The sequence below is a fragment of the Caulobacter sp. DWP3-1-3b2 genome, assembly GCF_049896325.1.
Lineage (GTDB): Bacteria > Pseudomonadota > Alphaproteobacteria > Caulobacterales > Caulobacteraceae > Caulobacter.
Window position 1 is genome coordinate 1 of the sequence record NZ_JAFCUB010000026.1, and the last position, 55,128, is coordinate 55,128.

Here is a 55,128-nt window from a genome sequence, read left to right on the forward strand (position 1 = left end):
GTCGCCACCGTGACGGCGGCTGTCGGCGCGATCCTGGGTCAGGCGCCTACCGATGCGGGGGGTAAGTGGTGGTCGCGCAGCGCCTCGCCTCCGCCGCCCGTCGAAAGCGGAAAGCCGCCAAGCGCTGAGGTGAAGCCATGACCCCCGCCGGCGTGGGTCGCCTGAAGCTGGACGAAGGCCTGCGCCTCGTCGCCTATCCGGACCCGCTGAGCCCCTTGGCCAAAGAATGCAGGCGGCGCGATCTGAAGGCGGAGCAATACCGATCGGTTCCGAATTGGCAGGCCTTCAGCGGCAGGCCGTGGACCAACGGTTACGGCCACGCCCATGACGTGCAGCCGGGCGAGGTGTGGACCCTGGCCAAGGCCGAGGCGGTTCTGACGGCCGACATCGAAACCCATTGGCGCGATCTGATTGAGGCCCTGCCGTGGGTCGCGCGCCTTGATCCCGTCCGCGCCGACGTGGTCCTGAACCTCGCCTTCAACCTCGGCGTTCCGGGCCTGCTCAAGTGGCCGGCGACCCTCGCTCACATTCAGGCCGGAGCCTATGCCGCCGCCGCCAACGATCTGCTGCGTGAGGGCAGGTGGAACGCTCAGGTCGGTGAGCGTGCCACCCGCCTGTCGGCCGCCATGCTCAAGGGGTCCTGGTCATGATCGCCACCCTCGTCGCCGTCTGGCGCTTCCTGAAAACCCCGCTCGGCCACGCGCTGTTCTTCGCTTCGGGTCTGATGATCATCGGCGCTCTGCTCTATCAGGGCGGAGTGTCGTCAGGCGTCGATCGTGAAAAGGCCGCAGAGGTCAAGCGCGTGGCCGTGGCGACCCGAGAGGCGGCAAGGGCGGCCAAGGCCAGCGTCGCCGTCAGTTCGCGTGCCCAGCAGGCCCTGAACGCGGCCCTGAACCGCAACGTCGCTCTTACCTACCAACTGCAGCAGAAGGTACCGACCTATGTCTCTTCTCAAGCCGATCGCCGCTGTGTCATTAGCCGCGGCTATGTCGAGCTGCGCAATGCGGCCGGCGCTGGTGTCGATCCCGTTCCCGCCGGCGCCGGTGGATCTGTCGACGCCGATTCCGGTCTGGTCCTCTCTGACCTTGCCCGGAACGACCTATCGAACGCCGCCGCCTTCCACACCGCCGTTGCGGAAGTGAAAGCCTGGCGAATATGGTACCCTCGTCAGGCCGAACTCTGGTCCAAAAACACCAAGGTGCACCAACCCGCGCCCTGACCGCTCGCCTCGGCTGAGCTACAACATGAGCCCGCCATCCTTCACGGGGTGGCGGGCTTTTTCGCGTTTAGGGACGAGTACCTGGGGGGCATCTCGGGGGGCAAAGCCGACAAGCAACACCGGAAAGGTGCACCAAGGGTGCCTGCAAGCGACTGATTTATTTAAGGGAAAAGGAATGGTGGACGCGACAGGGATTGAACCTGTGACCCCCTCGATGTCAACGAGGTGCTCTCCCGCTGAGCTACGCGTCCGCCAAAGCGGCCCTGGAGCGCTCTAAAAGCGTCCCGGGCGGGAAGGTGTGGGGGTATAGCGGCGGCTTCTGGATCGCGCAAGCCGCCTTGCTTGCCGCCTGGGAAAATTTTAGGCGGCCATCATCTTTTCGACTTCGGAGACCAGGTCGCGCAGGTGCACGGGCTTGGACAGGACCTTGGCGCCGGCGGGTGCGCGGTCCTGCGCCGAGAGGGCCACGGCGGCGAAGCCGGTGATGAACATGATGCGCAGGGACGGATCACGAGCGGCGGCCTGGCGGGCCACCTCTATGCCGTCCATGCCGGGCATGACGATGTCGGTCAGCAACAGGTCCCAGGGGGTGTCCAGGTGCTGGACCGCCTCTTCGCCGTCGGCGCAGGCCTGGACCTCGAAGCCAGCCCGCTCCAGGGCGCGGGCCAGGAAGCCGCGAAGGGAGTCATCGTCTTCGGCGAGGAGGATGCGGGCCATGCGGTCAGTTTCCGGGCGAACGTCGGGATTGGAAAGGAGGAATCTAGAGAAGGACGGTAAATCGCGAATGAATTACCGCCGACCGTCCACAGTTAAAGCCTGGGCGCCCGGTCCTGTCTCTATAACGCTGCGGCCTTGTCGTTTGACCCCGGCGCGCAGGGCCGCGACAATAAGTCCATGACCGCATGGGAGCAGATCGCTTCGAAAACGCCGGCGACGGCGGAGCATGGCTTTTCGCCGGCCTTCGAAGTGTTGCGCGCCGCGCCCGAGGGTCTGCCGCCGCCGACGCCCCTGGTCTTCGCCTCGCCCCACTCGGGAAAGCTCTATCCGCCCGAGATGATGGCCGCCGCCCGGCTGGAGGCTCGCGAGTTGCGCGGCTCCGAGGACGCTTTCGTCGATGACCTGATCGGCGGCGCGCCGGCCCTGGGGGCCAATGTGATCCGGGCCCGGCTGGCGCGGGCCTATGTCGATTGCAACCGCGACGCCTGGGAATTGGATCCCGCGATGTTCGAGGACGAACTGCCCGACTTCGCCCAAGGCCGCACGGCGCGCGTGGCGGCCGGACTGGGGACGATTGCCCGGGTGGCCGGCGAAGGCCGCCCGATCTATGCCCGCAAGCTCACCTTCATCGAGGCCAAGCTCAGGATCGACACCGCCCACCGCCCCTATCACGACGCGCTGGATCGCCTGCTGGCCCAGGCGCGCAACACCCACGGCCTGGCGGTGCTGGTCGATTGGCACTCCATGCCGGCGGCGGCGGCGCGCGGCCACCGGGCGCGCGGCGGCGGTCCGTGCGACATCGTGCTGGGCGATCGCTTCGGCGCGGCCTGCTCGCCCAAGATGACCGGGCTGATTGAAAGGGCGCTGGAGACGCTGGGCTATCGCGTCGCCCGCAACGCGCCCTATGCCGGCGGCTATACCACCGAGCACTACGGCCGCCCCGCCCGACGCACCCACGCCATCCAGGTCGAGATCAATCGCGCGCTCTATATGAACGAGACCACGCGCGAGCCGACCGAGGGTCTGGCGGGCCTGAAGGCGGACATCGAGACGGTGACCCGGCAGTTGGCCGCGACGGATTGGGCTGAGTTGCTCTGAAATCCTCTCTCTTAGAGAGAGAGAGAGAGAGAGAGAGAGAGAGAGAGAGAGAGAGAGAGAGAGGCCCATCGCGCAGCGATGGGAGGGTGAGAGGTTACACCCTCTCAGACCAAGGCGCCGCCTGGATGCCTTGCACAACGCGCCTACCCGCGCCGGCGTATGGATACTGGGACTGCCTTGAGATCCCGCGCCCGGCACCGGTTGATCAAATAAAGGTATCGAGCTTTTCCGGTTGGCCGTGAAACCTCTCACCCTCCCACCGCCTGGGGCGGCGGACCCCTCCCTCACTCAAAGAGAGAGGGTTTTTAGCCGCCCAGGGCACAGACCAAAAAAAAGCCCGGCTCGAAAGCCGGGCAGTTCATTAGGGAGGAAACGCCCAGGAAGGGCAGAGGCGGCGAGGCCGCCTCACAGGTTGCTTATAGGGTGCGGTGCGAAATGCATCAAGCAAAATGTTCGGCAACGCTGTCACTTTTTGTCGCACTCAAGCTTAGAAATCCTTTGTAACATAAGGTTTAGCGGACGCCGATCGCCAAGCTTCGCCATATTTCGGCGCAATGCTGCAGTGCACAATTGGTTGCGAGAGAAACGACATCCGCTCGTAACTTTCGCAAACCCCATAAAATTAAGGGGTTTGCGGCTGACACCGGTTTCCACGTCAAAGCCTTGCGCAGAGGTGGGGTGGATAAACGTCGCGCAGTCGCGTAAAAGCCGCGCGCCTCACGCGCACAGCGTCAAACCACTTCTCTTCTCCCCGAAAGCCCGCCTTCTCCATGTCCATGCGAAACATCGCCATCATCGCGCACGTCGATCATGGCAAGACCACTCTCGTCGATCAGCTTCTCGCCCAGTCTGGCGTGTTCCGCGCCAATGAGGCGACGACCGAACGCGCCATGGACTCCAATGACCAGGAGCGCGAACGCGGCATTACGATTCTGGCCAAGTGCACCAGCGTCCTGTGGAACGGTGAAGCCGGGGAAACCCGCATCAACATCATCGACACCCCCGGCCACGCCGACTTCGGCGGCGAAGTCGAACGCATCCTGGGCATGGTGGACGGCTGCGTCCTGCTGGTCGACGCCGAGGAAGGCGTCATGCCGCAAACCAAGTTCGTGCTGACCAAGGCGCTGAAGATGGGCCTGCGCCCGATCCTCTGCATCAACAAGGTCGACCGCGCCCACGCCGATCCGGACAAGGTCCACAACGCCGCGTTCGACCTGTTCGCCGCCATCGGCGCGACGGACGAGCAGCTGGACTTCCCGCACATCTACGCCTCGGGCCGCGCCGGCTGGGCGACGATGGACCTGAACGTCCCTAACGATAACCTGGCCCCGCTGTTCGACCTGATCGTCCGCCACGTGCCGGAACCCAAGCAGATCGCCAAGGTCGACGCGCCGTTTCAGATCCTGAACGTGCTGATCGAAGCCGACCCGTTCCTGGGCCGCCTGCTGACCGGCCGCATCGAGAGCGGCAAGGCCGTTCCCGGCATGGCCATCCACGCCCTGGACCGTGACGGCAAGGAAGTCGAGCGCGGCCGCATCACCAAGGTGCTGGCCTTCCGCGGCCTCAGGCGCCAGCCGGTTGACGAAGCCGAAGCGGGCGACATCATCGCCATCGCCGGCATGTCGAAGGCCACGGTGGCCGACACCCTGTGCGCCCTGGACGTCACCGAGGCCCTGCCCGCCCAGCCGATCGATCCGCCGACCATCTCGATGAGCGTCTCGGTCAATGACAGCCCGCTGGCCGGCAAGGAAGGCGACAAGGTCCAAAGCCGCGTCATCCGCGACCGCCTGCTGCGGGAAGCCGAATCCAACGTGGCCATCAAGGTCACCGAGTCCACCGAGGGCGACGCCTATGAGGTGGCCGGCCGCGGCGAACTGCAACTGGGCGTGCTGATCGAGAACATGCGTCGCGAAGGCTTCGAAGTGTCGATCAGCCGTCCGCGCGTGGTGTACCAGATCGACCCGGAAACCGGTAAGCGCTTAGAACCGATGGAAGACGTCATGATCGACGTCGACGACGAGTTCTCGGGCATCGTCATCGAGAAGCTGTCGCAGCGCAAAGCCGAGCTGAAGGACATGGGTCCGTCCGGCGCCGGCAAGACCCGCATCTCGCTGATCGCCCCGTCGCGTTCGCTGATCGGCTATCAGGGCGAGTTCCTGACCGACACCCGCGGTTCGGGCGTGCTGAACCGCGTGTTCAGCCACTATGAGCCCTACAAGGGCCCGCTCGACCAACAGCGCAAGGGCGTGCTGATCTCCAACTCGGACGGGGAAACCGCCGCCTTCGCGCTGTGGAACCTGGAAGATCGCGGCGTCATGTTCGTGGGCGCCGGCGAGAAGACCTATCTGGGCATGATCATCGGCGAAAACGCCCGGGGTGATGACATGGACGTCAACCCGATGAAGGCCAAGCAACTGAACAACATCCGCGCCTCGGGCAAGGATGAAGCCGTCCGCCTGACCCCGCCGCGCCGCATGACCCTCGAGCAGGCCATCGCCTACATCGAGGAAGACGAACTGGTGGAAGTGACGCCCAAGAACATCCGCCTGCGCAAGCAGGTGCTGAACCCGTCGTTCCGCAAGCGTCGCGTCAAGGAAGAATAGTCGGTTCCCGGAGCATTCCGGAGCAGACGATCAAGAAGGCCGCCGCCCTCCGGGATGGCGGCCTTTTTCCTGCGTCCAATGGTCACGGCACGATTAACCGGGGCTTCAGAGACCATCAGTAGGCTGCCGGCACGGGATGGGGGGCATTCCGGATCTCGGGGCCGCACATTGCGCATGACCACTCTCACCTCGATGGTCCTCGGAGGACCCGGCCGCCTGGTGTCGCGGCTGATTCCACCGGTCCCCGAGGCTATCGCCGGCCGCGTTCGCATGGAGCAACTTCAGAGCATCCTGCGCCTGACGCCGGTCATGATGAGCGCCAATATCGTCAACGCCATTCTGGTCTGCGTGGCTGGCTTTGGCGGCTACCACCGTAACGCCCTGATCCTCTGGACCGCCGTGGTCATCGGCTACGCCCTGCTGGGCCTGCGCGGCTGGACCGCGGCTCAACGCCGCAAGGGCGGCAAGAACACCGTGTCGGCCCGAGGCGCGCGGCGCGTGGCGCTGCAAGCGGGCCTGCTGGGTTGCCTGTGGGGCCTGCTGCCGATGTTCGCCTTCGACGACACCGCCGGCATCCACATGAGCATGCTGATCGTGGCCCTGATGGCCGGGATGATCGGTTGCGGCGCCTTCGCCCTACTGACCCTGCCGATGGCCGCCCTGGCCTATACGACGCCGCTGGTGGTCGGCTCGCTGTTCGTGCTGCTGACCAGCGGCCAGCCCATCCTGCTGGCCTTGGCGGGCCTGCTAATCTTTTGCTACCTGGTGGTGGTTACCTCCTGCCTGTTGCACGCCAAGGTGTTCGTCGAGCGGTTCGTCACCAGCGAGGAACTGGAACGCCAGAAAAAGGTCGTCAGCCTGTTGCTCAGCGACTTCGAGGAGGGCTCCAACGACTGGCTGTGGGAAATCGACGCCACCGGCGACCTGACCTATGTGTCCGAGCGCATGGCCGAGGCGGCCGGCGTGACGCGCGACTCGCTGATCGGCCGCAATGTCGGCAGCTTGGGCGCAGAGCTGGCCGAGGTGCCGGACGGCCTGGCCGCCACCCTGTCGGGTCTGCTGACCGACCAGAAGGGTTTCCGCGACGTGTCGATGACCATCGTGGTCGATGGCGCGATCCACTGGTGGTCGCTGACCGCAAAGCCGATCCACGATGTGGACGGGGTCTTCACCGGCTTTCGCGGCGTCGGCGCCGACGTCACCCAGGCCCGCAAGGACCAGGAGCGCATCCGCCGCCTGGCCCATTACGACGTTCTGACCGGCCTGCCCAACCGCCTGTCGTTCCTGCAGGCTCTGGGCGGAGCCTGGAGCGCCGACGGCGAGACCACCGGCTGCGCCGTGCTGTGTCTCGACCTCGACCACTTCAAGGGCGTCAATGACAGCCTGGGCCACCCGATCGGCGACGCCTTGCTGGTCGAAGCGGCCGCCCGCCTGCGCGCCTGCGTGGGCGACATGGGGATCGTCACCCGCCTGGGCGGCGACGAGTTCGCCGTGGTGGTGCGCGACAACCTCGACCCCGCCGCGCTCGGCGCCTTGGCCCAGGCCGTCGTCGACACCCTGGCCGAGGCCTTCGAACTGCACGAGCACCATGTGTCGATCGGCGCCAGCGTCGGCATCGCCATCGCCCCGGCCGACGCCAGCGACCCCGACACCCTGCTGAAGAACGCGGACCTGGCCCTCTACCGCGCAAAGGGCGACGGTCGCGGCGCCTATCGCTTCTTCGAGGCCAATATGGACATCTGGGCCCAGGAACGCCGGTCGCTCGAGATCGACCTCCGCGCGGCCTTGAAGAACGGCGAGCTCAAGCTGTTCTTCCAACCGCTGATCGGCGCCAAGGAACACGAGACCACCGGCTTCGAGGCCTTGCTGCGCTGGCAACACCCGCGCCGCGGCGTGGTGGGCCCCGACGACTTCATCGAATGCGCCGAGCAATGGGGACTGATCTGCAAGATCGGAGAATGGGTGCTGAACGAGGCCTGCGCCCAAGCCGCCTCGTGGCCCGACCACCTGAAGGTGGCGGTCAACCTGTCGCCCAACCAGTTCGCCACCGGCGACCTCGTCGACCAAGTGCGCCACGCCCTGGGCACGTCAGGCCTGGCGCCGTCGCGCCTGGAGCTGGAGATCACCGAGGGCCTGCTGCTCTCCGATACCGCCGGCACCGTGGAGCAGCTGACGGCGCTGAAGGCCCTGGGCGTGCGCATCGCCATGGACGACTTCGGCACCGGCTATTCCAGCCTGGCCTATCTGTGGCGGTTCCCGTTCGACAAGATCAAGATCGACCGGACCTTCATCGCCGAGATGTCCGAAAATCCGGCCATCACCGACATCCTGCGCACCATCACCCTGCTGGGCCGCACACTGAACCTGGAAGTCACCGCCGAAGGCGTCGAGACCGCCGAGCAGGCCTTGATCCTCGAGGACATGCGTTGCGACCACTTCCAGGGCTATCTGTTTGGCCGGCCCATGCCCATGGCCGACATCCCCGGCTTCCTCCTGGGCAATACCGCCCAGCGGCTGCGACGCGAAGTGCTGGACGACGCGGCTGCGGTCGCCGCCCGGGCAAGCTAGAGCATTTCCCGACCTGACTGCGTCAGGCCGTGAGCTCTAGTCTTTTGTTTTGACGCATTTTTCTTCACGCGAACCGGGACCACTTCGCTCGAAAATGCTTCAGAATATCAAACGGTTGTCATCCCGGATCGGCGCGCTGAACGCTTGTCCGGGATGACACTCTTGGAAGCTAGATCCGGCGCCGGCCGCTAAACAGGCCGAGGATGAACAGCAGCACGATCGCCCCGATGGTCGAGACGATCAGGCTGCCAATCCAGCCCATGAAGTGAATGTTGAACATGCTGGCCAGGAACGCGCCGATCAGCGCGCCCACCAGGCCAACGATCAAGTTGGTGATCAGGCCGTGACTGCGGCCCATGATCTGTTCGGCGATCCAGCCGGCGAAGATGCCGATGATAATCGCGCCAATAAAGCCTACGCCGCTCATGTCAGTGTTCCCTAACAGCCAAGTTCGCCTGCCAAATGCCTGGCGGGCGACGATGGTTGCGTGTCAGCCCGCGTATCGACGTGAAGGGCGACGCTCAGGCCTGGCCGAAGCCGGGCTACGCCGTCCTGATTCGGAGCAAAACGATGCGCTTCGGCGGGCGTTGAACCCGCTTGGTGAAGTGTCCGGTGGTGTTGTCGGGGACCTCTAGATGGTCGCGCCGCCGTCCACCACCAGGGCTTGGCCGGTCATGAAGGTTCCCGCTTTCGAGGCCAGGTAGACGGCCGCGCCGGCGATCTCGTCGGGCTCGCCGATGCGGCGCAGCGGCACGCCCTTGGTCGCGCGCTCCAGGGTGGCCGGATCGTCCCACAGGGCCTTGGCGAAGTCGGTCTTGATCAGGCCCGGCGCGATGCAATTGACCCGCACATTGTCGGGCCCAAACTCGTGCGCCAGGTTGCGGGCCAGCTGAAAGTCTGCGGCCTTGCTGATATTGTAGGCCCCGATGATGGCGTTGCCGCGCAGGCCGCCGATCGAGCTGATGATGATCACCGCGCCGTCCTTGCGCTCACGCATCTCCGGGGCGACCATCGAGATCAGCCAGTGATTGCTGATGATGTTGTTGTCGAGGATCTTGCGGAACTGGTCGTCGGCGATCCCGGCCAGCGGACCGTAATAGGGATTGGACGCGGCGTTGCAGACGCAGATGTCAATCTTGCCGAACGCCGCGCGGGTCTCGTCGACCAGCCGCTGCAGGTCTTCCTTGGCCGCGATGTTGGCGGGCACGGCGATAGCGGTTCCCGCGCCATGCCTGTTGTTGAGCGCCGCGGCCACCTCGTCGCAAGGCCCGGCCTTGCGCGACGAGATCACCACCTTGGCGCCATGCTCGGCCATCCGCTCGGCGATAGCCTTGCCAATGCCGCGTGAGCTGCCGGTGATGATCGCCACCTTGCCGGTCAGGTCGAAGAGGGTGGTCATGGCGATGGCTCCCAGGGCTTTCAAAACGATCGTTTGAATTGCCCATAGATTGGCCCTAGGCCAGCCCACCGGTCAAGCATCGACGAAATTTGCCGCCTCCGATGTCGGAGCCGAGACGCGCCGGCCGTCCTTCGGGCACAACACTAAAAATCCCTGGAGAGCGTCATGACCACCGACAACGCCAGCGACCGCGAACTCGTGCTGACCCGCGTCATCGACGTCCCTGCCGACAAGCTTTTCAAATGCTGGACGACGGCGGAACTGCTGCCCAAGTGGTTCTGCCCGCCGCCCTGGGTCGTGTCGCACGCCGAAATGGACGTTCGCACCGGGGGCAATAGCGTGATCACCATGAAGGGGCCGAACGGCGAAGAGGTCGTCAATCCAGGCGTCTATCTGGAGGTGGTCGAGAACCGCCGCATCGTGTTCACCGACGCCTTCACCTCGACCTGGGTTCCGTCACAAAAGCCCTTCATGGTCGGTATCGTCGAGTTTGAAGACCTGGGCGACGGTACGACCCGCTACACCGCCACCGCCCGCCACTGGACCGTCGAGGATCGTCAGACCCACGAGGCCATGGGGTTCAAGGAAGGCTGGGGGATCGCGGCCGATCAGATGACGGCGGTCGCGAAGACGTTGTAAGGCGACGCCTCAGGCGCACTTGTTCCAGCCGGCCATGTCGAGGTGGAAGTGGTCGTGATGCTGGGCGTTGTAGTCGGGGCTCAGCGTGGTCAGGAACACCCGGCAGGCTCCATCGCGCACCCGGTGCAGGAACTGCCCCTTGGGCCCGGGATCGTTCCAGTCGCGGGCCACGTACACCGTCTGGCCGTCGGCGAGCTTGAAGCCTGCCAGGTCGATCGCGTCGGCGCTGGCGTGCTCGCTGACCGGTCCCTCCGCCTTGCCGTACATGCGCCGGCACGAATAGGTGCCGTAGTGCTCCATCGACACTACACCCTGGCCCAGCACCTCATAGGCGGCCGGCTGGACCACCTGGCGCTCCCAGATCGACAGGGCCAGGGCCTCTTTACAAACCATGGGCGCATCTGTCGGTGACAGGGGCGCCATGCCGCTGTCGATGCGCAGGGCGTCGCGCACCACGCAGAACCCGCCATCGGTCTTTTCCGGCAGGTCCGCATAGGTCAGGCCAGCCTTGCGCAGGATGGCCCGACAGATCACCGGATCGCTGCCCGCCCGCGCCGCCTTGATCCGCGTGGCCATGCCCACCGGATCGACCACGCTGAGCGGCTTCCAGGGCAGGTGCTGGCGCGCGATGCTGCGATCGGCCACCAGGGCCATGATCAGCACCAGGACCCAGAGCAGGACGAGCGCCGTCAGGCCCGCCAGCCTGTTCTGGTGGCGCGTGCGATGCTCGACACGCGGATGGCGCGGGACGCGATAGGCCATGGGCGGGGGGGCGCTCGAAGGGTTAATGTTGCACCCAAGCATGACCACGGCGTGCGGTTCAACCGCCAAGGCTTGGCTAGGCGATCCCGAGAGGGCATGTAGCGCCTCCCTGGAGGTCCTTGATGCCCACGCCGAACAGTTGGCGCGCCCTGCTCAACGCCGAGATGGCGCCGCGCTTCGCCCTGCTGTGCCTGGGGATCTGGCTGAACGCCGCCGACACCCTGGTGACCGTGACGATCATGCCCAGCGTGGCGCGCGAGATCGGCGGCTACCAATATTTCGGCTGGTCGATCGCCGCCTTCCTGCTGGGCTCGATCCTGGCGGGGGCCTGCGCGGGCAAGCTTTCGATCCGCCTGGGCCTGCGCAACGCCACCGCCCTGGCCGGCCTGCTCTACGCCCTCGGCTGCGCCATGGGCGCGCTGGCCCCGGACTTTTTGACCTTCGTGGCCGGCCGCCTCGTTCAGGGCCTGGGCGCGGGGGCGATCGTGTCGCTGTGCTATGTGGCGATCAGCGCGATGTTCCCCGAGAGCCTTTGGCCCCGCGTCTATGGCGCGATCGCCGGGGTTTGGGGGGCGGCGACGCTGCTCGGTCCGCTCTGCGGCGGGCTGTTCGCGCAGGCGGGCTTCTGGCGCGGGGCGTTCTGGCTGTTCGTGGCGCAGGGCGTGATCTTCGTCGGCGCGGTGCTGGTCATGGTTCCAGCCGCGCCCAAGGCTCCGGCGGGTGGCCGAATCCCCGGACGCCAGTTGGCCCTGCTGGTGGTCGGCGTGTCGCTGATCGCCGCCGCCGGGGTCGTGCCGGGACATCTCACCGCCGGCCTCTGCGCGCTCTTCGGCGTGGCGGCCCTGGCGGCCCTGCTGCTGGTCAACGGCCGGGCCGAGGACCGCCTGCTGCCCCGCGCCGCCGGCGACCTGACCACCGCCACGGGGCTGGGCCTGATGGTGATCTTCTTCTGCGAGGCGGCGACGATGGGCTTCTCGGTCTATGGCCCGGCCTTCATCCAGGCGCTGCATGGCGCCAGCCCGTTGCTGAGCGGCTATGTGATCGGGGCCATCGCCGCCGGCTGGACGGGCTTCTCGTTCGCGGTGGCGGGGCTGAAGCCCAAGCACGAGGGCCAGGCCATCCGGCTGGGCGCGGCGGTCATCGCGGTCGGTGTCGCCTGGGGCGCGGTCGAGATGGTGCGCGGCGGGCTCTGGGGCGTGGTGGCGTCGATGTTCACCCTGGGCGCGGGCTTCGGGATCTGCTGGGCCTTCCTGGCCAAGCGGGTGATCGGCGGCGCGCCGGAGGGCGAACAGGCCCTGGCCTCGGCCGCCGTGCCCACCACCCAGCTGATCGGCGGCGCGGCCGGCGCGGCGGCGGCCGGGGCGCTGGCCAATGCGCTGGGGTTCGCCGGCGGGGTGACGCCGGCCAGCGGCCAAGCCCACGGCCTATGGCTCTTCGCGGCGTTCGCGCCGCTGGCGCTGGTGGGACTGGCGGCGGCTTGGCGGCTGGGGCGGGACTAGGCGTCCGAGAGGGTGATCCTTGCGACCGCCTCCGCGAGCGGATCGAGTTCAACGACCACGATGGACCAAAGAACCGAGAAGCTGAGATCATCGTAGCCGTGGGCGATGCGGTGACGAAGATTGATCGCGTCGCGCCAGTCGGCGTCCGGCGCCAGGGCTCGAACCGCTGTAGAAATCTTGGAAGCGTTTTCGCCGATGGCCAGCAGGTTCATGGCCACGGCGTCGCAAGCCAAGGGATCGGCCAGAAAAGCCGGCTGATCCATGCCGCGTGTGTAGAGCCGAATACCCCCGATCGCTGGAGCATGCGCGACAGATAGAGACTGTCGGCGGGATCACGCAAAGACGGCCTCGTCCATCACCCGTGCCTGGATCAGTTCATGCAGCCCATCCTGGGTAACCAGATCGACCGGCCGTCCGAATAAGGCCGCCAGATCGCGTTCCAATCTGAAGAAGCCAAAGCCCGGAAGCGTGGCGGGCCCGTACTCCACCAGCACGTCGACGTCGCTATCGGGCCCCGCCTCGCCCCGCGCCGTCGAGCCGAACACGCCGACCCGCTGGACGCCGTAACGATCCAACAGCGGCTTGGCCGCGCGCAATCTGGCAAGGGCGTCTTCGAGGGTCATGCCGAGACGTATAGCACGAAAGCGGAACGGGGCATTCGGTCCGGAAAGTAACTGCAGAATGCGTCGGCCAAGGCGATGTAAAGCCTTTCGCCCGTTTCGCAGCGGCGAGGATCCCCTCACGGCAACAGTCGCAGCACCCGCGCCGCCATGGCTTCGGCGACCTCCGCCGAAGCCGGCAGCCGGCCGTCGACGATCAGACCCGCCAGGCCGTGCACCAGCGACCAGCAGGTCAGCACCAAATCGTCTCGCCGCGCGGTATCGGCCTGCGGATAGGCGGCGGCGACCGCGCCGCGCAGCGCGTCCAAGGCCGGGGCGCTATCGCGGTCGAGATGCTCCAAGGCCACTGCCTTGGTGATCAACGGCCCGAACATCAGCCGAAACAGCGCCGGCTGGTCATGGGCGAACCGCACATAGGCGACGCCCTGGGCGATCAATCCGGCCCTGGCGTTCGGGGCGGCGGAGGTGGCCTGGTTCAACCGCGTCTCGAACTGGCGAAAGCCGTCTCCGGCCACGGCGGCCAGCAACGCGTCCTTGTCGGCGAAGTGGCGGTAGGGCGCCATGGCCGAGACGCCGGCCTCCCGCGCCACGCCGCGCAGCGACAGTTCGGAGGGCCCCATCCGGGTCAGCAACGTCTCGGCGGCCGCAATCAGGGCCGCGCGTAGATCGCCATGGTGATAGGGGGCCTTTGATGTTGACAGCGTACACATCCCGTCGCTATGTATACGCCATAAACATCAGGAGACGGCGTGATGCAATCCCAGGCCTCCACCGCCATGACGCGCGTCTCGGTCGATCTCTCGGCCTATCCCGACCTGGTGGTGATCTATCTGGGCATCCGCCTGAACCGCTGGCGCGGCCTCAAGGCCATGGTCGGCATCGGCCCGGACCTCAACCAGATCGTCCGCCACAAGCCAGACGGCCTGTTGGCCCACGAAAACCTGGTCTACGGCCTCAACCATTTCGGCATGCGGCAATATTGGCGCGACATGGACAGCCTGGAACGCTTCACCCGCAGCGCGCCGCACAAGACCTGGTGGCGTGACTTTCTCAAGGACGGCCAGGGCGTCGGCTTCTGGCACGAAACCTACCGGCGCAACGGCGGCATGGAGGCGATCTATCTCGACATGCCGCCCACCGGCCTTGCCCTGTTCGCCCCGCCCCTCGCCCCCGTCGGCCCGTTCATGACCGCGCGGGCGCGGGTGGAGGCCGGTGTCAGGTGAAGAACACGCTCTTTCAAGCCAGACCGGCGCAACGCCGACCCCGTGTTCCAGGGGCTCCCGAAATGAGTGTGTGTCCCTGTTTCCGACTTCTGGAATCCACTGGGAAGCGTGACCGAGCTGAACGGGATTTTCCCCGTCGCGCGCAGTGGCCGAGTAGTTGTTCCGCGAAATTTTACCGTAACGCTACCCGGAGTGGCCATTGTTCATCCCGTATAATTATCTAAAGATTCACTTTTTTGATCAGACGTTATAATATTCAGGCTTATAAATATAAATTCTCATAGATGGATTGCCCGGACGGGTGCTTAGCGTACAGGCCGAGAACGCCACATGCTTTCGCCGTTTCGAGTAATTCTCGTGACCAAAACCAGTCTTTTATATCCAAATCTTTAAATGCATGGATTTCAGGGCTTAATTTCTTAAAAATTACACCAGATGGAAAGTTTACCCTTATGGCAGAGACGCCAGGGACAGTTTCCTTGTAATGGACGGTGACATCCGAGGCATCAGGATCCACGGCCTCGATGAGGCGACCGGGCATAATGACATTCATGGGGCGCGCGAAGCCGTTGCCCTTTAACGTGGCCCGCCGTAGCTCCACGGCGTCAGGGTCAAGACCCTCGATTATTTCCAACGCCTTGTCAGACACTATGAAGATGTCCGCCGCCGGGGCATAAAAGTCGATGACTTCGCTCTCCTTGCCCCGAAAAGTCAGGTCAAAATCCGCCACGGCATCCAAGCCGCGATGTTGCTGGTATCGATTGCCCACGTACGGCGCCTCCATCATGGGAAGAGCATTTTCCCAGACCAGCAAATCTTGCCCGTAGTCGTAGTTCGCGTGGACGCTCATGAAGCGCCCGACAGGGTCCGCGGGCTGGATGCTTCGCGCGAACGTTCGTTTCTCACGAAGCTTCACAAGCCCGCGCATCTCGGAGATCGAAGGATTGGACATAGAGTTGATAGCTCCAAACTGTTGACCGTAACTGCCAGGCTGGGAGTCCAGCTGTGCGTCGCAAATGCACTCGACCCAATTGGCTCGTCGAGACCCCATAATCGTTGCGCTCTTGTGATTCACCGCTCCCGCCCGCCTTCCTTCACCCGCCGCGCCAACGGCGACAGCAGGAACCCAATAATCCGGCGCTCACCGGTCTTGATCTCGACGGTGGCCGCCAGGCCCGGAGCTAGCGGTACGCGTTGACCCTCGATCATGATCCAAGGTTGCAACAGCTTAACCATGGCGGGAAAGACGAGTCCTTCCTTTTCGTCCTGCACAGCGTCGCGGCCCACATGTTCGATCACCCCGTGCACAATTCCGTAGCGGGTGAACGGATAGGCTTCGAGCTTGACCTCGACGCTCTGGCCCTCGTGGACGAAGCCGGCGTCGCGGTTCTGGGCGCGGGCCTCGATGATCAGCTCGCCGCCCTTGGGCGCCAGCACCATCAGGGGATCGGCCGGCTTGACGACCCCGCCCAGGGTGTGGACCTGCATCTGCTGGATCACCCCGTCCTGCGGCGCGGTCAGCACGGTGAGACCTGCCTTGTCGCTGGCCTTAGTCAGTTCCTCGCCGGGCAGCCGGCGGTTGGCCTGCGCCTCGGTGAGAGCGCCCCGCGCCTGATCTCTCGGGACGCACGATCACCATCGATCCAGACGGCGGGCGCGACGGGTCAGCGACCAGTTCGCAACGCGCCCAGATCACTCTCCCAAGCCAGATGGCCGCGAAGTTCGCGGATGCCCCCTCAGGCCTCCGCCAGCGCCGCGGCCTCCACCAGCCGCACCACATCGCCCATGATCTCGGTGATCTTGAAGTCTTTCGGGGTGTAGATCCGCGCCACGCCCATCTGTTTCAGCACCAGGGCGTCGCCTTCGGGGATGATGCCGCCGACCACCACCGGGATGTGGCCCAGGCCCTCGGCGCGCATCACGCGGATGACCTCTTGCACCAGGTCCAGGTGCGAGCCTGACAGGATCGACAGCCCGACCACGTGGGCGCGGCCCTGCTTGGCGCGCCGGACGATCTCGTCGGGGGTCGAGCGGATGCCGTCATAGATCACTTCCATCCCACAGGCCCGGGCCCGGGTGGCGATCTGTTCGGCGCCGTTGGAGTGGCCGTCCAGACCGGGCTTGCCGACCAGATAGGTCAGGGTGCGACCCAGCACCTGGGAGACTCGCTCGACCTCGCGCTTCACCGATTCCACGTCTTCGGCGTCGCCGGTCGAGACCACCACCGCCACGCCGGTGGGGCCGCGATACTCGCCGAACACCTCGCGGAGAGCCCCGGCCCATTCGCCGGTGGTGACGCCGGCTCTGGCGGCGGTAATCGAGGGTTCCATAATGTTTCGGCCATCAGCGGCGGCGGCCTTGAGGTCAGCCAGGGCGGCCTCGGCGGCGACAGGGTCGCGGGCCGCGCGCCAAGCCTTGAGGCGTTCGACGACCCCGGCCTCCAGGCGCGGGTCGACGGTCTCGATGCTGCTCTCACCCGCCGACAACGGCGAGGCCTCGGTGTCGGTCCAGCGATTGACCCCGACCACGGTCATGTCGCCGGTCTCGACGGAGCGCACCCGCTTGGCGTTGGAGCCGACCAGTTCGCCCTTCATGTAGTCGATGGCGTTGGAGGCCCCGCCCATGGCGTCGATCAGCGCCAGCTGCGCCAAGGCGCCCGCCGACAGCTCGGCGACCTTGGCCTCGACCACGTGGGAGCCATCGAACAGGTCCTCGTATTCCAGCAGGTCGGTCTCGTAGGCCAGCACCTGTTGCAGCCGCAGCGACCACTGCTGGTCGAACGGCCGCGGCAGGCCGAGCGCCTCATTCCAGGCCGGCAGCTGCAGGGCCCGGCAGCGGGCGTCCTTGCTCAGCGTGACGGCCAGCGCCTCGATCAGGATGCGGTAGACATTGTTCTCAGGCTGCTGCTCGGTCAGTCCAAGAGAATTGACCTGCACCCCATAACGAAAGCGCCGGGCCTTCTTGTCCTGCACGCCATAGCGCTCCAGCAGGATCTGGTCCCATAGCCGGGTGAAGCTGCGCATCTTGCAAAGCTCGGTGACGAACCGCACGCCGGCATTGACGAAGAAGCTGATCCGCGAGGCGACGATCTCGAAGTCTTCCTCGGGCACCTGGCCGCCGGCCTTGACGGTGTCGAGCACGCTGATCGCCGTGGCCAGGGCGAAGGCCAGTTCCTGCTCCGGCGTCGCGCCGGCCTCCTGCAGGTGGTAGCTGCAGACGTTCATCGGGTTCCACTTGGGCACCTCGATATAGCACCAGGCGATCATGTCGCCGATCAGCCGCAGGCTGGGGCCGGGCGGAAAGATGTAGGTGCCGCGGCTCAGATATTCCTTGATCAGGTCGTTCTGGGTGGTGCCCTGAAGCAGGCGACGGTCGGCCCCCTGCTCGTCGCCCAGCGCCACATACATCGCCAGCAACCAGGCGGCCGGGGCGTTGATGGTCATCGAGGTGTTGGACTGCTCCAGCGGGATCTGGTCGAACAGCTGGCGCATGTCGCCCAGGTGGCTGATCGGCACGCCAACCTTGCCGACCTCGCCGCGCGCAAGGATATGGTCGGCGTCATAGCCGGTCTGGGTGGGCAGGTCGAAGGCCACCGACAGGCCCGTCTGACCCTTGGAGAGGTTGGCGCGGTAGAGGGCGTTCGACTTCTCGGCCGTGGAGTGCCCCGCATAGGTGCGGAAGATCCAGGGCGCGTCCGGCGCGTGCTGGAACGGCTTGGTCGTCATCCTGCGCTTCCCGTTTATCGTTCTTGATTACCGCCGATCATGAACCGGGTTTTGCTGCGACGCAATATCGCAGGAGCGAAGGCGATCAGAAGGGTCGCTTGCCCGTCACAACCTCGAACCACAGCCGAAAGTCGCCGGCCAGGCTGTAGAGCGGATATTTGAACGTCGCCGGCCGGTTCTTCTCGAACACCAAATGCCCCACCCAGGCGAAGCCGTAGCCGATCAGCGGGGCGGCGATGAAGAACCGCCAGTCGACCAGAAACCCGCAGGCCAGGACGGCGATCACCAAGCTCGTTCCGACCACATGCAGCCGGCGGCTGGTGCGGTTGATGTGTTCGCTCAGATAGAAAGGGTAGAAGGCGGCGAAGCTGCGATATCGCCCGGGTTCGTCTTGCGTGCTCATCCCCGATGTTCCGCCCATAGGCTTGTCAGGGCAAGAACCGTGTGTCGCCTTGACTGCCATAGGCGCCTGCCGCGCTCAACGCCAAACGATCGCAAGGTTGCGTAACAATCTGGCCTAGAATTCGCCGTGATCGAAGTATTTTAAGGCGTAACGTTAGCGCAGCACGAGGCCAAAAAGCGGCCTTCAGCGACCTAACGCCGCAGTGCCACCTCGCCGTTTCATCAACGCCACGGACGTGTCATTGTAGGGAACAACCTTTGGAGGCGAAACTTGAGCGAGGAAACCGAGGGCCGACGCCCTAATCCCGTGGACCTGCACGTCGGTGGCCGGGTCCGCATGCGTCGCAGGCTGCTGGGCGTCAGCCAGGAGCAGTTGGCCGATTCGCTGGGCCTGACCTTCCAGCAGGTCCAGAAATACGAGCGCGGCGCCAACCGCGTCAGCGCGTCGAAGCTGTACGAGATCGCCCGCACCCTGCAGGTGCCCGTGTCGTTCTTCTTCGACGGTCTGGCGGATCCCATGGACGGGTCGGAAATCGACGAAGTCGGTCAGAAGGCCGAGCGTATCGTCCAGGAATTCCTGACCACGCCCGAGGGCCTGGAACTGGCCGAGGTGTTCCCGAAGATCGGTCGCGGTCGCGTCCGTCGCCAGGTCCTCGACTTGGTTCGCGCCATGGCCGAAGAAGCCAGCCGCGCGGAAGAGGCCGCCTAACACCGGCCAAGATCTCGGATGTTTCGTTCAGGCCTCGACGTTCACACGCCGGGGCCTGATCGCTATCGGGGGTCAGCTTGCCGAGACGCGGCCCTGAGCCGCCTGCCACATCCGCTTGGCGGTCTGTAGTGAAGCCGTCGCCAAGCCGCGCAGGTCGTGGCTGCGCGCGATCCTCAGACCGAACTCGCGGTCCTTCTGCCAGATCACCTTGACGTCGTGGGCGTAGCCGCTGACGAGATCGACCAGTTGAACGGATTCAGGCGGCGTGGACCCCGACAGCATCTGGATGCGCAGGCCGCTCGCGGACTCGTCGCGGATTACGCAGTCCCAGGCGAAGGCGCCGCAGAGCACCTTGCCGGCATGTTGCATTATCGTGCGTGTGCCAGCGCGCCGGTCTTGGGCCCCGCCAGAGCCGAACTTGGACATACACCTACCAACGCGCATCGATGTTAATCGGCGGTGCGCGCAGAGGGTTTATTTCCCGATGACCACGCCGCCTGAACGGACTCGCCGCTAAAATCTGTGGAAACCCAGAGGCTCGACCGTTATTTGGCCGGTAACCGGTCTGCGGCTAACGTGTCTGGGCGAGCCGGCGAAGAACGGCATGCGAGGAATCACAGGGGACGACTCCATGACCCACGGCGTGGCGCTGCTGGCGGACGTGACCGGGCGCGAACTGATCGTCGCCCTGGCCAAGCCGGGCGACAATCCGGGCGACCATCGCGTCCTGCCGTGCTCCACCGCGCTGGAACTGGAGGCTGGCCTTCGGTCGGTGGTGGCGGAACTGGCGACCGACGACCTGATCGGGGCGGCGGTCAGCGCGGCCGGGCCCGCGATCGACGGCTCCGTGATCTTGACCAGCACCGGCCTGACTATTTCCCAGGCCTGGCTGCGCAACGTCCTGCGCACGCCGCGGGTCTATCTGGTCAACGACTTCACCGCCTGCGCGATGGGGGCCCCAAAGGTGGCGGAAGCCTCGCTCGGCGTGATCCACCCCGGAAAGGCGGACCGCAACAGCGCCATCGCGGTGCTGGGACCCGATATTGGACTGGGCGTGGCGGCCCTGGCTCCGTTGCGAGGCGACGGCTGGCTAGCCGTTCCCAGCGAGGGCGGCCACATGGACTTTTGCCCGCTGGAGGCGCGCGAAGCGGCGGTCTTCTCGGCCATCCGCGTTCGTCATGGCGATATCTCCGCCGAACGGCTGCTGTCCAAGGAAGGATTGAGCGACATCCACGCCGCCCTGGCGAGCGAAGACCCCACTTACCGGCCTAAAGATGACAACGCTGTCATCAGCTTGGCGCGGTCGGGCGACGCGGTCGCGCGTGAGGCGCTCTCGATCTTCAGCGGCCTGCTGGGCGGTTTCGCCGGCGACATGGCCCTGCTGTTCGCCGCCCGGGGCGGAGTGTTCCTCAACAGCCCCCTGCTGGAAGAGATCGGCGACTTGCTGGACCAGGAGGCCTTTATCCGTCGCTACCGCGCCAAGGGCCGGATGAGCCACTACGTGGCCGACCTGCCGGTGTTCATCATGCCGGGTCGCCCCGCCCTGCTGGGTCTGTCGAGCCTGTTCACAGCCAGCGACATGCGCTACGCGGCCTCGGACGTGAAGTTCTTGGACTGCTGACAGGCGGCGGGGACCAGCAAGCCGCGCCCCGCCCACCGCTCTACGCCTTGGGCGTGGTGGCGATCGACCATTTGACGCCGTAAGGGTCCTTCAACTGGCCATAGCGGTCGCCCCAGAACATCAGCTGCGGCGCCATCAGGGTCTCGGCGCCCGCCTTGATCGCGCGCTCGAACCAAGCGTCCACGTCGTCGACCTGTAGATGCAGGGTGAAGGCGCCGGGGGTTTCGAGCGCATAGCCGTGATCGGGATAGGCGTCGCTGAGCATCACCGAATTGCCATTCATGCGCAGATGGATGTGCATGGTCCGCCCCTGCTCGTCGGGCTCGAAGCGGAACAGATCCTCGGCCGCGAACGCCTTGACGTAGAAATCCGCCTTCGCGCTGGCGTCGCTGGACTGCAGACAGGGAACCACGCCGCCGACGACGGGCGGGCTGGCGGCGAGCTTTTCGAGTCGCCGGTCGCTCATGGTCGTTTCTCCCTGGATCGAGGCCTGATCTGAGGACGAACCGGGCCATGCGGACCCGACATCACCGGAGGATTTTTCCGCAGCTTGCCTAGCTGGCCGAGCCGTCGCGCTCCAATCGGTCGAGATGAAGCCGGATATGAGTGGCCTCGGCGGGGGTGTTGGCCAGGGCGATCGCCTGGTCGAACGCTGCGCGGGCCTCTTCGCGCCGGCCCAGCTGGAAAAGCAGCCCGCCCCTCAACCCGAAGAAGTAGAAATAGCCCGACAGCTTGGCGGCCAAGGGCTCGATCATCGCCAGGGCCGCCCCTGGCCCCGCGACCTTCGCCACGGCCACGGCGCGATTCAAGGTGACCACCGGCGACGGCGCCAGTTGCTCCAGGTCGCCATACAGTCGGTCGATCCGCGCCCAATTGGTCGCTTCGGGGCGCGGCGCGCGATCGTGCTCGGCGGCGATCGCGGCCTGAACCAGATAAGGGCCTGGCCGGCGGTGGCGGACGGCCTTGTCGATCAAGGCCAGCCCCTCGTCGATCATCCGGCGGTTCCACAGGCTTCGATCCTGGTCCTCCAGCAACACGACCGCCCCCTCGGTGTCGAAACGGGCCGCCGCACGAGCGTGCTGCAGCAGCAGCAAGGCGGTCAGGCCCATGACCTCCGGCTCGCCCTGAAACAGGCGCAGCAGCAGCCTCGCCAGGCGAATGGCCTCGTCGCACAGCGAGCCCCTGGTCGCGGCCGCCTCGCCGCTGGCCGAGTAACCCTCGTTGAAGATCAGATAGATCATCGCCGCCACGGCGTTCAGCCTCGTCACTCGCTCCGCCGCGTCCGGCGCGCCGAACGGTACGCCCGCCGCGCCGATCCTGGCCTTGGCGCGGGTGATACGCTGCTCCATCGCCGATTCTCCGACCAGAAAAGCGCGGGCGATCTGGCGAACATTCAGGCCCGAGACAATGCGCAAGGCGACCGCCACCTGCTGGGTGGCGGTCAGGTCTGGGTGGCAGCAGATGAACAGCAGCCGCAGCACGTCGTCGCGATAGTGGTCGCCGTTCAGCCGCTCGACCAACGAGGCCTCGGCGTCTTCGAGGTCGGAGATCAGCGCCTCGGCCGGCAGAGGCGCCGACTTGCTGCGCTTGCGCACCCCATCCAACGCGGCGTTTCGGCCCACCAGGATCAGCCAGGCGGTCGGGTCGCGCGGTGGCCCATTCCCTGGCCAAGCCTTCAGGGCGCGCAGGCAGGCGTCCTGGAAGGCTTCCTCCGCCGTGTCCAGGTCGCGAAAATACCGCAGCAGCGCCGCCACGGCCTGGGGCCGGGCCGCGGTCAGGGCGGCGTCGATCCATGCCCCGTCGAGACTGCAGCCGCCCATGCTCGCCATGTCGCTCATCCGCCAGCCGCCTTCATCGCGCGGCTCGGCCCGACCTGGACCGCGACAGGCCGAAAAAGGCCGATCGGCCGCACTTCAAGGGCCCCGCCGCTGGCATTGGCCGTGGCCAGTTGCCGCGCCACATCGATCGCCGCCTCCAGCCCTTCGCACTCGATCACATGGAAGCCCAGCAGCTGTTCCTTGGTCTCGGCGAACGGCCCGTCGATCACCAGATTCTCGCGACCCTTGCGCAGGGTGACGGCGCTGGTGGTCGGTAGCAGCCGGGCGACGGGGCCAAGCCAGCCCTTGCGGACCAACGCCTGTTCAACCTCCGCCAGCCGCGCCATCACCGCGTCGTCCTCCGCCTGGGTCCACGATCCGACCATGTCTTCGGCGTCGTAGCAAAGGATCGCGTAGAGCATGGAACAGACCGCCTCTCGCAACCAGGACGATCCGCGCGCCCGGCATCCGACATGGCGTTCTGGAAAAGGCCGCGAAATCCTTTTGCGGCCAGGCTTGGACGATCAAATTACCGACACGAACCTGCGCTAACCGGTCGCACGGAGGCGAGAAAATCGTCCACTGCGTGAGCGTCGCAATCCTTTTTCGCCTTCTGGGCGCAGGCGGAATTGACGGGCGCAAGCTGTCGCAACTGCGGTCAACGCCGCACGTTCAAGGCGGGGTAAGGCGGTTGGCGAAATCGCGACGGGCGTTGGGAAACACCGCTTGGTGGCTGGGGGCGGGATTGAACCGCCGACCTGTGGGTTATGAATCCACCGCTCTAACCATCTGAGCTACCCAGCCCGCGCGAAGCGGAGGCGGGCTTATATGCGCAAAGCGGGGGCGGCTTCAAGCCCGTCCGAGCATCAGATCGAGCACCGCGCCAAGTCGCCGCTCAAGGCTTTCCGGACCATAGTCAGCCAGCACCTTGGCGCGCGCCGCGACGCCCAGGGCCACGGCCTTGGACGGCGCGGCGATCAACCACGCCAGGCTGGTGGCCAGAGCGGCGGCGTCGCCCGGGGGGACCAGCCGGCCATCGACGGCTTCGGCGATCATCTCGACCGGACCCGGAATGGCGCTGGCCGCGACCGGCAGGCCGACGGCCATGGCCTCCAGCAGCACCAGCGGGAAGCCTTCCTGGTGCGACGGGAAAGCAAAGACGTCGCCGGTGGCGAGAAAGGCCGAGACGTCGTCACGCCAGCCGACCAGGCGCACGCGCTCGGCCAGACCGTGCTGGGCGATTAGCCCTTCCAGCTTGCCGCGTTCATCCCCCTCGCCGGCGATCTGCGCCTCGAAGGCCACGCCTTCGTCGCGCAACAGGGCCAGGGCGGCGATCAGAATGTCGAAGCCCTTCTTGGGATGCAGACGGCCGGCGGCGACGATAAGCGGCGGGCGGTCCATCCCTGAGAAAGGCGCCGCCAGAAGCGTCGGGGGCCGGACGGCGTTGGGCACGAAATGGACGCGGTGAGCGGGCGCGCCGCGTTCGATGGCGAGCCGCGCCAAATGCTGGCCGACGCAGAGATAATGCGTCCGGGTGGTGTCGATATCGAAGGCCGGCTTGTGCACGCAGACGGCCAGCACGGCCTTCGCCGGCGCGACCTTGGCCATCAGGCGGGCTGGACGCTGGCCATGGCTAAGGATCAGGTCCGGCGCCGCGGCTTTCACCAGCTTGCGAGCCGCGCCCAGGGTGATGGGGTCCCAGTCGGTATGGGCCGGCATCGTCGCCAGGGCCGGAACGCGGCCATGCTCTTGGGCCGCGACCCTGCCCCCGGTCCGCACCACACCCGTGGCGACGCCGCCGTCGGTCGCCGCATAGGCTTCGAGGATGGGCTGGTAGTCGAGAAACACCTGCTCCAGGCCACCCAATCCCTTGCCCAACATGGCGTGCAGGATGGCGGTCAAGGCGGGCTCCGTCTCTGGCGAGGCCGGACCTTCGTCGGGGGCGCGCCGCAAGTCAACGCCTGGAGCCCTGGGTCTCCCCGCCTGGAAGGCGGAGCCTGCTGGTCGGCGGGCTCAAGGACTAACTCGCGCGCCTGGCCCTCGAGCTCGCTCCACCGATCGACTCGCGACCGCCTCCTCCACAGAGTGAGCCTGCTATTTCGGCTTGCCCTTGCGTGCGTCCCAGAGGCTCGCCGCCAGTGACGGCTTGCCCTTCAGCAGGGTGGCGGCGGCCATGCCGGCCATGAACGAGGCGGTGGGATGGGCCTGGATCATCGCCACCACGCGCTCGTCCAGCGGCGGCTGGCGGGTGCGGGCGATGTGGCTCTTCTGCGCCAACGCCCACACCGTCACCGCCAGGGCGGCTGTCGCGGCGACGATGGTATAGGCCCATGCGGCCCCGACCCACTGACTGAGAAAGGCGAACACCGCCATCGCCGTCGCCACTGCGGCGATCGCGGCCGCCATGATCAGACCAACCCCCGTCATTAATCGCGAGATCAGTCTATCGATAAAGTCGTCAAGCATATCGCCCTCCTGAAAAGCCAAGACGGCAACGCATGAAGCGGAACTTGGTCGCAAAGCGGCCTTACACGGCCAGCCGTAGGGCGACCTCTTCGCCGATGGCCAACGAACTGGTCAGGCCAGGGCTCTCGATGCCAAACAGCGCCATCAGCCCCACCAGGCCGTGGGTGTCGGCGCCGCGCAGCTGGAAATCGGGCTGCGGATCGTTGGGGCCATGCAGCTTTGGCCGGACGCCGGCATAGTCGGCGGTCAGCAGGTCTTCCGGCACGTCGGGCCAGAACTTGCGGATATAGGCGGCGAACACCGCGGCCTTGGCGGGATCGACCGAATAGTCGGGAGCCGGCACATATTCCAGGTCGGGTCCAAACACCGCCTGACCGCCCAGATCGTTGCGATAGTGGGTGCCAAGGGCCCCATGGATCGGCGGCGGATAGATCAGCCGCTGGAACGGCGCCTTGGCCGCCAGCCGGAAATAGACGCCCTTGCCGAAATGGGCCTCCGGGATCTGGTCCTTGGGAAAGCCTTCGATGTTGGCCGCCACCGCCTGGGCCGACAGGCCGGGGGCCGTCACTAGCAGGCGACAGGTCAGGGTCGCCGCCTCGGGACCGCCGATCCGCACAGTGAAGCCGCCGCCGGCCAGGGGGGTCGCGCCCTCGAACGGCGTATTGATCACAACCGCCCCGCCGGCCGCCTCGACCTCGCCCTGCAAGGCCAGCATGTAGTCGTGGCTGGCGAAGACGCCGCTCTCGGGCGACAGCAGGGCGGCGTGAGCGTTGAGACCAGGCTCCAGGGCGCGGGCCTGGGCGCCGGTCAAGCGCTCCATGCCCTCCACATCATTGGCCAGGGCCTGGTCGTAGATCGTCGCGAGTTGCTCGAGTTCGGACTCCTGGGTCGCCACCACCAGCTTGCCGCACTTCTTGTAGTCGAGGTGATGCTTGTCGAGGAAAGCGTAGAGCAGCCGCCGCCCCTCGACGCACAGCCGCGCCTTCAGCGAACCGGTCGGATAGTAGAGCCCGCCGTGGATCACCTCGGAATTGCGCGACGACACACCTTGGCCGATGTGGCCCTCGGCCTCCAGCACGGCCACGGCCAGCCCGCGCTGGCTCAGGGCGTAGCCGCAAGCCAGGCCCACCGCGCCAGCCCCCACCACGACGGCGTCGAAATCGAAGTCTTGGATCATTTGAGGGACGCCGCGTGCTTCATGGCGCGAATGCGCACGAGGCGATCCGAGACCGAAGAGAAGATGATGAACGGTCCGTATGGAATGGCTCGCCAGTCCTTGCGGTTGCGCAGATTGACCGGGGCCGCGAACGGAAAATCGACGACGCGCTCGCAACGATCCAGCAATTCATCGAGATAGCGCTCGGCTCGGCGCGGCCAGGACTGCCTTCGGCAACATAGGCCAGAGCGGACAGCAGATCGCGTCGCGCGCCCGCCGTGATCGCCAGCCGCCGCCTCACCCGCGCGACGCATCCAGGCGCTCTTTCAGACCCGCGCGAAGCTCGGCGAAGAAACCTTCCGCGTCGACGTCGGTCGAGGGATCATCCTCGGCCTCAAGCTCGTCGAGGAAGCGCTCAAGCTTTTCGGAGCCGCCCATGACCTCGGCGGCGCGCCGATAGTTGAGTTCGGCCAGTTCCGCGCTGACCGCTTCGTCGAGCGACGTGAACTCGCCACGCTCGACACGCGCCTGCAGATCGAAGGCGTCGTCCGGCGTCAGGGTCACGGCGACCGGGGCGGGATGGACCGGCTTGTTCATGGGCCGAGCCTATCACGAAGGCAGAAACTCGCCAGTCATCAGCGCGTCAAGCGCTGCGTGGAAAACGTCATCACGATCCCGCCGATCGGCCCAGACGCTTTGTTCCCTACCCCTCCCACTGCGACCATAGCGCCGCAGCGTCCGCCTTGGCCTTGACCACCGAGGCGTCCTTGACGTGGCCGTAGCCGCGGATGTTCTGCGGGACCGCCGCGATGCGGGCCGCGATCGGCAGGCGTTCGGGCGTGAGCCCGCCGGTCAGGCGGTCAAGGGTGAGTTCGTAGTCGGCGATCAGGCCGCGCTCCATCCTGCGCTCCTCGGTCCCGCCGAACAGGTCGAGCGGCCCGCCACGCAGGCCCTTCATCTTGGCCATGATGGGGAAGGCGTAGTCGAGCATCCACCCGCCGAAAGCCATCTTGCGCGGCCGGCCGTCCTTGTCCTTGGCGCCGATGATCGGCGGAGCCAGCCAGACCTTGGCCTTGCCGCCCTTGAAAGTCCCGGCCAATTCGGCCTTGAAGCGACCGTCCGTATACAGACGGGCGACCTCGTACTCGTCCTTGTACGCCATCAGCTTGTGCAGATTGACCGCCGCCGCGCGGGTCAAGGGCAGGCCCCCAACGGAGTCGGCGCCTTCGCCGCCATCGGCGACCTCGGCGGCGCGGACCTTGGCGACCTTGGCGGTGTAGCGATCGGCATAGGCCTGGTTCTGATAGGCCACGAGGTCGGCCGTGCGCTTGGCGATCAGTTCGTCCAGCGACATCGTCTCCGGCGTCGGCACATCGGCGTCTCCCCCCTGCTGGCTTGAGGGCCCCATCGCGGCCGGGTCATGCGCTACGCGGCGACCCAGCTCGAAGGCGGCGAGGTTGGCGTCGTAGTCGACGCCATTCAGCTTGATCGCCCGATAGACCGCGCGGCTGGACAGCGGGATCACCCCGCGCTGCCAGGCGAAACCGACCATGATCATGTTGGCGAAGATGGCGTCGCCGAACTGGGTCTCGGCCAGGTGCTGGGCCGGACAGGAGTCGAAGGTCTTGACCGCGCCCTTGATACGCCGGGCCATGGCGCTTGAGTCGAACCGCACGTCGCGGCTGGTGACGAAGTCGGCGGTGGGCGCAAAATCGCTGTTGCCGAACGCGCGGGTGCGGTCCTTGGCGTATAGCGACAGGCCCTCCGGCGAGGCCGCCACCAGCATGTCGCAGGCGATCAGCACGTCGGCGCTGGCGGCGGGCACGCGGCCGCCGACCACGGTGTCCTCGGTCTCGCCGATCTTGACGTGGCTGAACACCGAGCCGCCCTTCTGGGCCAGGCCGGTCATGTCCACGACGCTGCCCGCTCGACCGTCGACATGGGCGGCCATGGCCAGGATCGAGGCCACGGTGGTGACGCCCGTGCCGCCCACGCCAGTGAAGATGATCCGCCGCACGCCGTGGAAGTCGCTGAATACCGGTAACGGCGTGGAATCGGCCGTCAGGGCCGGGGCCTTCTTGGCCTTGGTGCTCTCGGCGCCCTCCAGGGTGATGAACGACGGGCAGAAGCCGTCGACGCAGCTGTAGTCCTGGTTACAGGACGACTGGTTGATCTTGCGCTTGCGGCCGAACTCGGTGTTCAGCGGCTCCACTGACACGCAGTTGGACTTGATCGAGCAGTCGCCGCAGCCCTCGCAGACCAGGGGATTGATGAACACCCGCTGGGTCGCCTTGGCCATGGTCCCGCGCTTGCGGCGACGGCGCTTCTCGGTGGCGCAGGTCTGGTCATAGAGCAGCACCGTGGTGCCCACCGTGTCGCGCAGCATCTTCTGCACGCTCATCAACTCGGACCGCGGGAAGACCTCCACGCCGGGGGCTAGATCCTTGACCCCTTCGTAGCGCTTCAGCTCATCGACCACGATCACCGTCCTGGTGACGCCTTCACTGGCGAGCTGCCGAGTGATCTGAGCAGGGGTGAAGCCGCTTTCGGCCTGCTGCCCTCCGGTCATGGCCACCGCATCGTTGAACAGCAGCTTGTAGGTGATGTTGGCCTTGGCGGCGATCGCGGCCCGGATGGCCAGGGAGCCCGAGTGATTGTAGGTGCCGTCGCCCAGGTTCTGGAAGACGTGCTTCTCGGTGGTGAACGGCGCGGCGCCCACCCAGGTCAGGCCCTCGCCGCCCATGTGGGTGTTGAGGTCGGTCGAGGGATCGTTGAAGCCGGCCATGTAGTGGCAGCCGATCCCGGCCAAGGCCCGCGAGCCCTCGGGCAGCTTGGTCGAAATGTTGTGCGGGCAGCCCGAGCAGAAGAACGGCTTGCGCTGCTGGTCGGCGGCCAGGCTGACAGCGGCGACGCCGGCGGCCGAAACGCGGTTCAGATAGGCCTGGGCCCGCTCCATGTGCGGCCCTTGCGGCAGGCGGTCATAGATGGCCAAGGCGATTTCGGCGACCGACAGCGAGCCCAGCTCCGACAGCAGCGGGTGGCCGTGCTCGTCCAGCTTGCCGATGATCCGGGGACGGGCATGGGCGGGCAGGTCGTAAAGCGCAGCGCGAGCCTGCGGCTCGATCAGCCCGCGCTTGTGCTCGATGACCATCAGGATCTCGAGACCGGCGGCGAAGCTGCGCATGCCCAGCGGCTCCAGCGGCCAGGGCATGCCGACCTTGTAGATCGAGACACCCAGGTCCGACGCTTCCTCGAGGCTCATGCCCATGGCGGTGAAGGCTTCCAGCACGTCCTTATAGGCCTGGCCCTGGCAGACGATGCCGAGGCGGGCCTTGCCGACCCGCACGTGCCCCCCTTTTCCATACAAGCCGCCCAGCACGACCCGGTCGATGCGGTTGGCGCGGGCGAAGGCCAGGGCGGCGGGCAGCTTGTGGAGGCGGAGGCGACGCTCCTTCTCCATCGGCTGGTCCTTCAACCGGATCCCCAAGCCGCCGGGCGGCATCGGGAAGTTCTCGGGAATGATGATCTTGTGCCGGTCCAGCGAGACGTCGATGGTCACGCCCGAGTCCATGGTGTCAGCCAGGGCGATCATGCCCGTCCACAGGCCCGAGAACCGCGACATCGAAATGCCCATCAGGCCGTAGTCGAGCACCTCCTGGACGTCGGCCGGTGACAGCACCGGCATCTCGAAGTCCTGGAAGGCGAACTCCGACTGCGACGGCAAGGTCGAGCTCTTGCAGCCATGGTCGTCGCCGGCCACGGCCAGCACGCCGCCCGTGGGGAAGGATCCGGCGAAATTTGCGTGCTTGAAGACGTCGCCGGTGCGATCGACGCCGGGCGCCTTGCCGTACCACATGCCGAAGACCCCGTCATGGGTGGCGCCGGGAAACAGGTTGGCCTGCTGGCTGCCCCACACAGCGGTGGCGGCCAGGTCCTCGTTGAGGCCCTCCTTGAAGACCACGTCGTGGGCGGTGAGAAGTCCCGACAGGCGAGCGGCCTGCTGGTCCAATCCCCCCAGGGGCGAGCCGCGATAGCCCGACAGGAAGCCGGCGGTGTTTAGCCCATTGCGGGTGTCGAGACGCTTGCGGTCGAGCAAAACGCGGAGCAGCGCTTGCACGCCAGTGATGAAGGCGCGGCCATCTTCGAGCACATATTTGTCGTCAAGCGTGACTTCCGAGTGCCGCATAGCAAAAATTTTCCTCGTGGGTCTTCTCGCCCGCTCAGCAATATCTTATAGAAGCGGGGAAATTGTTTGCCCAAGGCTTGCCCGACTCAAGGCCGCTTTCGGCACGATCGCCGCGCTAAATGACCTCTGGGGGAGGAATTCTTGTCCGAACAACTCGACGCCGTGGATGCCAAGATCCTCGATCTCATCCAACACGACGCCGGACTGTCTGTCGCGGAGATCGCGGAGCGCGTCGGGCTGTCTTCCAGCCCGTGTTGGCGCCGGATCAAGCGCCTTGAGGACGCGGGCGTCATCCAGCGCCGCGTGACCATCCTGGACCGCGAAAAGCTGGGCCTGGGCTTCGAGGTCTATTGCACCGCCAAGCTCTCGCTGCCGACCAAGGAAAACCTCGAGGTCTTTGAACAGGCCGTCGGCAAGTGGGCCGAGGTGGTGCAGTGCGCCACCGTCACCGGCGCCGCCGACTACGAGCTGCGCATCGTCACCCGCGACATGCGGGCCTTCGACGAGTTCCTGCGCGACAAGCTGCTGTCGCTGGGCCTGGTGTCCAACATCGAGAGCCGGATCGTCATCCGCGGCGTCAAGAACTCCACCGCCGTGCCGCTGGGGCTGGTCAGCCCGTATGTCAGCCCGCTGAGCTGACCGAAAGGCTCGGCAATAGCGAAAATTGCTATATATTGGCATTGCCCCTTGGAGCGACGCCATGAACGTGTCCTTGACAACCGAACTTGAGCGCCGGATCGCCGAGAAGGTGGAGTCCGGCCTCTACACCACCGCTAGCGAGGTCGTACGGGAAGGTCTGCGCCTGCTGTTCTCCGCCGACTCACTTCGAGCCCAGCAACTTGAGCGCTTGAACACGGACCTTCAGCTCGGCCTCGACCAACTGGATCGGGGCGAAAGCATCACGGGCGAAGAGTTGGCCCGCGAACTGGACGCCCTGCTGAAATCGGCGTGACCGCCTACTCGGTCTCCTCGGCGGCGCGGCAGGATCTGTTGGATATCGTCAGCTATATCGCTGCTCGCGATATTGACGCCGCGACAAAGGTTCGAGACGCCCTGCTGACCGCTTTCGACCGCCTGGCGAGACGCTCAGCCCTGGGCCACGCCCGGCCCGACTTAACCAGGCTTCCCCTAAGGTTTTGGAGCGTCGCCGGTCGCCACAGCGTGGCCTATCGCGGCGATGGCGGGTCCGTGGAGATCGTTCGCGTCTTCGGCCCGGGCAGGGACATCGCCTCGCTTCTGCGCTGAGCTTCACCTCCGATTTCTTCTAGAATCCCCTCGCCTCCCCATTCACACTAAGCTCTCCACCACCTCGGAGCCCTCCCATGATCGACCTCGTCATCGACCGGCGCCGCAAGGATCTCGGCGGGTTCGAGGTGGGGCGCGTCCTGCCCTTTCACAGCCGGCGGATGGTGGGGCCGTTCACCTTCTTCGACCACATGGGGCCGGCCCGGTTCGAGCCCGGCTTCCCGCGCAATGTCGATGTCCGGCCGCATCCGCATATCGGCCTGTCGACCCTGACCTATCTGTTCGAGGGCGAGATCACTCACAAGGACAGCATCGGCTCCAATCTGCCGATCCGTCCGGGCGAGGTCAACTGGATGACGGCCGGCAGCGGCATTACCCATTCCGAACGCTTCGAGACCTTGCGCCGGGACGGCGGCGTCATGCACGGCATCCAGGCCTGGGTCGCCCTGCCGGACGGCCAGGAAGAGGTCGATCCCGCCTTCTCGCATCATCCCCGCGACCAGATGCCGGTGTTCGAGGACAAGGGTCTGAAGGCCGCCCTGGTGGCCGGCAAGGCGTTCGGCGCCTCGGCCCAGGTGCCGGTGTTTTCGCCGCTGTTCTACGTGCACTGGGAAATGGCTACGGGCGCCAAGGCCGGACTGCCGGCCGAATATCCCGAGCGCGCCGCCTATGTGGCCACCGGCAAGGTCGAGGTCGAAGGCCAGACCCTGCACGCCGGGCAGATGGCGGTGTTCAAGCCGGGCGACACCATCATCTTCGAAGCGCTTGAGCCGTCGACCGTGATGCTGCTGGGCGGCGAGCCGGTCGGCCCGCGTTTCATCGAATGGAACTTCGTCTCCTCGTCCAAGGACCGGATCGAGCAGGCCAAGGCCGACTGGCGCGCCCGGCGCATGAAGCTTCCCGACCTGGACGACCAGGAATTCACCCCCCTGCCCGAGCCGGCTCCGCCGGCCCAGCCGATGTCCTAAGCCCCGCGACCAAGGTCGGGGACACGCCCAAGGGCATGTCCCCGACCTGCGGCGTCACGATCCCCGTTGAATCTCCCCGCCTCGAGCGCCCATAAGGTCTCCATGACCGATCTCGCGCTCGAAACCTTCGTCCGTGGCCTGCCCAAGGCCGAACTTCACATGCATATCGAGGGCAGCCTCGAACCCGAGCTGATGTTCGAGCTGGCCGCGCGCAACGGCGTCATCCTGCCGTTCAAGACGGTCGAGGAGATCCGCGCCGCCTACGACTTCTCCAACCTGCAGGACTTCCTGGATATCTATTACCAAGGCGCGGGCGTCCTGCTCACCGAGGCCGATTTCAAGGACCTGGCCCTGGCCTATTTCCGCCGGCTGGCGGCCGATGGCGGCACCCATGCCGAGATCTTCTTCGACCCCCAGACCCACACCGATCGCGGCGTGGCGTTCGGCACGGTGATCGGCGGGCTGACGGCGGGCATGGTCGAAGCCGAGGCGACGCTGGGCGTCAGCTGCAAGCTGATCCTCTGCTTCCTGCGCCACCTGGACGAGGCCGCCGCCTTCGCCACCCTGGAAGAGGCCAAGCCCTATCTCGACAAGATCGCCGGGGTTGGCCTGGACTCCTCCGAAGTCGGCCACCCGCCCGCCAAGTTCGCCCGTGTGCTGCAGGCGGCGCGAGACCTGGGCCTCAAGCTGGTGGCGCACGCCGGCGAGGAAGGCCCCCCGGCCTATGTCTGGGAAGCGGTCGATATCATCAAGGTCGACCGCATCGACCATGGCAACCGGGCGCTGGAGGACGACTGCCTGACGGCGCGGCTGGTGCAGGACGGCACGACGCTTACGGTCTGCCCGCTGTCGAACCTGAAGCTGTGCGGGGTTTCGGATCTGAAGCATCACCCGCTGAAGCGAATGCTGGATCTGGGGCTGAAGGCCACGGTCAATTCCGACGATCCGGCCTATTTCGGCGGTTATCTGCTCGAGAACTACATGGCGACGGCAGAAGCCATCGGCCTGACGCGGGATGAGCTGATCACCCTGGCCAAGAACAGCTTCACGGGCTCATTCCTGGACGAGGCGGAGAAGGCCGAACGGGTGGCGGGAATTGACGCCTATGTGGGATCACACCCACTTGCCCCCACCTGACCGCTTCGCGGTCTGTCCGCCCCCATGGGGGGCGGAGCTCAAAAGCGCGGGGCTCTTCTCCCTCTGGGGGAAGACGATCGCGAAGCGATCCGTAGGGGGCAAGTGTTCGCCGCTAGAGCGCCCGGCGCACCGCGTCCGCCAACTCGTCCAGCTCGGCGATGCCCAGATCCGCGCTGAACGGCAGGCTCAGCACCGACTTGGCCAACCGATCGGCCACCGGCGTCTCGTCGCGGGCGGCGTGGCCCGGGCCGACGGCGTTGGTGGCGTAGTCCATTTCGGCCAGCTTGGCGGCCACGGAGGGCGCCGCGCCCTCCTGCAGGCTGACGACCCAGGCGTCGGACACCCAGCTCATCCCCCAGCCCGGCTGAAAACCGATCGGCGCGCCCAGGAGCAGCATCCGCAGGCGCTGGGCGGCGGTGGCCAGGCGCAGGCGCTGGCCCGACCAGGCGTCCAGACCCGCGTCACCGGAAAAGGCCGGCGCATCAAGGCGGGCGACGAAATCGGCGTCCTCGCAGGCCACGAACACCCCGCGACCGCCGGGCATGCCGACCACCACGGGAACGGGGGCTTCCATCACCACGTCGAAGCCCTCTGCGGCGTCGACGACGATCGGCAGGCCCGTCTCGATGTGGAACGCGGCCCAGGCCGTCATGTCCGGCGCTCGGCCAAAGGCGCAGGTGGGGACAATGGCCTCGATCGGCGGGGGAGCCTCACCCAGTCGCTCGCGCAGGTGGGCGGGGTCGAACATCCAGCTGTAGGGATCCACATCGACCAGCCACGGCCGGAGACCGGCGGCGGCGATGCCCTGAAGCGTGGCGGCCGAGGCCAGGGCGGGAACGATGCAGACGCCGCCGCGACGCGCGCCGGCGGCGGCCAAGGCGGCGGCCAGGGCGGCGACCCGGGTCGAGACCGCGCGGACGGCGGTCGGACGATCGAATCGGTCGGCCAGCTTGGCGTCCAGGCCCGGCGTCAGGCCCTGGCGCAGCAAATGCTCGACGGCCGCGAAGTCGACGGGCACCCCGCGCTTGACGAGTCGCTCGCGCTTGCTGACCTGGCCCGAGGGCGCGGCTTGGGACTGAGGCTGCATCAGGATTACGTTTCCGACGAATCCGGCTTTGCCACACGGCATCACCTTATGGTTAAGCAAACGTATCGAGTGACTCGGATGATGCGCATGCGGCGCGCCGTCGCGGCATTTTTGGCGCCGGAATCTTTGACCTAGGCAGAAGCCGTCCATTCGTCGCGCAGTTCGCGTTTCAGAACCTTGCCGATATGACTGCGGGGCAAGGATTCCACGAGACGCAGGTCGACCAGTCGCTGGGTCTTGCCCAGCCGAGCATTGACCCAGTCCCTCAACCCCGCCGAGTCGATTCGCGCATCACGCCTCAGCGCCACGAAGGCCACCGGCGATTCGCCCCAGGCGTCGGACGGCACGCCGACCACCGCGGCCTCGACCACATCCTCGTGCTTGACGATCTGCGCCTCGATGTCGCTGGGATAGATGTTGAAACCGCCGCTGATGATCATGTCCTTCTTGCGATCCATCAGGGTGAGGAAGCCGTCCTCATCAAAGCGACCGACGTCGCCGGTCCGGATAAAGCTCCAACCCTCGGGCGAGCGCCAGGTCGCCTCGGCGGTCTTGCCCGGCTGGCCGTGATAGCCGTTCATCATGCCCGCCGAGCGGCCGACGATCTCGCCGACCACGCCCGGGCCAACCTGCACGCCATCCTCGTCGATCAGCCGGATGTCATGGCCGGGCGCTGGGCGGCCGACCGTGTGCAGCTTGTCCGGATGCTCGTGGGCCATCAGGATGCAGGTGCCGCCGCCCTCGGTCATGCCGAAATACTCGACCAGCCCGCCGGGCCAGCGAGCCAGGACCTCCCCCTTCAGCTCGGCGGCGAAGGGCGCGCTGGTGCAGAACTTCAGGCGGGTCGAGGACAGGTCGAAGTCGCCGAAGTCGGGGCGGTCCATCAGCCGGCGGTACTGCACGGGCACCAGCATGGTGTGGGTCATGCGATGATGCTGGGCCAGTTCGAGATATTTGCCGGCGTCGAACTTCTTCATCAGCAACACCGTGCCGCCGCCCGCCAGGGTGGGAAAGAAGCAGACCAGGGTGGTGTTGGAATAGAGCGGCGTCGACAGAAGGGTGACGGTGTCGGACCCGTAGCCCACGGCGTCGCCCCGGAACACGTGCTTCCAGCGCATGGCGTGCGACTGGACGATGCCCTTGGGCGCGCCGGTGGTGCCGCTGGAATAGATGATGTTGAAGGGGTCTTCGGGCGCGATGGTCACGGGCTCTGGCCGGACGCCGTCCGGGGCCAGCCAGGCGTCGAAGGCCTCGCCGAAGTCCGCGCCGTCCAGGGCGATGTAGCGCACGGCGATGGGCGCGGGCTTCTGAGCCTCGGCGACGCCGGCGTCCATGAAGAACAATCGCGCCCCGCAGTCGGCGACCATGCCGGCGATGGCCTCCGGCGTCGAGGACGGGGCCAGGGGCGCGACGGCGACGCCGGCTCGCAGGGCGCCGAGGAACAGCGCCGTGTACGGAATGGATGACAGGGCGCAGACGGCGACGGCCTCGTTTCGGCCGATCCCGTCGCGCTGCAGGGCGGCGGCCACGCGGTCGGCCAGGGCGTCGAACTGGGCGTAGGTCACGGCCTCGCCGGTTTCCAGGATCACGGCCGAGTGGTCGGGATGCTCCTGGGCCCGAAGCCGGAGGATGTCGCCCATCACGCCGTAGTCGGCGGTCATCATGTCGGCGATGGTGATCATGGAAGTCCTACTCAGTGCCCCGGACGGGGACAGGCACATGTGCCTGTCCCCAGCGGCTTCGCCGAACGCCTCATGCGTCCTTGAACCCCTTGCCCTCGGCCACCAGCCGTTCCAGCAGGGCCGAAGGCTTGAAGTCGTCGCCCAACTCGGCCTGGAACGCCTTCATCTTGGCCAACACCTTATCGAGCCCCACCAGCTCGCCCCAGAACATCGGGCCGCCGGTATAGACCGGCCAGCCATAGCCGTTGATCCAGACGGTATCGATGTCCGACGCCCGGATCGCCTTGCCCTCTTCCAGGATCTTGGCCCCCTCATTGACCATCGGATACAGGCACCGCTCCAGGATCTCCTGGTCACTGATCGCGCGACGCTTGATCTGGCGCTTTTCGGCGAAGTCGAGGATCACCTGCTCGACCTCTTTGCTCGGCTTGGCGACGCGGTTCTCGTCGTAGTCGTAGAAGCCCTTGCCGTTTTTTTGGCCGCGGCGGTCCATCTCGCACAGCACTTCGCGCACTGTGGATGAGCTCGACTTGGTCTGGTCCCAGCCGATGTCGAGACCGGCCAGGTCGCTCATGGCGAACGGCCCCATCGGCAGGCCGAAGTCGTACAGCACGCGGTCGACGTCCCAGGGCATGGCGCCTTCCAGGATCAGCTTCTGGGCCTCGCGCTGGCGCTGGGCCAGCATGCGATTACCGACGAAGCCGTGGCAGTTGCCGACCAGCACCGCGACCTTGCCGATCTTCTTGCCGATCTGCATCGAGGTGGCGATCACCGACTTGTCGGTCTTTTCGCCGCGTACGATCTCCAGCAGCTTCATCACATTGGCCGGCGAGAAAAAGTGCAGGCCGATCACGCTTTGCGGCCGCGAGGTCGAGGCGGCGATGACGTCGATGTCGAGATAGGAGGTGTTGGAGGCCAGGATCGCGCCGGGCTTGGCGATCGTGTCCAGCTTGCCGAACACCTCCTTCTTGATCTCCATCAGCTCGAACACCGCCTCGATGATCAGGTCGCAGTCGGCCAGGTCTTCCAGGTGCATGGAGGGTGTCAGCAGGCCCATGCGCTTTTCGACGTCGTCCTGGGTCAGGCGGCCCTTCTTGGCGGTGTTTTCGTAGTTCTTGCGGATCACCCCGACGCCGCGATCCAGATTCTCCTGCTTGGCCTCGATGATCGTCACCGGGATGCCGGCGTTGAGGAAGTTCATCGAGATGCCGCCGCCCATGGTGCCGGCCCCGATCACCCCGACCTTCTTGACCGGGATGATGGCGGTGTCGTCCGGCACGTCGGGGATCTTGTTGGCCTGGCGTTCGGCGAAGAACACGTGGCGCTGGGCGGCCGACTGGCTGCCGGTCATCAGCTCCATGAACAGCTTGCGCTCTTCCTTCAGCCCCTCGTCGAAGGGCAGGTTGACGGCCGCCTCGATGGCCTTGATGTTGTTCTCCGGGGCCAGGAAACCGCGGAACTTGCGGGCGTTGGCCTTGCGATATTCGCTGAAGATCTCGGGCTTGCCGCGCGCGGCCTCGACCTTGGCGTTCTGGTCGCGGATGCGGGTCAGGGGCTGGTCCTCGGCCAGCACCACCTTGGCGAAGGCGATGGCCCCGTCGCGTAGAGCGCCTTCCTCGACGATCGAGTCGAACAGGCCCATGGCCAGCGCGGCCTTGGCCGGGATGTGCTGGCCGGTGGTGACCATCTCCAGGGCCTTTTCGACGCCCACCACGCGCGGCAGGCGTTGGGTGCCGCCGGCGCCGGGCAGCAGGCCGATGTTCACCTCGGGCAGGCCAGCCTTGGCCGAGGGCACGGCGACGCGGTAGTGCGCCACCAGCGCCACCTCCAGACCGCCGCCCAGCACAGTGCCGTGGATCGCGGCGATCACCGGCTTGGGCGAGTTCTCGATGGTGTTCTGAACGTCCTGCAGAGACGGCCCCGTCATGGCCTTGCCGAATTCGGTGATGTCGGCGCCGGCGATGAAGGTCTTGCCCTCGCAGATCAGCACGATGGCCCGGACCGCCGGATCGGCGATCGCCGCCTCGAAACCCTTGGACAGCCCCTCGCGCACCGCCGCCGAAAGGGCGTTGACTGGCGGCGAGTTCAGCGTGACGACGCCGATGTCGCCCTCGACCGAGAAGTCCGTGACGGTGTTGATCGCGGCCATGGCGCTTCCATCCCTGAGCTGGCGTTGCACGTTCTTGAGTTTGAACGGTTGTTTGAAGCGAAACCTGCACAGACCGGGCGGTGAAGTCCAGGGGTCGCGAACGGCGCCGGAAATTTAGGCGCCGGCCGTTGACGGCGCGAAGATCATACTAGAAATTCGAAAATGCCAGTTTCAGTCTGAACATTCGGGCGGTGGGGGATAATCGCCAGGACAAGAGGCCCGCCAACACCAGGCGGCCTTGGACAAATGGTCCGGCTGACAAGGGGCGTACGCGCTGACTCGGTTTCCAGGGAGCGACTTGCATGCGTCCCCCATCTTCGAAACCGATCCGGAGCGGACGCGGCGCGCCGACAGGCGTGTCGACTAGGTGAAGCGCACTCGGCGCGGGAGCCCTCTCCCGCGCCGCTTTCTTTCCAGGCTCTGTGCCCTAAGCCGCCGACTCCGTGAAGGCCGCATAGACCAGGGTGCGCAGCTCGCGCCGGATCGGGTAGGCCGAGGACGGGATCAGCTGGGTCATGAACACCACCGCCAGATCCTCGACCGGATCGATCCAGAATGCGGTCGAGGCCATGCCGCCCCAGAAATATTCGCCCAGCGAGCCAAGGTTCCTGGTTCGGGCCTGATCGACGGTCATCGCGAAGCCGAGGCCAAAGCCCAGGCCCTCGAACACCGCTTCGCTGAACAGCGATTGCGACATCTCCGTCAGTTCCTTGCCGCCTGGCAGATGATTGGTGGTCATCAGCTTCAAGGTCTTGGGGCTGACGATCCGGGCCCCGTCCAGTTCGCCGCCGTTCAGCAGCATGCGGCAGAACCGCATGTAATCGTCGGCCGTCGAGACCAGCCCGCCGCCGCCCGACTTGACCGAGGGATCGGTGAGGTAGCGGCTGGTCTCGGGATCGTCCTGCAGCACCACCTCACCCTTGGCGTTGAGGGTGTAGCAGGCGGTAAAACGGTCCTTCTGACTTTCCGGGACGAAGAAACCGGTATCGACCATCTTCAGCGGGTCGAAAATCCGCTCCTTAAGAAACGTCTCGAATGGCTGGCCCGAAATCAGCTGAACCAGATAGCCCAGCACGTCGGTGGCCACCGAATAGTTCCAGGCCTCGCCAGGGCTGAATTCCAGCGGCACGGTTCCCAGCGTCCCGATGAAGTCATTCAGCCCGCCGTCGCTATCGACCCCATCGAGCTTCAGCTTGCGATAGGCCGCGTCGACATTGCTTCGCTGCTGGAAGCCATAGGTCAAACCGGCGGTATGGCGCAGCAGATCGACGATCCGCATGGGCTCGGAGACGGGCTTGGTCTGGAACGCGCCCGCCACGCCAGCCTGGAACACGCCCAGGTTTTTCCAGGCCGGGATGTAGCGGTGCACCGGATCGTCAAGCGCGACCTTACCCTCCTCGACCAGCATCATGAAGGCGATCGAGGTGATCGGCTTGGTCATCGAATAGATGCGAAACAGGCTGTCGGCCTTCAGCGGCAAGCCGCGTTCCTTGTCGGCGGAGCCCAGGATCGCGGTATGGGCCAACTGGCCACGACGCCAGACCTGAACGAGAGCGCACGGCAGTTTTCCGGGCGCGATATATTGGTCTTGGATGAAGGCGTCGATGCGCTTCAATCGGTCCGACGACAGACCCACGGCTTCCGGTGTGCTCAACTGCGTATCTCCCACGGCCACCCGAGGCGGGCGGCGTCCACTGTTCTTGAGGCCGATCGAAGAAGCGGTACGTCGAAACGCTAACTTTACCCGATCATGCGCATATCGATTGAAAACTAGGGAATGGGGATGGGCAAGTACTTGCACGACAAGCCGCCCACGCAGATCGAGCAGGCCGCCGCCGATTGGTTCTTCGACAACAGCCTCGACATGTTCGTGGTGATCGAGGAGAGCGCCATCACGCGGGTCAATCCCGCCTGGATCAGGCTGACCGGCTGGACCGCCCAGGAAACCTTGGGCCGCCCCATCCGCGATTTCTTCCACCTGCACGACACCGAGACCATCCAGGCCATTGGGGCCGCCCTGCGCGCACAAGGCCAGGCGCGCTCCGAACACCGCCTGGCCCGCAAGGGCGGCGGATGGCTGTGGGTGCGCTCGCAATCGAAGGCCCTGCCCGGCGAAGCCCTGCTTATCGTGTTCCAGGATTTCAGCGAGGACCGCACGCGTCGCATCGAGCGCCAGCAGGCTGAGCGCGCCAACGAATTGCTGCGCAACGCCGCCGGGGTCTATGTCTGGCGCTTCGATGCTCGCAAGGGCGTCTATGTTTTCGAGCAGGACATCGCCACCCCCTCCTCGCCCCAGGGCGGGGTCCGGATAATGACGATCCAGGAAATGACCACCTCGATCCATGGCGAGGATCGCCAGAGGGTGTGGAACGCCTTCATCCAGACCCTGGCGCAGGGCGACCATCAGGTCCTGACCTACCGCTATCTCGATCCGGCCAACCAGATCTGGGTCTGGATGCGCGCGGCCTGGCGCGGCGTCAAAGGCGCCAGCGCCAACACCTGGGACGTGATCGGCATCAGCCAGAATGTGACAGAACTGGTCGCCGCCCGCGACGCCGCCCTGGACGCCGCCGACGCCAAGTCGCAGTTCCTGGCCAATATGAGCCACGAAATCCGCACCCCAATGAACGGCGTGCTGGGCGTCATGCACCTGCTCAAGCGCGAAAAGCTGTCTGAAGACGGTCGCCTGCTGCTGAACGAGGCCCTGGGCTGCGGCGCCATGCTGTCCGAACTGCTCAACGACATCATCGACTTTTCGAAGATCGAAGCCGGCAAACTTGAGCTCAATCCCGAGCCGATCGACCCTGCCGCCCTGCTGCGCAGCGTCGCCGAGCTGCTGAGGCCCCAGGCCCAGGAACGCGGCCTGGCGCTCGATGTCACGGTCGATCCTGGCATTGGATGGGTCAACGCCGACCCCCTGCGGCTGCGCCAAGGGCTGTTCAATCTGCTGGGCAACGCAGTGAAGTTCACCCTGGAAGGCGGCGTTCAGGCGCGGCTGACCTCACGTGAAGCCGCCGACGGCCTGCGTTTGCGCTTCGAGATCGAAGACAGCGGGGTCGGTATCGACGAGGCCGCAGGCGCGGGCCTGTTCGGGCGCTTCAACCAGGCCGACGGCTCGACCACGCGGCGGTTCGGCGGCGCGGGACTGGGCCTGGCCATAACCCGTCGCCTGGCCACCCTGATGGGCGGCGACATTGGCTTCACCAGCCAGCCAGGCCAGGGCTCGACCTTCTGGCTGGAGATCGACGTCGAACGCGCCGTCGAGACCGTCGCGGAGAACGACGAGGTTGAGATTGCTTTGCTGGCCGGCCTGCGGGTGTTGATCGTCGAGGACAACGCCACCAACCGGCTGATCGCCAGTCGCCTGCTGGAGGCCATGGGCGCGGTGGTCGAAACGGCCGAGGACGGCACGGCCGGCGTGGAAGCCGCCAACCGTTCTGGCGCCCAAGGCGGCTACGACCTGATCTTCATGGACATTCAGATGCCCGGCATCGATGGGGTCGAGGCCACGCGGCGAATCCGCGACCTGGGCGGCGCGGCGGCGCGGACGCCGATCGTCGCCATGACCGCCAACGCCATGGCGCACCAGCAGGCGGCCTATCTGGCGGCGGGCATGAACGGCGCCGTCGCCAAGCCGTTGTCGCCCACCGTCCTGGTCCAGACCATCGCCGCCGTCCTGGCCGCCGCGACCCTGACGGAGGCGGATAGCGCACGCCAGGCGACCTGAGGCTTGGAGCGTCCCGCTTCCGCCGCACGCCTGCAATACGGCAGCAAGATCGAGCGCCCATGAAAGCGGCGCCGGAAGGGTCGCGCGCGTCTTGTGACGTCGCTGGGGCTTCCTAAATTGGACTAACCGGTCCAAAAGCCGCGCGCGGTGACCGGCGTTGAAGGGCAAGCACATGGATGACGGTCGGGTCGCGACCCCCGCCACGGAGCGGTACGCGAAGAAGAAGGAGACGATCCTCGCCGCCGCGACCGCGATCCTCAATCGCCAGGGCGTCAAGGGCATGACCCTGGCCGACGTCGCCGCCAAGGTCGGACTGATCACCACCAGCGTCACCTATTATTACCGCAAGAAGGACGACCTGGCGGCCGCCTGTTTCATGCGCGGGCTGGAACGCTTCGACGCCCTCGTCACCGAGGCCGACCGCGCGCCCGATCGCCGTGGCCGCCTGTTGAAGTTCCTCGAGCTCTATCTCGACCTGAACCGCAGGGTGCGATTGGGGGAGGCCGCGCCTTTGACAAGCTTCACCGAAATGCGGGCCCTGAAGGAGCCTTTGCGCGCCTCGGTGCAGGGCGCGTTCGCCGACCTGTTTCGCCGGGTAAGGCGCTTTTTCGAAGGGCCAGACTTCGAGCATCTCGACAAGCGCGAGCGCAACGCCCGCACTCACCTGCTGCTGGAGCAGATGTTCTGGGCCGGCTCGTGGTTGCGGCGCTACGACGTCGATGATTACGGCCGGGTGCGCGACAAGATGTACGACATCCTGGTCAATGGCTTGGCCCCTCCCAACGAGAAGGGGGAGAGTCGCGACTGGGCGCCGGCCGCCCTGCCCGACCCGACGCCGCAGTCGCCCGACGGCCAGGAATGGCGTGAAACCTTCCTGGTGGCCGCCACCCGCCTGATCAACCAGCGGGGCTATCGCGGGGCTTCGGTTGAAGAAATCTCGGCCCAGCTCAACGTCACCAAGGGTTCGTTCTACCACCACCATGAGGACAAGGACGCCCTGGTGGTGGAGTGTTTCGAGCGCACCTTCGCCGTCACCCGCAAGGCCCAGGCCGACGCCCGGGCCCTTGGCCAGGATGGCTGGGAGCAGGTCGCCGCGGCGACGGCGGCCTTGGTCGAGTATCAGCTGTCAGAGCACGGTCCGCTGCTGCGCGCCTCGTCGATGGGGGCGTTGCCGATCGAGATTCGCCACGAGATGTCGCAAGGCTACAACCGTGGCTCGGAGCGGTTCGCGGCGATCATTTCCGATGGGGTGGCGGAGCGCTCTGTGCGGGCGGTCGATCCGATGATCGCGGCCCACATGATCAATTCGATGCTCAACGCGGCGGCCTCGCTGGGCGCCTGGGTGCCCGGCGTCGAACGCGACGAAGCGGCCAGGCTGTTCGCCCGGCCGCTTCTGATGGGACTGTTCACAAAGTAGGAAACCCTCTCCCTCCGGGAGAGGGCGAAAAAAGGTTAGAACTTCTTGCGGATCCCCATCTTGTAGGTCCGTCCCAGGGGGTCGCCCGTGAAGGGGTCATAGCCCAGGTCCAGCCTCGCATAGGACGGATCCTTGTCGAAAACATTGGTGATCGCCGCCGTCAGGGTGGTGTCCCAGGGCAGGAACACCCGATAGGCCAGGTCGGTGAGGATCTGCTTGTCGATCGTCTTGCCGGCGGAGACCGTCACCGGCGCGCCGGTGGTGTCTTTGTAGGCGCCGGTGGCGAACGGCGCGGTGCGCCGGTCGGTGTAGCTGTCGATATAGTGCACCGTGGCCCGCAGGTTATGCGGCCCCATCGACCATTGGGCATAGACGTCGCCCTTCCACTGCGGAATCGGCACGGCGATCGTCTGGTAGTTCAGCTTGCCAACCGCGTCGAAGGCCGGCGAGACCACCACCCCTTCGACAGTCTGCGCCGACACCTTGTATTCGGAGATGTAGGTGGCGTTGGTCCCCAGCGCGACATTGCCGCCCAGCACACCCTCGAACAGGTAGTCGGCCGAGAAGTCGAAGCCCGAATTGCGGATGTCGGGCCCGTTGACATAGTTGGTCCGCAGGCGGGCGATCGACGAGATCGTGTTGCAGTTGGTGTTGTAGGTGAAGCGCGACTGCAGGGCGGCGAAGGCGGCCACGCCGCAGTTGTTGGCTCCCGTCGCCCCGTTCGGATAGAGGGCGCTAACCATGCCGGCCACCGGTTCGGCGACGATCGGCTTTTTGAAATCGAACCGGAAATAGTCGATGCTGGCCTTGAAGGCGCCGGTCTTGAACAGCACGCCGGCGTTATAGGTGTTGGCCTCTTCCGGCTGCAGGTTGGGGTTGCCGTAGATGTCGACGGCGCGGAACACTCCCAGGATGCTCTGCAGCGAGGTGATGGACGAGGTCACCAACTGCGGATCCGGCGGACCGCGGAAGGTGGAGCCAGCCGAGGCGCGGAACGCCATCCACTTGGTCGCCTGCCAGCGGATCGCGGCCTTGGGATTGAAGGTCGAGCCCGTCGCCCCGCCATAGTCCTCGTAGCGGGCCGCCAGCTGCATCTGGACGGACTGGGTGATCGGCAGGCTCAATTCACCAAACCCGGCCATGATGCCGCTCTGCTTGTCAGCCTCGGTGCCCACGCCCAGGAACATGAAGGGCCCGTTGCGGACCGAGCCCGTGCAGTTGGTCACGCCGAAGTCGGGCGTGTTGACGCACGGATTGATCGCCGCGTTGCTGATGTTGTTGTAGTCGGCCTTGAAATAGGTGCGGCGATACTGAACCCCGGCCGCCCAGGCGATGTCGCCGCCCGGCAGGGTGATGTTGGTCTTGCCATTCAGCACCGCCTCGCCGACGAACAGCCGCGACGACTGTTTGGTCGACAGTTTCTGGAAGAACCAGCGGGTCACCTCCTCGCTGTTGGCCAGGGCCGAGTTGTAGGCCGGATTGGCCACGCCGGTGATGGCGTTGCCGGGGATGGCGTTGGCGAAGGGGTTGTAGAACAGACAGCCGCCGACACCAGGCGTGCCTTGGATGCCTGGGGTGGCCGCGTCGGTGTCGCAACGCGAACCGCCCAGGCCGCGCAGGGCCAACTCGAAGCGGTTAACCAGGGTGTCGTAACCCGTGCGGATCCCGACCTCCTGCGAATAGGTCAGGGCGATGTCCCAGCCGATGCCGTTGTCGAACTCGCCTGACAGGTCGCTGGACACCCGGAAGGCGTCATAGGCCCGGGCGCCGATCGAAGGGCCGTAGCCGAAGGCCGGGTTGCCTCCCAGGCCGTACGGGCGGTTGGCGGCGTTGATCGCCCCGCCCGCCAGGATGGTCGAGGGCACGGTGGTCTGGGCGCCGGTCACCAGGCTGGTGGTGGTGATAGTCGGGTTGGCGGCCATGAAGGCGATCAGGCCGGGGTTGTTGGCCGGCACATAATAGCGGCCCGCCAGGGTCGGGGCGGCGGCGGCCTCGGCGGTTGGCACGGCCAGGGCGGCGTAGGACGGCGAAGTGTTCCAGTCGGGTACGTCGGTATGGCTGTACAGCACCTCGGCATGGAACTTGGTCTTGGCCGACAGGTCGGCGTTGACCTCGCCATAGGCCTGGATGGCGTCCTGCTTCTCGACCAGATTGTCGAACGGCGAATAGTGCCAGTAGCAGACCGGCGTCAGGCCGCTGAAGCCCGCAAAGCCCCCCAGGGTCGAGCAACTGGGGTCGCGGAAGCCTGTCGTCGAGGCGGCGGCGGGGATGAAGGTCGAGGGATTGCCCGCCGCCGACCAGCCCGCTTCCGGATTGGTCAGATAGGGCTTGTTAGCCCAGTCGCGATCGGCCACCGACAGCTTCGAGCGGTGTTGCCAACCGATGGAGCCCAGGAAATTGGCGTTGTCCCAGACCTTGCCGTAGGTGACGTTCAGGCCGTAGTCGCCCTTGGAACCGTCGATGAACCGATAGTCGGCGCCGGCTTCCAGGCCATTGAAGTTCTTCTTGGTGATGAAGTTGACGACGCCGGCGATGGCGTCCGAACCGTAGGTGGCCGCCGCGCCGTCCTTCAGCACCTCGATCCGGCCGATGGCGGCGGCGGGGATGATGTTGGTGTCGACGATGCCGGCGCCGGCCGCGGCCAGCGGATTGATCGCCATGCGTCGGCCGTTGAAGAGCACCAGCGTCCTTTGCGAGCCAAGGCCTCGCAGGTTGACCGAGCCTGAACCTTCCGAGCCTTGGGCGCGACTGTCGAACTGGTTGGTGTCGCCCAGCACGCCGTTCGAGACCGGTAGCGCCTTGAGCAATTCGACCGTCGAGGGCGAGCCCTGCTTCTGCAGGTCCTCCGCGCCGATCACATCGACCGGCAGCGAGGCGTCCTCGGGCGTGCCGCGGATGAACGAACCGGTGACGATGATCTCCTCGACCTCGACCGGCCCCTGATCCCTGGATTTGGTCTGGGCATGGGCGGCGCTGCACGCCAAGGCCGTGACGAGCGTCAGGGCCGAAGCCCCCCGCAGGAACGTCGTTCTTTTCATTGTCTTCCCTCCCGAGCTGCTTTTTTTGAACGCAGACATTTTGGGCTTCGGAGAGATCTCAGTCGGCGGCACGCTCCGCGCCGCGCCGATCGGAGGAACGTGGCGCCGCAAAGGCTGCGACGTCGCCGCGAGGACGCGTTTCGAAACTTGAAGATGCGGATAAACGAGCCGACAAGCTTAGGGTCTCCTTGGGCCAGTACTTGAAACGTTTGATTTTAAGTCCGCCATTCCGCGCGAACCGGCGGCCGCCCCGAGGAGTCGAACACCTGTTTCGATGATGCGGTATGTTTTGACGGTACGTCAACCGCTCGGCTGCGAATGACCGCCCGATGCTGCGATGCGACCAATCCCGAAGGGCGAAATTATTCGGCCCGCCTATGTCGCGAAGTCGGCCTGTCGTTCGTCATATCCGGGAAGCGTCGACGCCGTAGGCGGCGCCTGCCATGCGCGCGACGCCTTTGAGAGCAAGGGAATCAAATGACGCCGCGCCTCTTTTCGAAGTCGCTCGCGATCCCATCTAGGTCAACGACAGCCCGCGCCGGCCACGACGATACTTGCCTGCGGCGTTGGTCAACACGCCTGCAGGTCGGTCAGCCAATCGCAAATTTGTGCATCGCACCATTAAGATGGTTGACTACTAAGCATCTTAATAATACGTCCTCCGTCATGACAACCGATCATCCGGCTCCGACTCTGCAGGGATGGCGCGCGCATGTGCCACGCGACCCGATCGGTCAGCGCCTGAAGACCATCTCCTTCCTGAATCGCGAGATCGGCAAGAAGATCGGCGAGGCCCTCGGCGTCAACGTCACCGACATGGCGGCCCTGGAACAGCTTCTGAACAACGGGCCTCTGACGCCCAGCCAACTGGCCGAACGTCTCAAGGTGACGACCGCCGCCGCCACCCAGATCGTCGATCGCCTGGAGCGCGCCGGTCACGTCTCGCGACAACGCAAGGCCACCGACCGTCGCAAAATCTTCGTGGTTCCGGTGGAAGCTTCGATGGAGAGAGCCTTCGAGAAGCTGGCGCCGATGATCGACGGTCTCGACAGAGTGATCGCCGGCCTGACACCGGCCGAGCGCCAGATCATCGAGGGCTTCCTGGATCAGGTCGTCGACGTCTATCGCGACGTTGCGGGCCTTCCTCCATCGACCGCGGACTCTTGCTGAACGCGATGCCCAGCCCTCTCTCCGCGCGAACGCGCCCAAAGGTATTTGTCGATGAGTGCATTCATGACCGGTGAGCGTCGCCGCCCTCGGCCATTCCAAACCTCGGCGTCGATCCTGGCGCTGGGCCTGGCGCTGGGCCTGAGCCTGAGCCTGAGCCTCGCCGGCTGCGTCAGCACCCCGCGCCCGACGCCCGACACCCGCCTGCCCGCCGCCTATGAGGCGCCGGCCGGAACCGCGCTGCCCCGGGCCAGCCTGGATCGCTGGTGGACCACCTTCAACGACCCGCTGCTGACCCGCCTGATCGAGACGGCGCTTGAAAAGGCGCCCGACGCCCGCAGCGCCGCAGCTGTGCTGGACGAGGCCCGCGCCGTGCGCCGCGGCCAGATCCGCCAGATCTACATCCCGGGCACGCCCCTGACCGGAAGCGCCAAGAAGACCCACACCGAGATCCTCGACAGCAGTGGCGCGGCGGGCTTCACCCAAGGTGGCGACAGCGAGGCCTACGCCGCCAATTTCGACGTCAGTTGGGAACTGGATCTGTTCGGCCGCAAGCGCGCCGCCCTGGGCGTGGTCAACAACGACCTCGCCGCCGCCCGCTTCGCCTATGAGGGCGCGCGGGCCTCTCTGGCCGCCAATGTCGCCCAGTCCTATTTCGAAGCGCGGGGCCTGGCCGTGCAACTGGACGACGCCCGGCAAACCGAGCGCATCAACGCCTCGCTGCGCGACTTTTCGGTCAAGAAGGCCAATGCCGGCCTGATCGCCACTTCGGAATCCGACCGCGCCGAATCCGACCTCGCCGGAACCCAGGCGCGCGTCGCCAACCTGGAAGCCCAGTTGGCCACGTCGCGGCGCAGCCTGCTGATCCTGGTCGGCCGCGGGATCGACTCCGTAGGCAGCCTGACGGTCACGGCCGTGCTGGACGCCGCCCCGCCCGTGCCGGCGACCATCCCCGGCGATCTGCTGGGTCGCCGCCCCGACATCCGCGAAGCCCAGGCGCGGTTGGCCTCGGCCTCGGGCAATCTGAAGATCAATGAGCTGGCCCTGCTGCCGACCTTCAACCTGACGCCGGGCGTCGGGCTGTCCAAGAGCGTCTCGCCGTCCTTCCCCTTCGCGGGCGGCGGCGGGAGCGGCCAGACCTCGACCACCAGCTCGGCCTGGTCGATCGGGGCCAATGTCTCGATCCCGGTGCTCAACATCCCGGCCCTGTTGGCCGACATCGACGCCCAGAACGCCCGCACCCAGCAGGCGGCCATCGCCTATGAGCGGTCGGTGCAGACCGCCTATGGCGAGGCCGAGAACGCCATGGTGCAACTGGCCGCCGACCAGCGTCGCGTTACCCTGCTGACGGCCGGCGAGGCCCGCGCCGAACGCGCCTACACCGCCAACCGCAAGGGCTACGGCCTGGGCTTGATCGACCTGACCACCACCCTCCAGGCCGAGCAGTCCTGGCGCGCCGCCCGCACCGCCCTGACCGGGGCCCGCACCGACGCCCTGTTGCACGCTGTCCAGACCTACAAGGCGCTCGGCGGAGGCTGGTCTCCGGATGCGCCGGCCTCGCCCCAGGGTTCCTCGACCCAGGTTTCCTCGACCCAGGTTTCCCCGACCCAGGTTTCCCCGAAATGAGATCCTCCCCCATGACGACCCGCACCACGCTCGCCGCTGTCCTGCTGATCGCGTCGGTCGGCCTGACCGCCTGTGGCGACAAGAAGGACAAGGCGCCCGTCAAGACGGCGGCCTCCCAAGCCCGCACCGTCAGCGTCGGCAGCATCGAGACCCGGCCGCTGGGCGGCGGGGTCGAGGCGTCGGGCCAGCTCGTCTCGCGCGAGGAAGCCGCCGTCGGCTCCGAGCTCAGCGGTTATCGCGTGGCGCGGCTGTTCGCCGACGAAGGCGACTGGGTGCGAGCCGGCCAGCCCCTGGCTCAGCTTGACTCCACCCTGCTGCGCGCCCAGGTCGACCAGCAGGCCGCCCTCACCGCCCAGGCCCAGGCGGAAGCCAAGCGCGTCGCGGGCCTTGATGGTCAGGGCGTGCTGAGCCAGGAGCAGATCGAGACCCGGCGCTACCAGGCCAAGGCCCAGGAAGCCGCGCTCAACGAAATCCGCACCCGCGTCTCGCGGATGACCATCACCGCCCCGGTCAGCGGCCGGGTCCTGCAGCGCGGCGTGCAGCCGGGGCAGATCGCCGGCGGCGGCGGCGCGCCCTGGTTCACCATCGCCCGCGACGGCTTGGTCGAGCTGGACGCCGAGGTCAACGAGGCTGACCTGGCGGGTATCCGCGCCGGCCAGCCCGCCCAGGTGTCCCTGCCCGGCGGCCAATCTGTCTCGGGCGTGGTGCGCCTGGTCAGTCCCCGGGTTGATAGCGCCAACCGCCTGGGCAAGGTGCGCGTGCGCCTGCCGGTCCGTCCCGACCTGAGGCCCGGCGGCTTTGGTCGCGCCACCTTTGGGGCCTCGGGCGCCAGCGTCACGGCGGTGCCGGAGTCGGCGATCCGCTACGAGGCCGACGGCCTGTTTCTGATGACCGTCGACAGCAACAACCGCGCCCACCAGGTGGCGGTGAAGGTCGGCCAGAAGGGCGGCGGCTGGGCTCAACTGATCCAGGGCCCGCCGGCCGGCACGCGCGTCGTGCTCGGCGGCGCCTCGTTCGTCACCGACGGCGATGTCATCCGTCCCTCGGCGCCGAGCCAGCAGGCGGCCCGCTGATGGCTGGCGAACAGAAGACCCCCCAGCAGAAAACGCGCGAGCTGCAGATCTCCGCCTGGGCGATCCGCAACCCGATCCCGGTCGCGGTGCTGTTCATCGCCCTGATCATCGCCGGCATCGGCTGCTACCTGACCCTGCCGATCAAGCAGTTCCCCAATGTCGAGTTCCCCTCGGTGTCGGTGACCGTCACCCAGAGCGGCGCCGCGCCCGGCGAGATGGAGACCCAGGTCACCCGTCCGATCGAGGACGCCGTGGCCAGCATCTCCAACGTCAAGACCATCACCTCCTCGGTGGTCCAGGGCGCGTCGATCACGACCATTCAGTTCAACCTCGGCGAAGACCTGCAGAAGGTCACCGACGAGGTGCGCTCCAAGGTCGATCAGACCCGCTCGCTGCTGCCCAAGGAGGTTGACGAGCCGATCGTCCAGCGGCTGGAGATCACCAGCGCCCCGATCATCACCTACGCCGTCTCGGCGCCCAATATGAGCGCCACCGAGCTGTCGTGGTTCATCGACGACACCGTCACCCGCGCCCTGCAGGGGGAAAAGGGCGTGGCGCAGGTGTCCCGCGTCGGCGGCATCGATCGCGAGATCAATGTCATCATCGACCCCGATCGCCTGGCCAGCTTCGGCGTCACCGCGCCGCAACTGAACCAGGCCCTGGCCAGCTTCAGCGTCGACGCGCCGGGCGGCCGGGCCACCATTGGTGGTCGCGAGCAGACCCTGCGGGTGCTCGGCGCCGCCACCACCATCGAGCAGCTGCGCGACATCACCATCCCGATCGTCGGCGGCCGCTATGTGAAACTGACCGACGTCGCCCAGGTGGGCCAGGGCGCCGAGGAGCAGCGCGGCTTTGCCCGCCTGGACGGCAAACCCGTGGTCGCCTTCCAGGTGATGAAGACCCGCGATTCCAGCGACGTGGCCGTCGAGGACAATATCAAGAAAGCCATCGGCGGCATTGAGGCCAAGCAGCCTGGCGTGTCGTTCGTGAAGATCTTCTCGACCGTCGATGAGACCCGCGCCAGCTTCGCCGCCACCGAGCACACCCTGCTGGAAGGCATGCTGCTGGCCTCGCTGGTGGTGTTTCTGTTCCTGCGCGAATGGCGGGCCACCCTGATCACCGCCATCGCCATGCCGGTGTCGCTGATCCCCACCTTCGCCTTCATGGCGATGATGGGCTTCTCGCTGAACGTCGTGACCCTGCTGGCCCTGACCCTGGTCATCGGCATCCTGGTCGATGACGCCGTGGTCGAAATCGAGAACATCGAGAAACGCGTCGCCCGCGGCCAGAGGCCCTTCCAGGCGGCGATCGAGGGGGCCGACGCCATCGGCCTGGCCGTGGTGGCCACCACCTTCACCATCGTGGCGGTGTTCGTGCCGGTGTCCTACATGCCCGGCACACCCGGTCAGTTCTTCAAGGAGTTCGGCCTGACCGTCGCGGTGGCGGTGCTGTTCTCGCTGGTCGTGGCTCGCCTGCTGACTCCGCTGCTGGCCGCCTACTTCCTCAAGCCGGTCGAGCACGCCCACCCGCGCAAGGACTTCAAGGGCTTCTATCGCAATGTGCTGGACTGGTCGCTGGACCACCGGATCCTGGCGATCATCATCGGCACGGTGATCCTGGTCGGATCGTTTGGCATGGTGAAGTTCATTCCCACCGCCTTCCAACCGGCCGCCAACGCCAACTTCTATTACCTGAAGGTCCAGGGTCCGCCCGGCGCGACCCCGGCCGACATGGAACGCACCGTCCAGGCGGTGACCAAGATGTTCAGGGGCCGGCCGGAAACCTCCCACGTCTTCGCCCAGGTCGGCTCCAATATCGGCAGCGGCTTTGGCGGCGTGGCCGGCTCGGACATCCGCGACGCGACCATCACCATCGTCCTGAACGGCAAGCGCGACCTGACGGTGACGCAGATCAAGCAGGTGGTGCGCAACGGCCTGCACGACATCCCCGACGCCCGGGTCAACCTGCTCGGCGACTGGGGCACTTCGGAGGTGCAAACCATCCTGACCTCGGAAGACGGCCCGCTGCTGGAGCGCACGGCGGCCCAGATCGAGCGCGAGATGCAGGCCCTGAGCACGGTCGCCGATCCGCGCCCATCCTCGCCCCCCAGCGGCCCCGAAATCGTCATCCGGCCCAAGGCCGACGAGGCCGCGCGCCTCGGCGTCAGCGCCGCAGACATCGCCGCCATCGCCCGCGTGGCCACGGTGGGCGACAGCGACTCCAACGTCGCCAAGATGACCCAGGGCGAGCGGCGGATTCCGATCCGTGTGCGCCTGCCGGCCGAGACCCGCGCCGACCTCAACGCCCTGGGCGCCCTGCGCATCCCCACCGCCAGCGGCGGCACGACCCGCCTCGACTCCGTGGCCGACCTGTCGTTCCAGGCCGGCCCGGCCAAGATCGACCGCTTCGGGCGCAAGCGTCAGGTGACCATCGAGGCCGACCTCAACAACGGCGCCCAGCTGGGCCAGGCGATGAGCGACGTCGGCGCCCTGCCGACCATGAAGCATCTGCCGCCCGGCGTCGGTCCGGCCACGGCCGGCGACCAGGAGGCCTTCGTCGAACTGTTCACCGGTTTCGCGGTCGCCCTGCTGTCGGCGGTCGGGCTGGTCTTCGGGGTGCTGATCCTGCTGTTCCGCAGCTTCTTCAAACCGATCACCATCATCTCGGCCCTGCCTTTGGCGATCGGCGGGGCGTTCTTCGCCCTGCTGATCACCGGCCAGTCGCTGTCGATGCCGTCGCTGATCGGCTTCCTGATGCTGATGGGCCTGGCGGCCAAGAACTCGATCCTGCTGGTCGAATACGCCATCGAGCAGGAGCGGGCCGGGATGAGCCAGCGTGAGGCCATCATCGAGGCCTGCCGCGAGCGGGCCCGGCCGATCGTCATGACCACCCTGGCCATGATGGCCGGCATGCTGCCGACGGCGCTCGGCATCGGTACGGGGTCGGAATTCCGCCAGCCGATGGCCGTGGCGGTGATCGGCGGCCTGATCACCTCGACCGTGCTGTCGCTGGTGCTGGTGCCGGTGGTCTACGAGATCGTCGACGACATCGAGCAATGGCTGACGCCAAAGCTGTCGCGCTGGACCACCCCTCGCGAGGCGGCTGGCGGCGCGGCCGCGTCGCCGGTGGACCGGCTGTAGGGCGCAGCGAGGACACACGCTCATTCCACGGCCTCGCCAGGACGGCAGGTATCGAGGAATGAGTGTGTGCCCCCAAGCCTGTGTCCCCAAGCCTGTCGCTAAGCCGCCAGCCCCAGCGCACCGTCCAGCGACAACGAGCCCGGCCCCGCGACAATCAGCCAGGTCAGCAACGTCAGCAGCAGCACCTCGGGCTTGTAGAGCAGCGACGACAGCCGCATCAGTGGCGAGGCGCCCTCGATTTCCTTGCCGGTCACCGTGAACAGGGCCACCAAGCAGATGATCGCCAGGACGCCGGCGCCGAGCGGCGTCGCCAGGCCCAGGACCAGCAGGCCGCCGAACAGAAGCTCGCAGGCCGCAACGAGCCAGCCTTGAACCTCCGGCGCGCGAATCCCAGCCTCCTGCAGCGATCGGCGCATCTTGGCGTGCTGCTCGGCGTTGGTCAGCTTGCACCAGCCCGACAGTGCGAACATCACGCCTATCACCAGCCTGGCCGCCAGGGCGGCGTAGGGCGCAAGGCCGTGAAGGGCGCCGGTGGCGGTCTGATAGATCTGGATCATGCGGCTCTCCCGCCGCTATCAATGGCCGTGCGCCGTTCCGGTTGCCCCGCCGCGCCTCAGCGTGTCCCGTTGTCGAGCAGCGTGCCGACGGCCGGAGCCCCGGTGGCCCGGCCGCTGATCGGATCGCACCACGAGAACCGGCCATTGGGCGCGTCGGTGCGCCGTCCGGCCAGGCCGGCCTCGAACAGCGCCTGTCCCAGGTCGACGCCGTCGAAGCCGACATGGGCCAGGTCGCGATGATACTCGTCGACCCCGCCCGTCGGCTCGACGGTGACGGCGCGAGCCTCGCGCACCTTGGCGCGCACCCAGTCATTGGCCAGTTTGGACGCGCTGGCCTCGGCCCAGCAGCGAGCGTCCGGCACCCCCTGGGGAGCATAGGCGTTGGCCAGCCGCACATGCCGGCCGTCGATCACGAAGGCGTCGGCGCCGAGCACCCGCACGCGGTCGCCCAGGCCAGGGGGCTGGAGCACGGAGGCGGGTGGGTCGGGCGTCTTGTGGCAAGCGGTCAGGGCTGTCGCCATCGACAGGGCAAGCATGCGTTTGCGGATCACGGGACTTCCCTTCCAGGCTTGTGGTGAAGGTAGTGCATCGGCCTGCGGCGGACTAGGTCCTCCCCCTGTGGGGGAGGTGGTCGCGTAGCGACCGGTGGGGGGAGGTTTGGGGACTTGGGGTCCGGGAGGCGGCGC

Annotated in this window: 50 protein-coding genes and 2 tRNA genes; 22 read left to right on the forward strand and 30 right to left on the reverse strand. The window is 66.4% G+C overall.

The window, feature by feature from the left end; translation table 11 throughout:
* Positions 1–137: 137 nt before the first annotated feature.
* A complete protein-coding gene (locus ACP7AG_RS15320; protein WP_426031854.1) occupies positions 138–650 on the forward strand; it encodes a glycoside hydrolase family protein in 513 nt (170 codons plus the stop codon).
* A complete protein-coding gene (locus ACP7AG_RS15325; RefSeq protein ID WP_426031856.1) occupies positions 647–1,219 on the forward strand; it encodes a hypothetical protein in 573 nt (190 codons plus the stop codon). Before ACP7AG_RS15320 ends, ACP7AG_RS15325 begins: the two co-directional genes overlap by 4 nt.
* 176 nt (positions 1,220–1,395) lie before the next feature.
* Here ACP7AG_RS15325 and ACP7AG_RS15330 read toward each other — a convergent pair.
* Positions 1,396–1,470: transfer RNA gene (locus ACP7AG_RS15330), tRNA-Val, on the reverse strand.
* Positions 1,471–1,579: 109 nt separating this feature from the next.
* Positions 1,580–1,936, reverse strand: coding sequence for a cell cycle two-component system response regulator CpdR (gene cpdR, locus ACP7AG_RS15335; RefSeq protein ID WP_426015143.1), 357 nt, complete (start codon positions 1,934–1,936; stop codon positions 1,580–1,582).
* A 177-nt stretch (positions 1,937–2,113) separates the two neighbouring features.
* Between cpdR and ACP7AG_RS15340 the strand changes: the two genes are divergently transcribed.
* The 3 genes from ACP7AG_RS15340 (at position 2,114) to ACP7AG_RS15350 (ending at position 8,205) form a co-directional block, all read left to right on the forward strand.
* Positions 2,114–3,034, forward strand: coding sequence for an N-formylglutamate amidohydrolase (locus tag ACP7AG_RS15340; protein WP_426031858.1), 921 nt, complete (start codon positions 2,114–2,116; stop codon positions 3,032–3,034).
* Positions 3,035–3,804: 770 nt separating this feature from the next.
* The gene (gene typA / locus ACP7AG_RS15345; protein ID WP_426015147.1) at positions 3,805–5,637 is read left to right on the forward strand and encodes a translational GTPase TypA; all 1,833 of its coding nucleotides are present in this window, start codon (positions 3,805–3,807) and stop codon (positions 5,635–5,637) included.
* Positions 5,638–5,811: 174 nt separating this feature from the next.
* Positions 5,812–8,205: a putative bifunctional diguanylate cyclase/phosphodiesterase gene (locus ACP7AG_RS15350; RefSeq protein ID WP_426031860.1), complete on the forward strand. Its 2,394-nt coding sequence runs from the start codon at positions 5,812–5,814 to the stop codon at positions 8,203–8,205.
* A 169-nt stretch (positions 8,206–8,374) separates the two neighbouring features.
* On the opposite strand, the gene ACP7AG_RS15355 is transcribed toward ACP7AG_RS15350, so the two are convergent.
* Both ACP7AG_RS15355 and ACP7AG_RS15360 read right to left on the reverse strand, forming a co-directional pair.
* On the reverse strand, positions 8,375–8,632 hold the full coding sequence (locus tag ACP7AG_RS15355; RefSeq protein ID WP_426015151.1) for a GlsB/YeaQ/YmgE family stress response membrane protein: 258 nt from the start codon (positions 8,630–8,632) through the stop codon (positions 8,375–8,377).
* 204 nt (positions 8,633–8,836) lie between these two features.
* A complete protein-coding gene (locus tag ACP7AG_RS15360) occupies positions 8,837–9,604 on the reverse strand; it encodes an SDR family oxidoreductase (RefSeq protein ID WP_426015153.1) in 768 nt (255 codons plus the stop codon).
* A 165-nt stretch (positions 9,605–9,769) separates the two neighbouring features.
* Between ACP7AG_RS15360 and ACP7AG_RS15365 the strand changes: the two genes are divergently transcribed.
* Positions 9,770–10,243: an SRPBCC family protein gene (locus ACP7AG_RS15365; RefSeq protein ID WP_426015154.1), complete on the forward strand. Its 474-nt coding sequence runs from the start codon at positions 9,770–9,772 to the stop codon at positions 10,241–10,243.
* A 9-nt stretch (positions 10,244–10,252) separates the two neighbouring features.
* On the opposite strand, the gene ACP7AG_RS15370 is transcribed toward ACP7AG_RS15365, so the two are convergent.
* On the reverse strand, positions 10,253–11,005 hold the full coding sequence (locus ACP7AG_RS15370) for an extensin family protein (protein WP_426015156.1): 753 nt from the start codon (positions 11,003–11,005) through the stop codon (positions 10,253–10,255).
* Positions 11,006–11,127: 122 nt separating this feature from the next.
* Between ACP7AG_RS15370 and ACP7AG_RS15375 the strand changes: the two genes are divergently transcribed.
* Positions 11,128–12,504 carry an MFS transporter gene (locus ACP7AG_RS15375; protein WP_426015159.1) on the forward strand — a complete coding sequence of 459 codons (1,377 nt, stop codon included), beginning with the start codon at positions 11,128–11,130 and terminating at the stop codon, positions 12,502–12,504.
* On the opposite strand, the gene ACP7AG_RS15380 is transcribed toward ACP7AG_RS15375, so the two are convergent.
* The 3 genes from ACP7AG_RS15380 to ACP7AG_RS15390 form a co-directional block, all read right to left on the reverse strand.
* Entirely contained in the window at positions 12,501–12,797 is a 297-nt protein-coding gene (locus tag ACP7AG_RS15380; protein ID WP_426015228.1) for a DUF86 domain-containing protein, read from the reverse strand. The genes ACP7AG_RS15375 and ACP7AG_RS15380 overlap by 4 nt on opposite strands.
* A gap of 39 nt (positions 12,798–12,836) precedes the next feature.
* A complete protein-coding gene (locus ACP7AG_RS15385; protein ID WP_426015161.1) occupies positions 12,837–13,127 on the reverse strand; it encodes a nucleotidyltransferase family protein in 291 nt (96 codons plus the stop codon).
* 116 nt (positions 13,128–13,243) lie between these two features.
* Positions 13,244–13,834, reverse strand: a complete 591-nt coding sequence (locus tag ACP7AG_RS15390) for a TetR/AcrR family transcriptional regulator (protein WP_426015163.1) — start codon at positions 13,832–13,834, stop codon at positions 13,244–13,246.
* Between the two features lie 42 nt (positions 13,835–13,876).
* Here ACP7AG_RS15390 and ACP7AG_RS15395 point away from each other — a divergent pair, with 42 nt between their 5' ends.
* Positions 13,877–14,347 carry a DUF4188 domain-containing protein gene (locus tag ACP7AG_RS15395; protein ID WP_426015165.1) on the forward strand — a complete coding sequence of 157 codons (471 nt, stop codon included), beginning with the start codon at positions 13,877–13,879 and terminating at the stop codon, positions 14,345–14,347.
* A gap of 262 nt (positions 14,348–14,609) precedes the next feature.
* Here the strand turns inward: ACP7AG_RS15395 and ACP7AG_RS15400 are convergent, their stop codons facing one another.
* From ACP7AG_RS15400 to ACP7AG_RS15415, 4 genes are all read right to left on the reverse strand, one after another.
* Positions 14,610–15,299, reverse strand: a complete 690-nt coding sequence (locus ACP7AG_RS15400) for an imm11 family protein (RefSeq protein ID WP_426015167.1) — start codon at positions 15,297–15,299, stop codon at positions 14,610–14,612.
* A 119-nt stretch (positions 15,300–15,418) separates the two neighbouring features.
* Positions 15,419–15,871 (reverse strand): HlyD family efflux transporter periplasmic adaptor subunit, encoded by a 453-nt coding sequence (locus tag ACP7AG_RS15405; RefSeq protein ID WP_426015169.1) that lies wholly within the window; start codon positions 15,869–15,871, stop codon positions 15,419–15,421.
* A 212-nt stretch (positions 15,872–16,083) separates the two neighbouring features.
* Positions 16,084–18,072 (reverse strand): methylmalonyl-CoA mutase family protein, encoded by a 1,989-nt coding sequence (locus tag ACP7AG_RS15410; protein ID WP_426031862.1) that lies wholly within the window; start codon positions 18,070–18,072, stop codon positions 16,084–16,086.
* 85 nt (positions 18,073–18,157) lie between these two features.
* Positions 18,158–18,475 (reverse strand): Mpo1-like protein, encoded by a 318-nt coding sequence (locus ACP7AG_RS15415; protein ID WP_426015173.1) that lies wholly within the window; start codon positions 18,473–18,475, stop codon positions 18,158–18,160.
* A 270-nt stretch (positions 18,476–18,745) separates the two neighbouring features.
* Here ACP7AG_RS15415 and ACP7AG_RS15420 point away from each other — a divergent pair, with 270 nt between their 5' ends.
* Complete coding sequence (locus ACP7AG_RS15420; RefSeq protein WP_426015175.1) at positions 18,746–19,183, forward strand: helix-turn-helix domain-containing protein; 438 nt, start codon at positions 18,746–18,748, stop codon at positions 19,181–19,183.
* A gap of 72 nt (positions 19,184–19,255) precedes the next feature.
* Here ACP7AG_RS15420 and ACP7AG_RS15425 read toward each other — a convergent pair whose 3' ends face one another.
* A complete protein-coding gene (locus ACP7AG_RS15425) occupies positions 19,256–19,552 on the reverse strand; it encodes a PilZ domain-containing protein (RefSeq protein WP_426031864.1) in 297 nt (98 codons plus the stop codon).
* Positions 19,553–19,814: 262 nt separating this feature from the next.
* Between ACP7AG_RS15425 and ACP7AG_RS15430 the strand changes: the two genes are divergently transcribed.
* The gene (locus ACP7AG_RS15430; protein ID WP_426031866.1) at positions 19,815–20,804 is read left to right on the forward strand and encodes a glucokinase; all 990 of its coding nucleotides are present in this window, start codon (positions 19,815–19,817) and stop codon (positions 20,802–20,804) included.
* A gap of 40 nt (positions 20,805–20,844) precedes the next feature.
* On the opposite strand, the gene ACP7AG_RS15435 is transcribed toward ACP7AG_RS15430, so the two are convergent.
* From ACP7AG_RS15435 to ACP7AG_RS15445, 3 genes are all read right to left on the reverse strand, one after another.
* Entirely contained in the window at positions 20,845–21,270 is a 426-nt protein-coding gene (locus ACP7AG_RS15435) for a VOC family protein (RefSeq protein ID WP_426031868.1), read from the reverse strand.
* An 88-nt stretch (positions 21,271–21,358) separates the two neighbouring features.
* Complete coding sequence (locus tag ACP7AG_RS15440; RefSeq protein WP_426031870.1) at positions 21,359–22,642, reverse strand: RNA polymerase sigma factor; 1,284 nt, start codon at positions 22,640–22,642, stop codon at positions 21,359–21,361.
* The gene (locus ACP7AG_RS15445; RefSeq protein WP_426031872.1) at positions 22,639–23,043 is read right to left on the reverse strand and encodes a YciI family protein; all 405 of its coding nucleotides are present in this window, start codon (positions 23,041–23,043) and stop codon (positions 22,639–22,641) included. Before ACP7AG_RS15445 ends, ACP7AG_RS15440 begins: the two co-directional genes overlap by 4 nt.
* On the opposite strand from ACP7AG_RS15445, the gene ACP7AG_RS15450 reads away from it, so the two are divergent.
* Positions 23,042–23,173, forward strand: coding sequence for a hypothetical protein (locus ACP7AG_RS15450; RefSeq protein ID WP_426015186.1), 132 nt, complete (start codon positions 23,042–23,044; stop codon positions 23,171–23,173). The two genes, ACP7AG_RS15445 and ACP7AG_RS15450, sit on opposite strands and share 2 nt — an antisense overlap.
* 175 nt (positions 23,174–23,348) lie before the next feature.
* Here the strand turns inward: ACP7AG_RS15450 and ACP7AG_RS15455 are convergent.
* The 7 genes from ACP7AG_RS15455 to ACP7AG_RS15485 form a co-directional block, all read right to left on the reverse strand.
* A tRNA-Met gene (locus ACP7AG_RS15455) sits at positions 23,349–23,425 on the reverse strand.
* A gap of 45 nt (positions 23,426–23,470) precedes the next feature.
* Positions 23,471–24,523 carry a glycosyltransferase gene (locus ACP7AG_RS15460; protein WP_426031874.1) on the reverse strand — a complete coding sequence of 351 codons (1,053 nt, stop codon included), beginning with the start codon at positions 24,521–24,523 and terminating at the stop codon, positions 23,471–23,473.
* 192 nt (positions 24,524–24,715) lie between these two features.
* Positions 24,716–25,087 (reverse strand): hypothetical protein, encoded by a 372-nt coding sequence (locus ACP7AG_RS15465; RefSeq protein ID WP_426015191.1) that lies wholly within the window; start codon positions 25,085–25,087, stop codon positions 24,716–24,718.
* 61 nt (positions 25,088–25,148) lie between these two features.
* Positions 25,149–26,261, reverse strand: coding sequence for an NAD(P)/FAD-dependent oxidoreductase (locus ACP7AG_RS15470; protein WP_426031904.1), 1,113 nt, complete (start codon positions 26,259–26,261; stop codon positions 25,149–25,151).
* Entirely contained in the window at positions 26,261–26,557 is a 297-nt protein-coding gene (locus ACP7AG_RS15475) for a type II toxin-antitoxin system RelE/ParE family toxin (protein WP_426015193.1), read from the reverse strand. The genes ACP7AG_RS15470 and ACP7AG_RS15475 overlap by 1 nt, the downstream gene beginning before the upstream one ends.
* Positions 26,541–26,840, reverse strand: coding sequence for a hypothetical protein (locus ACP7AG_RS15480; RefSeq protein WP_426015195.1), 300 nt, complete (start codon positions 26,838–26,840; stop codon positions 26,541–26,543). The genes ACP7AG_RS15475 and ACP7AG_RS15480 overlap by 17 nt, the downstream gene beginning before the upstream one ends.
* A gap of 106 nt (positions 26,841–26,946) precedes the next feature.
* Positions 26,947–30,429 (reverse strand): indolepyruvate ferredoxin oxidoreductase family protein, encoded by a 3,483-nt coding sequence (locus ACP7AG_RS15485; RefSeq protein ID WP_426031876.1) that lies wholly within the window; start codon positions 30,427–30,429, stop codon positions 26,947–26,949.
* 141 nt (positions 30,430–30,570) lie between these two features.
* Here ACP7AG_RS15485 and ACP7AG_RS15490 point away from each other — a divergent pair, with 141 nt between their 5' ends.
* The 5 genes from ACP7AG_RS15490 (at position 30,571) to ACP7AG_RS15510 (ending at position 33,779) form a co-directional block, all read left to right on the forward strand.
* Positions 30,571–31,068 (forward strand): Lrp/AsnC family transcriptional regulator, encoded by a 498-nt coding sequence (locus ACP7AG_RS15490; RefSeq protein WP_029914476.1) that lies wholly within the window; start codon positions 30,571–30,573, stop codon positions 31,066–31,068.
* A gap of 61 nt (positions 31,069–31,129) precedes the next feature.
* Positions 31,130–31,381, forward strand: a complete 252-nt coding sequence (locus ACP7AG_RS15495) for a type II toxin-antitoxin system ParD family antitoxin (RefSeq protein WP_426031878.1) — start codon at positions 31,130–31,132, stop codon at positions 31,379–31,381.
* On the forward strand, positions 31,378–31,674 hold the full coding sequence (locus tag ACP7AG_RS15500) for a type II toxin-antitoxin system RelE/ParE family toxin (protein ID WP_426031880.1): 297 nt from the start codon (positions 31,378–31,380) through the stop codon (positions 31,672–31,674). The genes ACP7AG_RS15495 and ACP7AG_RS15500 overlap by 4 nt, the downstream gene beginning before the upstream one ends.
* A gap of 77 nt (positions 31,675–31,751) precedes the next feature.
* The gene (locus ACP7AG_RS15505; protein WP_426031882.1) at positions 31,752–32,642 is read left to right on the forward strand and encodes a pirin family protein; all 891 of its coding nucleotides are present in this window, start codon (positions 31,752–31,754) and stop codon (positions 32,640–32,642) included.
* Between the two features lie 102 nt (positions 32,643–32,744).
* Positions 32,745–33,779: an adenosine deaminase gene (locus ACP7AG_RS15510; RefSeq protein ID WP_426031884.1), complete on the forward strand. Its 1,035-nt coding sequence runs from the start codon at positions 32,745–32,747 to the stop codon at positions 33,777–33,779.
* Positions 33,780–33,891: 112 nt separating this feature from the next.
* Here ACP7AG_RS15510 and ACP7AG_RS15515 read toward each other — a convergent pair whose 3' ends face one another.
* The 4 genes from ACP7AG_RS15515 to ACP7AG_RS15530 all read right to left on the reverse strand — a co-directional run bounded on the left by ACP7AG_RS15515 (position 33,892) and on the right by ACP7AG_RS15530 (position 40,351).
* Positions 33,892–34,866 carry a DegT/DnrJ/EryC1/StrS family aminotransferase gene (locus ACP7AG_RS15515; RefSeq protein ID WP_426031886.1) on the reverse strand — a complete coding sequence of 325 codons (975 nt, stop codon included), beginning with the start codon at positions 34,864–34,866 and terminating at the stop codon, positions 33,892–33,894.
* A gap of 131 nt (positions 34,867–34,997) precedes the next feature.
* Positions 34,998–36,545 carry a class I adenylate-forming enzyme family protein gene (locus tag ACP7AG_RS15520; RefSeq protein WP_426031906.1) on the reverse strand — a complete coding sequence of 516 codons (1,548 nt, stop codon included), beginning with the start codon at positions 36,543–36,545 and terminating at the stop codon, positions 34,998–35,000.
* 73 nt (positions 36,546–36,618) lie between these two features.
* Complete coding sequence (locus tag ACP7AG_RS15525; RefSeq protein ID WP_426031888.1) at positions 36,619–38,697, reverse strand: 3-hydroxyacyl-CoA dehydrogenase NAD-binding domain-containing protein; 2,079 nt, start codon at positions 38,695–38,697, stop codon at positions 36,619–36,621.
* A 427-nt stretch (positions 38,698–39,124) separates the two neighbouring features.
* Positions 39,125–40,351 carry a serine hydrolase domain-containing protein gene (locus ACP7AG_RS15530; RefSeq protein ID WP_426015210.1) on the reverse strand — a complete coding sequence of 409 codons (1,227 nt, stop codon included), beginning with the start codon at positions 40,349–40,351 and terminating at the stop codon, positions 39,125–39,127.
* Between the two features lie 129 nt (positions 40,352–40,480).
* On the opposite strand from ACP7AG_RS15530, the gene ACP7AG_RS15535 reads away from it, so the two are divergent.
* Together ACP7AG_RS15535 and ACP7AG_RS15540 are read left to right on the forward strand one after the other, a co-directional pair.
* Positions 40,481–42,424 carry an ATP-binding protein gene (locus ACP7AG_RS15535; protein WP_426031890.1) on the forward strand — a complete coding sequence of 648 codons (1,944 nt, stop codon included), beginning with the start codon at positions 40,481–40,483 and terminating at the stop codon, positions 42,422–42,424.
* Positions 42,425–42,596: 172 nt separating this feature from the next.
* The gene (locus ACP7AG_RS15540) at positions 42,597–43,841 is read left to right on the forward strand and encodes a TetR/AcrR family transcriptional regulator (protein WP_426031892.1); all 1,245 of its coding nucleotides are present in this window, start codon (positions 42,597–42,599) and stop codon (positions 43,839–43,841) included.
* A 35-nt stretch (positions 43,842–43,876) separates the two neighbouring features.
* Here the strand turns inward: ACP7AG_RS15540 and ACP7AG_RS15545 are convergent, their stop codons facing one another.
* Entirely contained in the window at positions 43,877–46,879 is a 3,003-nt protein-coding gene (locus tag ACP7AG_RS15545; protein ID WP_426031894.1) for a TonB-dependent receptor, read from the reverse strand.
* Between the two features lie 714 nt (positions 46,880–47,593).
* On the opposite strand from ACP7AG_RS15545, the gene ACP7AG_RS15550 reads away from it, so the two are divergent.
* From ACP7AG_RS15550 to ACP7AG_RS15565, 4 genes are all read left to right on the forward strand, one after another.
* Entirely contained in the window at positions 47,594–48,049 is a 456-nt protein-coding gene (locus ACP7AG_RS15550; RefSeq protein WP_426031896.1) for a MarR family winged helix-turn-helix transcriptional regulator, read from the forward strand.
* A 63-nt stretch (positions 48,050–48,112) separates the two neighbouring features.
* The gene (locus tag ACP7AG_RS15555; protein ID WP_426031898.1) at positions 48,113–49,672 is read left to right on the forward strand and encodes an efflux transporter outer membrane subunit; all 1,560 of its coding nucleotides are present in this window, start codon (positions 48,113–48,115) and stop codon (positions 49,670–49,672) included.
* Positions 49,669–50,745 (forward strand): efflux RND transporter periplasmic adaptor subunit, encoded by a 1,077-nt coding sequence (locus ACP7AG_RS15560; protein ID WP_426031900.1) that lies wholly within the window; start codon positions 49,669–49,671, stop codon positions 50,743–50,745. Before ACP7AG_RS15555 ends, ACP7AG_RS15560 begins: the two co-directional genes overlap by 4 nt.
* Positions 50,745–53,885 (forward strand): efflux RND transporter permease subunit, encoded by a 3,141-nt coding sequence (locus tag ACP7AG_RS15565; protein ID WP_426031902.1) that lies wholly within the window; start codon positions 50,745–50,747, stop codon positions 53,883–53,885. The genes ACP7AG_RS15560 and ACP7AG_RS15565 overlap by 1 nt, the downstream gene beginning before the upstream one ends.
* A 98-nt stretch (positions 53,886–53,983) precedes the next feature.
* On the opposite strand, the gene ACP7AG_RS15570 is transcribed toward ACP7AG_RS15565, so the two are convergent.
* Entirely contained in the window at positions 53,984–54,442 is a 459-nt protein-coding gene (locus ACP7AG_RS15570) for a DoxX family protein (RefSeq protein ID WP_426015226.1), read from the reverse strand.
* A gap of 56 nt (positions 54,443–54,498) precedes the next feature.
* Positions 54,499–54,993, reverse strand: a complete 495-nt coding sequence (locus ACP7AG_RS15575) for a thermonuclease family protein (RefSeq protein WP_426015227.1) — start codon at positions 54,991–54,993, stop codon at positions 54,499–54,501.
* Positions 54,994–55,128: the final 135 nt, after the last annotated feature.

Bases quoted from the DNA above. Each gene is read 5' to 3' on its own strand.
- ACP7AG_RS15340 (WP_426031858.1), top strand. From the start codon at position 2,114: ATGACCGCATGGGAGCAGATCGCTTCGAAAACGCCGGCGACGGCGGAG.
- ACP7AG_RS15375 (WP_426015159.1), top strand. From the start codon at position 11,128: ATGCCCACGCCGAACAGTTGGCGCGCCCTGCTCAACGCCGAGATGGCG.
- ACP7AG_RS15445 (WP_426031872.1), bottom strand. From the start codon at position 23,043: ATGCTCTACGCGATCCTTTGCTACGACGCCGAAGACATGGTCGGATCG.
- ACP7AG_RS15395 (WP_426015165.1), top strand. From the start codon at position 13,877: ATGCAATCCCAGGCCTCCACCGCCATGACGCGCGTCTCGGTCGATCTC.
- ACP7AG_RS15370 (WP_426015156.1), bottom strand. From the start codon at position 11,005: ATGGCCTATCGCGTCCCGCGCCATCCGCGTGTCGAGCATCGCACGCGC.
- ACP7AG_RS15385 (WP_426015161.1), bottom strand. From the start codon at position 13,127: ATGACCCTCGAAGACGCCCTTGCCAGATTGCGCGCGGCCAAGCCGCTG.
- ACP7AG_RS15495 (WP_426031878.1), top strand. From the start codon at position 31,130: ATGAACGTGTCCTTGACAACCGAACTTGAGCGCCGGATCGCCGAGAAG.
- ACP7AG_RS15435 (WP_426031868.1), bottom strand. From the start codon at position 21,270: ATGAGCGACCGGCGACTCGAAAAGCTCGCCGCCAGCCCGCCCGTCGTC.
- ACP7AG_RS15505 (WP_426031882.1), top strand. From the start codon at position 31,752: ATGATCGACCTCGTCATCGACCGGCGCCGCAAGGATCTCGGCGGGTTC.
- ACP7AG_RS15555 (WP_426031898.1), top strand. From the start codon at position 48,113: ATGACCGGTGAGCGTCGCCGCCCTCGGCCATTCCAAACCTCGGCGTCG.
- typA (WP_426015147.1), top strand. From the start codon at position 3,805: ATGTCCATGCGAAACATCGCCATCATCGCGCACGTCGATCATGGCAAG.
- ACP7AG_RS15525 (WP_426031888.1), bottom strand. From the start codon at position 38,697: ATGGCCGCGATCAACACCGTCACGGACTTCTCGGTCGAGGGCGACATC.
- ACP7AG_RS15485 (WP_426031876.1), bottom strand. From the start codon at position 30,429: ATGCGGCACTCGGAAGTCACGCTTGACGACAAATATGTGCTCGAAGAT.
- ACP7AG_RS15480 (WP_426015195.1), bottom strand. From the start codon at position 26,840: ATGAACAAGCCGGTCCATCCCGCCCCGGTCGCCGTGACCCTGACGCCG.
- ACP7AG_RS15365 (WP_426015154.1), top strand. From the start codon at position 9,770: ATGACCACCGACAACGCCAGCGACCGCGAACTCGTGCTGACCCGCGTC.
- ACP7AG_RS15425 (WP_426031864.1), bottom strand. From the start codon at position 19,552: ATGCAACATGCCGGCAAGGTGCTCTGCGGCGCCTTCGCCTGGGACTGC.
- ACP7AG_RS15565 (WP_426031902.1), top strand. From the start codon at position 50,745: ATGGCTGGCGAACAGAAGACCCCCCAGCAGAAAACGCGCGAGCTGCAG.
- ACP7AG_RS15430 (WP_426031866.1), top strand. From the start codon at position 19,815: ATGACCCACGGCGTGGCGCTGCTGGCGGACGTGACCGGGCGCGAACTG.
- ACP7AG_RS15570 (WP_426015226.1), bottom strand. From the start codon at position 54,442: ATGATCCAGATCTATCAGACCGCCACCGGCGCCCTTCACGGCCTTGCG.
- ACP7AG_RS15355 (WP_426015151.1), bottom strand. From the start codon at position 8,632: ATGAGCGGCGTAGGCTTTATTGGCGCGATTATCATCGGCATCTTCGCC.
- ACP7AG_RS15545 (WP_426031894.1), bottom strand. From the start codon at position 46,879: ATGAAAAGAACGACGTTCCTGCGGGGGGCTTCGGCCCTGACGCTCGTC.
- ACP7AG_RS15320 (WP_426031854.1), top strand. From the start codon at position 138: ATGACCCCCGCCGGCGTGGGTCGCCTGAAGCTGGACGAAGGCCTGCGC.
- ACP7AG_RS15510 (WP_426031884.1), top strand. From the start codon at position 32,745: ATGACCGATCTCGCGCTCGAAACCTTCGTCCGTGGCCTGCCCAAGGCC.
- ACP7AG_RS15475 (WP_426015193.1), bottom strand. From the start codon at position 26,557: ATGCGTCGCGCGGGTGAGGCGGCGGCTGGCGATCACGGCGGGCGCGCG.
- ACP7AG_RS15560 (WP_426031900.1), top strand. From the start codon at position 49,669: ATGAGATCCTCCCCCATGACGACCCGCACCACGCTCGCCGCTGTCCTG.
- ACP7AG_RS15360 (WP_426015153.1), bottom strand. From the start codon at position 9,604: ATGACCACCCTCTTCGACCTGACCGGCAAGGTGGCGATCATCACCGGC.
- ACP7AG_RS15465 (WP_426015191.1), bottom strand. From the start codon at position 25,087: ATGCTTGACGACTTTATCGATAGACTGATCTCGCGATTAATGACGGGG.
- ACP7AG_RS15450 (WP_426015186.1), top strand. From the start codon at position 23,042: ATGGAACAGACCGCCTCTCGCAACCAGGACGATCCGCGCGCCCGGCAT.
- ACP7AG_RS15440 (WP_426031870.1), bottom strand. From the start codon at position 22,642: ATGAGCGACATGGCGAGCATGGGCGGCTGCAGTCTCGACGGGGCATGG.
- ACP7AG_RS15515 (WP_426031886.1), bottom strand. From the start codon at position 34,866: ATGCAGCCTCAGTCCCAAGCCGCGCCCTCGGGCCAGGTCAGCAAGCGC.
- ACP7AG_RS15325 (WP_426031856.1), top strand. From the start codon at position 647: ATGATCGCCACCCTCGTCGCCGTCTGGCGCTTCCTGAAAACCCCGCTC.
- ACP7AG_RS15535 (WP_426031890.1), top strand. From the start codon at position 40,481: ATGGGCAAGTACTTGCACGACAAGCCGCCCACGCAGATCGAGCAGGCC.
- ACP7AG_RS15400 (WP_426015167.1), bottom strand. From the start codon at position 15,299: ATGTCCAATCCTTCGATCTCCGAGATGCGCGGGCTTGTGAAGCTTCGT.
- cpdR (WP_426015143.1), bottom strand. From the start codon at position 1,936: ATGGCCCGCATCCTCCTCGCCGAAGACGATGACTCCCTTCGCGGCTTC.
- ACP7AG_RS15410 (WP_426031862.1), bottom strand. From the start codon at position 18,072: ATGACGACCAAGCCGTTCCAGCACGCGCCGGACGCGCCCTGGATCTTC.
- ACP7AG_RS15390 (WP_426015163.1), bottom strand. From the start codon at position 13,834: ATGTGTACGCTGTCAACATCAAAGGCCCCCTATCACCATGGCGATCTA.
- ACP7AG_RS15540 (WP_426031892.1), top strand. From the start codon at position 42,597: ATGGATGACGGTCGGGTCGCGACCCCCGCCACGGAGCGGTACGCGAAG.
- ACP7AG_RS15415 (WP_426015173.1), bottom strand. From the start codon at position 18,475: ATGAGCACGCAAGACGAACCCGGGCGATATCGCAGCTTCGCCGCCTTC.
- ACP7AG_RS15350 (WP_426031860.1), top strand. From the start codon at position 5,812: ATGACCACTCTCACCTCGATGGTCCTCGGAGGACCCGGCCGCCTGGTG.